The 55,093-nt window shown below is 46.4% G+C and carries 59 protein-coding genes and 1 pseudogene (1 of these 60 running past the window's edge); 35 read left to right on the forward strand and 25 right to left on the reverse strand.

Going from position 1 to position 55,093, the window contains the following annotated elements:
- The 3 genes from gltB to NXS07_RS02750 all read left to right on the forward strand — a co-directional run.
- Positions 1-1,067: the 3' end of a glutamate synthase large subunit gene (gltB, locus tag NXS07_RS02740; RefSeq protein WP_258086123.1), read on the forward strand. It extends 3,391 nt beyond the left edge of the window; only the last 1,067 of its 4,458 coding nucleotides appear in the window; its start codon lies off the left edge, out of view; the stop codon is at positions 1,065-1,067.
- Positions 1,068-1,077: 10 nt separating this feature from the next.
- Positions 1,078-2,496, forward strand: a complete 1,419-nt coding sequence (locus NXS07_RS02745; protein ID WP_258086124.1) for a glutamate synthase small subunit — start codon at positions 1,078-1,080, stop codon at positions 2,494-2,496.
- Positions 2,497-2,815: 319 nt separating this feature from the next.
- Positions 2,816-3,322: a hypothetical protein gene (locus NXS07_RS02750; protein WP_038201419.1), complete on the forward strand. Its 507-nt coding sequence runs from the start codon at positions 2,816-2,818 to the stop codon at positions 3,320-3,322.
- Between the two features lie 113 nt (positions 3,323-3,435).
- Here NXS07_RS02750 and sspB read toward each other — a convergent pair whose 3' ends face one another.
- The 5 genes from sspB to zapE all read right to left on the reverse strand — a co-directional run bounded on the left by sspB (position 3,436) and on the right by zapE (position 7,161).
- Entirely contained in the window at positions 3,436-3,918 is a 483-nt protein-coding gene (gene sspB / locus NXS07_RS02755) for a ClpXP protease specificity-enhancing factor (protein WP_038201416.1), read from the reverse strand.
- A 3-nt stretch (positions 3,919-3,921) separates the two neighbouring features.
- Positions 3,922-4,563 carry a stringent starvation protein SspA gene (gene sspA / locus NXS07_RS02760; RefSeq protein ID WP_038201413.1) on the reverse strand — a complete coding sequence of 214 codons (642 nt, stop codon included), beginning with the start codon at positions 4,561-4,563 and terminating at the stop codon, positions 3,922-3,924.
- Between the two features lie 367 nt (positions 4,564-4,930).
- A complete protein-coding gene (rpsI, locus tag NXS07_RS02765) occupies positions 4,931-5,323 on the reverse strand; it encodes a 30S ribosomal protein S9 (RefSeq protein ID WP_012990148.1) in 393 nt (130 codons plus the stop codon).
- A 15-nt stretch (positions 5,324-5,338) separates the two neighbouring features.
- On the reverse strand, positions 5,339-5,767 hold the full coding sequence (gene rplM, locus NXS07_RS02770; protein WP_012990147.1) for a 50S ribosomal protein L13: 429 nt from the start codon (positions 5,765-5,767) through the stop codon (positions 5,339-5,341).
- 266 nt (positions 5,768-6,033) lie between these two features.
- On the reverse strand, positions 6,034-7,161 hold the full coding sequence (zapE, locus tag NXS07_RS02775) for a cell division protein ZapE (protein ID WP_038201410.1): 1,128 nt from the start codon (positions 7,159-7,161) through the stop codon (positions 6,034-6,036).
- A 315-nt stretch (positions 7,162-7,476) separates the two neighbouring features.
- On the opposite strand from zapE, the gene zapG reads away from it, so the two are divergent.
- The 3 genes from zapG (at position 7,477) to degS (ending at position 10,721) form a co-directional block, all read left to right on the forward strand.
- Positions 7,477-7,881, forward strand: coding sequence for a Z-ring associated protein ZapG (gene zapG, locus NXS07_RS02780; protein ID WP_038192537.1), 405 nt, complete (start codon positions 7,477-7,479; stop codon positions 7,879-7,881).
- 288 nt (positions 7,882-8,169) lie between these two features.
- Complete coding sequence (gene degQ, locus NXS07_RS02785; RefSeq protein WP_038201406.1) at positions 8,170-9,552, forward strand: serine endoprotease DegQ; 1,383 nt, start codon at positions 8,170-8,172, stop codon at positions 9,550-9,552.
- 110 nt (positions 9,553-9,662) lie between these two features.
- A complete protein-coding gene (gene degS, locus NXS07_RS02790; RefSeq protein ID WP_254851544.1) occupies positions 9,663-10,721 on the forward strand; it encodes an outer membrane-stress sensor serine endopeptidase DegS in 1,059 nt (352 codons plus the stop codon).
- A gap of 120 nt (positions 10,722-10,841) precedes the next feature.
- On the opposite strand, the gene murA is transcribed toward degS, so the two are convergent.
- From murA to mlaF, 7 genes are all read right to left on the reverse strand, one after another.
- Positions 10,842-12,104, reverse strand: coding sequence for a UDP-N-acetylglucosamine 1-carboxyvinyltransferase (murA, locus tag NXS07_RS02795; protein ID WP_038249591.1), 1,263 nt, complete (start codon positions 12,102-12,104; stop codon positions 10,842-10,844).
- Between the two features lie 53 nt (positions 12,105-12,157).
- Entirely contained in the window at positions 12,158-12,412 is a 255-nt protein-coding gene (gene ibaG, locus NXS07_RS02800) for a BolA family iron metabolism protein IbaG (protein WP_038192568.1), read from the reverse strand.
- A 131-nt stretch (positions 12,413-12,543) separates the two neighbouring features.
- The gene (gene mlaB, locus NXS07_RS02805; RefSeq protein WP_038201395.1) at positions 12,544-12,879 is read right to left on the reverse strand and encodes a lipid asymmetry maintenance protein MlaB; all 336 of its coding nucleotides are present in this window, start codon (positions 12,877-12,879) and stop codon (positions 12,544-12,546) included.
- Between the two features lies 1 nt (position 12,880).
- A complete protein-coding gene (gene mlaC, locus NXS07_RS02810) occupies positions 12,881-13,510 on the reverse strand; it encodes a phospholipid-binding protein MlaC (RefSeq protein WP_038201392.1) in 630 nt (209 codons plus the stop codon).
- Positions 13,511-13,543: 33 nt separating this feature from the next.
- Positions 13,544-14,056: an outer membrane lipid asymmetry maintenance protein MlaD gene (mlaD, locus tag NXS07_RS02815; protein WP_038201391.1), complete on the reverse strand. Its 513-nt coding sequence runs from the start codon at positions 14,054-14,056 to the stop codon at positions 13,544-13,546.
- A 4-nt stretch (positions 14,057-14,060) separates the two neighbouring features.
- The gene (mlaE, locus tag NXS07_RS02820) at positions 14,061-14,843 is read right to left on the reverse strand and encodes a lipid asymmetry maintenance ABC transporter permease subunit MlaE (protein ID WP_038186623.1); all 783 of its coding nucleotides are present in this window, start codon (positions 14,841-14,843) and stop codon (positions 14,061-14,063) included.
- Positions 14,844-14,853: 10 nt separating this feature from the next.
- Complete coding sequence (gene mlaF, locus NXS07_RS02825) at positions 14,854-15,657, reverse strand: phospholipid ABC transporter ATP-binding protein MlaF (protein WP_012990133.1); 804 nt, start codon at positions 15,655-15,657, stop codon at positions 14,854-14,856.
- 231 nt (positions 15,658-15,888) lie between these two features.
- On the opposite strand from mlaF, the gene NXS07_RS02830 reads away from it, so the two are divergent.
- From NXS07_RS02830 to rnk, 13 genes are all read left to right on the forward strand, one after another.
- Positions 15,889-16,866 (forward strand): calcium/sodium antiporter, encoded by a 978-nt coding sequence (locus NXS07_RS02830; RefSeq protein ID WP_258086125.1) that lies wholly within the window; start codon positions 15,889-15,891, stop codon positions 16,864-16,866.
- Positions 16,867-16,890: 24 nt separating this feature from the next.
- A complete protein-coding gene (gene kdsD / locus NXS07_RS02835) occupies positions 16,891-17,859 on the forward strand; it encodes an arabinose-5-phosphate isomerase KdsD (protein WP_258086126.1) in 969 nt (322 codons plus the stop codon).
- 99 nt (positions 17,860-17,958) lie between these two features.
- The gene (kdsC, locus tag NXS07_RS02840; RefSeq protein ID WP_038192524.1) at positions 17,959-18,522 is read left to right on the forward strand and encodes a 3-deoxy-manno-octulosonate-8-phosphatase KdsC; all 564 of its coding nucleotides are present in this window, start codon (positions 17,959-17,961) and stop codon (positions 18,520-18,522) included.
- Positions 18,523-18,541: 19 nt separating this feature from the next.
- Entirely contained in the window at positions 18,542-19,129 is a 588-nt protein-coding gene (gene lptC / locus NXS07_RS02845; protein WP_258086127.1) for an LPS export ABC transporter periplasmic protein LptC, read from the forward strand.
- Positions 19,110-19,643, forward strand: a complete 534-nt coding sequence (gene lptA / locus NXS07_RS02850; protein WP_258086128.1) for a lipopolysaccharide ABC transporter substrate-binding protein LptA — start codon at positions 19,110-19,112, stop codon at positions 19,641-19,643. The genes lptC and lptA overlap by 20 nt, the downstream gene beginning before the upstream one ends.
- Before the next feature lie 6 nt (positions 19,644-19,649).
- A complete protein-coding gene (lptB, locus tag NXS07_RS02855; RefSeq protein WP_038201381.1) occupies positions 19,650-20,375 on the forward strand; it encodes an LPS export ABC transporter ATP-binding protein in 726 nt (241 codons plus the stop codon).
- Positions 20,376-20,440: 65 nt separating this feature from the next.
- Complete coding sequence (rpoN, locus tag NXS07_RS02860) at positions 20,441-21,880, forward strand: RNA polymerase factor sigma-54 (RefSeq protein WP_258086129.1); 1,440 nt, start codon at positions 20,441-20,443, stop codon at positions 21,878-21,880.
- Positions 21,881-21,903: 23 nt separating this feature from the next.
- Positions 21,904-22,191, forward strand: a complete 288-nt coding sequence (gene hpf / locus NXS07_RS02865) for a ribosome hibernation promoting factor (protein ID WP_038186543.1) — start codon at positions 21,904-21,906, stop codon at positions 22,189-22,191.
- A gap of 147 nt (positions 22,192-22,338) precedes the next feature.
- A complete protein-coding gene (ptsN, locus tag NXS07_RS02870) occupies positions 22,339-22,806 on the forward strand; it encodes a PTS IIA-like nitrogen regulatory protein PtsN (protein ID WP_258086130.1) in 468 nt (155 codons plus the stop codon).
- A gap of 80 nt (positions 22,807-22,886) precedes the next feature.
- Positions 22,887-23,738: an RNase adapter RapZ gene (gene rapZ / locus NXS07_RS02875; RefSeq protein WP_038201372.1), complete on the forward strand. Its 852-nt coding sequence runs from the start codon at positions 22,887-22,889 to the stop codon at positions 23,736-23,738.
- Between the two features lie 17 nt (positions 23,739-23,755).
- Positions 23,756-24,028 carry a PTS phosphocarrier protein NPr gene (npr, locus tag NXS07_RS02880; RefSeq protein ID WP_012990122.1) on the forward strand — a complete coding sequence of 91 codons (273 nt, stop codon included), beginning with the start codon at positions 23,756-23,758 and terminating at the stop codon, positions 24,026-24,028.
- 443 nt (positions 24,029-24,471) lie between these two features.
- Positions 24,472-25,704, forward strand: coding sequence for an alanine racemase (alr, locus tag NXS07_RS02885; RefSeq protein WP_038215088.1), 1,233 nt, complete (start codon positions 24,472-24,474; stop codon positions 25,702-25,704).
- A 205-nt stretch (positions 25,705-25,909) separates the two neighbouring features.
- A complete protein-coding gene (gene rnk / locus NXS07_RS02890; protein WP_038186553.1) occupies positions 25,910-26,320 on the forward strand; it encodes a nucleoside diphosphate kinase regulator in 411 nt (136 codons plus the stop codon).
- Positions 26,321-26,371: 51 nt separating this feature from the next.
- On the opposite strand, the gene pmbA is transcribed toward rnk, so the two are convergent.
- A complete protein-coding gene (pmbA, locus tag NXS07_RS02895) occupies positions 26,372-27,715 on the reverse strand; it encodes a metalloprotease PmbA (protein ID WP_258086131.1) in 1,344 nt (447 codons plus the stop codon).
- 198 nt (positions 27,716-27,913) lie between these two features.
- Here pmbA and yjgA point away from each other — a divergent pair, with 198 nt between their 5' ends.
- On the forward strand, positions 27,914-28,453 hold the full coding sequence (yjgA, locus tag NXS07_RS02900) for a ribosome biogenesis factor YjgA (RefSeq protein ID WP_038192507.1): 540 nt from the start codon (positions 27,914-27,916) through the stop codon (positions 28,451-28,453).
- A gap of 458 nt (positions 28,454-28,911) precedes the next feature.
- Here yjgA and NXS07_RS02905 read toward each other — a convergent pair whose 3' ends face one another.
- From NXS07_RS02905 to mreB, 10 genes are all read right to left on the reverse strand, one after another.
- Complete coding sequence (locus NXS07_RS02905) at positions 28,912-29,181, reverse strand: barstar family protein (protein WP_038192496.1); 270 nt, start codon at positions 29,179-29,181, stop codon at positions 28,912-28,914.
- Between the two features lie 4 nt (positions 29,182-29,185).
- A complete protein-coding gene (locus tag NXS07_RS02910; RefSeq protein WP_038192493.1) occupies positions 29,186-29,662 on the reverse strand; it encodes a ribonuclease domain-containing protein in 477 nt (158 codons plus the stop codon).
- A 44-nt stretch (positions 29,663-29,706) separates the two neighbouring features.
- On the reverse strand, positions 29,707-31,152 hold the full coding sequence (gene tldD / locus NXS07_RS02915; protein ID WP_258086132.1) for a metalloprotease TldD: 1,446 nt from the start codon (positions 31,150-31,152) through the stop codon (positions 29,707-29,709).
- 18 nt (positions 31,153-31,170) lie between these two features.
- Positions 31,171-32,019: a deaminated glutathione amidase gene (nit1, locus tag NXS07_RS02920; protein WP_038215497.1), complete on the reverse strand. Its 849-nt coding sequence runs from the start codon at positions 32,017-32,019 to the stop codon at positions 31,171-31,173.
- Positions 32,016-35,852, reverse strand: coding sequence for an AsmA2 domain-containing protein YhdP (yhdP, locus tag NXS07_RS02925; protein ID WP_258086133.1), 3,837 nt, complete (start codon positions 35,850-35,852; stop codon positions 32,016-32,018). Before yhdP ends, nit1 begins: the two co-directional genes overlap by 4 nt.
- Positions 35,853-35,899: 47 nt before the next feature.
- Positions 35,900-37,369, reverse strand: coding sequence for a ribonuclease G (gene rng / locus NXS07_RS02930; protein ID WP_258086134.1), 1,470 nt, complete (start codon positions 37,367-37,369; stop codon positions 35,900-35,902).
- Positions 37,366-37,953, reverse strand: coding sequence for a Maf family protein (locus NXS07_RS02935; protein WP_258086135.1), 588 nt, complete (start codon positions 37,951-37,953; stop codon positions 37,366-37,368). The genes rng and NXS07_RS02935 overlap by 4 nt, the downstream gene beginning before the upstream one ends.
- Before the next feature lie 72 nt (positions 37,954-38,025).
- Positions 38,026-38,514 carry a rod shape-determining protein MreD gene (gene mreD / locus NXS07_RS02940; RefSeq protein ID WP_038186570.1) on the reverse strand — a complete coding sequence of 163 codons (489 nt, stop codon included), beginning with the start codon at positions 38,512-38,514 and terminating at the stop codon, positions 38,026-38,028.
- Positions 38,511-39,545, reverse strand: a complete 1,035-nt coding sequence (mreC, locus tag NXS07_RS02945; RefSeq protein ID WP_038223190.1) for a rod shape-determining protein MreC — start codon at positions 39,543-39,545, stop codon at positions 38,511-38,513. The genes mreD and mreC overlap by 4 nt, the downstream gene beginning before the upstream one ends.
- 108 nt (positions 39,546-39,653) lie before the next feature.
- On the reverse strand, positions 39,654-40,697 hold the full coding sequence (gene mreB, locus NXS07_RS02950) for a rod shape-determining protein MreB (protein WP_038192479.1): 1,044 nt from the start codon (positions 40,695-40,697) through the stop codon (positions 39,654-39,656).
- 650 nt (positions 40,698-41,347) lie between these two features.
- Here mreB and acuI point away from each other — a divergent pair.
- The 9 genes from acuI to fis all read left to right on the forward strand — a co-directional run bounded on the left by acuI (position 41,348) and on the right by fis (position 49,405).
- The gene (acuI, locus tag NXS07_RS02955; RefSeq protein WP_038204860.1) at positions 41,348-42,337 is read left to right on the forward strand and encodes an acrylyl-CoA reductase (NADPH); all 990 of its coding nucleotides are present in this window, start codon (positions 41,348-41,350) and stop codon (positions 42,335-42,337) included.
- Between the two features lie 139 nt (positions 42,338-42,476).
- Positions 42,477-42,938, forward strand: a complete 462-nt coding sequence (aroQ, locus tag NXS07_RS02960) for a type II 3-dehydroquinate dehydratase (RefSeq protein ID WP_038223176.1) — start codon at positions 42,477-42,479, stop codon at positions 42,936-42,938.
- 18 nt (positions 42,939-42,956) lie between these two features.
- On the forward strand, positions 42,957-43,412 hold the full coding sequence (gene accB, locus NXS07_RS02965) for an acetyl-CoA carboxylase biotin carboxyl carrier protein (protein ID WP_038192475.1): 456 nt from the start codon (positions 42,957-42,959) through the stop codon (positions 43,410-43,412).
- An 11-nt stretch (positions 43,413-43,423) separates the two neighbouring features.
- Entirely contained in the window at positions 43,424-44,773 is a 1,350-nt protein-coding gene (gene accC / locus NXS07_RS02970; RefSeq protein ID WP_038204852.1) for an acetyl-CoA carboxylase biotin carboxylase subunit, read from the forward strand.
- A 446-nt stretch (positions 44,774-45,219) separates the two neighbouring features.
- Positions 45,220-45,462, forward strand: a complete 243-nt coding sequence (locus tag NXS07_RS02975; RefSeq protein ID WP_038197304.1) for a YhdT family protein — start codon at positions 45,220-45,222, stop codon at positions 45,460-45,462.
- A complete protein-coding gene (panF, locus tag NXS07_RS02980) occupies positions 45,452-46,897 on the forward strand; it encodes a sodium/pantothenate symporter (protein ID WP_038215480.1) in 1,446 nt (481 codons plus the stop codon). The genes NXS07_RS02975 and panF overlap by 11 nt, the downstream gene beginning before the upstream one ends.
- A gap of 53 nt (positions 46,898-46,950) precedes the next feature.
- Positions 46,951-47,832: a 50S ribosomal protein L11 methyltransferase gene (gene prmA / locus NXS07_RS02985; RefSeq protein ID WP_258086136.1), complete on the forward strand. Its 882-nt coding sequence runs from the start codon at positions 46,951-46,953 to the stop codon at positions 47,830-47,832.
- Between the two features lie 285 nt (positions 47,833-48,117).
- Entirely contained in the window at positions 48,118-49,101 is a 984-nt protein-coding gene (gene dusB, locus NXS07_RS02990) for a tRNA dihydrouridine synthase DusB (RefSeq protein ID WP_038223180.1), read from the forward strand.
- 7 nt (positions 49,102-49,108) lie between these two features.
- Positions 49,109-49,405: a DNA-binding transcriptional regulator Fis gene (gene fis / locus NXS07_RS02995; protein ID WP_010847912.1), complete on the forward strand. Its 297-nt coding sequence runs from the start codon at positions 49,109-49,111 to the stop codon at positions 49,403-49,405.
- Between the two features lie 291 nt (positions 49,406-49,696).
- Here the strand turns inward: fis and NXS07_RS03000 are convergent, their stop codons facing one another.
- Entirely contained in the window at positions 49,697-50,113 is a 417-nt protein-coding gene (locus tag NXS07_RS03000) for a TetR/AcrR family transcriptional regulator (protein ID WP_230581106.1), read from the reverse strand.
- Positions 50,114-50,122: 9 nt separating this feature from the next.
- A pseudogene (locus tag NXS07_RS03005) lies at positions 50,123-50,284 on the reverse strand (TetR/AcrR family transcriptional regulator); the annotation flags it as partial.
- A 254-nt stretch (positions 50,285-50,538) separates the two neighbouring features.
- On the opposite strand from NXS07_RS03005, the gene NXS07_RS03010 reads away from it, so the two are divergent.
- The 6 genes from NXS07_RS03010 to NXS07_RS03035 form a co-directional block, all read left to right on the forward strand.
- A complete protein-coding gene (locus NXS07_RS03010) occupies positions 50,539-50,718 on the forward strand; it encodes a hypothetical protein (RefSeq protein WP_258086137.1) in 180 nt (59 codons plus the stop codon).
- Complete coding sequence (locus tag NXS07_RS03015) at positions 50,711-51,952, forward strand: MFS transporter (protein ID WP_258086138.1); 1,242 nt, start codon at positions 50,711-50,713, stop codon at positions 51,950-51,952. Before NXS07_RS03010 ends, NXS07_RS03015 begins: the two co-directional genes overlap by 8 nt.
- A 1,003-nt stretch (positions 51,953-52,955) precedes the next feature.
- Positions 52,956-53,591: a hypothetical protein gene (locus NXS07_RS03020; protein ID WP_080718351.1), complete on the forward strand. Its 636-nt coding sequence runs from the start codon at positions 52,956-52,958 to the stop codon at positions 53,589-53,591.
- Positions 53,591-53,995, forward strand: a complete 405-nt coding sequence (locus tag NXS07_RS03025; protein ID WP_038224314.1) for a DUF2000 domain-containing protein — start codon at positions 53,591-53,593, stop codon at positions 53,993-53,995. The genes NXS07_RS03020 and NXS07_RS03025 overlap by 1 nt, the downstream gene beginning before the upstream one ends.
- The gene (locus NXS07_RS03030) at positions 53,992-54,744 is read left to right on the forward strand and encodes a formylglycine-generating enzyme family protein (RefSeq protein ID WP_038224312.1); all 753 of its coding nucleotides are present in this window, start codon (positions 53,992-53,994) and stop codon (positions 54,742-54,744) included. Before NXS07_RS03025 ends, NXS07_RS03030 begins: the two co-directional genes overlap by 4 nt.
- Before the next feature lie 22 nt (positions 54,745-54,766).
- Positions 54,767-55,093, forward strand: a 327-nt coding sequence (locus NXS07_RS03035; RefSeq protein WP_258086139.1) for a hypothetical protein, incomplete at its 3' end; no start/stop codon positions are given.

Raw genomic sequence — 55,093 nt, forward strand, 5'->3', positions numbered from 1 at the left:
TGCCTGAGCGCGTGATCAATTACTTCCGTTTCATTGCGCAGGAGACACGTGAGCTCATGGCGCAACTGGGCATACGGGAATTAACGGATCTGATTGGTCGGACAGACTTACTGCAAATATTGGAAGGCATTTCTGCCAAGCAAAGTAAGCTCAACCTTGAGCCGCTGCTGGAAACAGCACAACCCCACGAAGGCAAGGATCTGCATTGTACTGAAGATAACCCGTCATTTGATCAGGGTATTTTGAATAAAGATATCATCAAGCAGGCTATGCCTTATGTGAAAAATTCACAGAGTAAAAAGCTCTATTTTGATATCCAAAATACTGATCGTTCCGTCGGAGCCTCACTGTCAGGTGAAATCGCAGCGTTGCATGGTGATCAGGGACTGGCAGCCGATCCCATAAAGTTACACTTCACAGGAACAGCCGGACAAAGTTTTGGCGTCTGGAATGCGGGTGGTGTCGAATTGACATTAACTGGCGATGCCAATGATTATGTCGGCAAGGGGATGGCGGGTGGTCAAATTGTCATTCGACCTCCGGTTGGTTCTGCATTCAGAAGTAACGAAGCGACCATCATCGGTAATACCTGTCTTTATGGTGCAACAGGCGGAAAATTGTTTGCCGCCGGAAATGCAGGCGAGCGCTTTGCCGTACGCAACTCAGGTGCCATCACGGTTATCGAAGGCATCGGTGATAATGGCTGTGAATATATGACCGGTGGGATCGTCTGTGTTCTGGGCAGCACAGGGGTGAATTTTGGCGCTGGCATGACTGGCGGATTCGCTTACGTTCTTGATGAATTTGATGATTTCCGCAAGCGAGTCAACCCAGAATTGGTCGAAGTACTCTCAATAGATACCTTGGCCATTCACAAAGAACACTTGCGTGGATTGATCACCGAACACGTCCGATTGACTGGCTCCCAGCATGGCGAAAGCATACTGGAAAACTGGTCACAATGGGTCAATAAATTCGCGCTGGTTAAACCTAAATCCAGTGATGTCAGTGCATTGTTGGGGCACCGCAGCCGTTCTTCCGCAGAATTACGGGTTCAGGCGCAGTAAGGAGTCAAAAATGAGTCAGAACGTTTATCAATTTATCGACTTACAACGTGTCGATCCCCCAAAAAAACCGTTGAAAATCCGCAAAATAGAATTTGTGGAAATTTATGAGCCTTTTTCTGAAATGCAAGTTGAGGCACAGGCAGATCGCTGCCTTTCATGTGGGAATCCCTATTGTGAGTGGAAATGCCCTGTACACAACTATATTCCGAACTGGCTGAAACTCGCGAATGAAGGCCGGATTATTGAAGCGGCGGAACTCTCCCACCGAACGAACAGCCTGCCAGAAGTCTGCGGACGAGTTTGTCCGCAAGATCGCCTGTGTGAAGGTGCCTGTACGCTGAATGATGACTTTGGTGCTGTTACCATCGGCAATATTGAACGTTACATTAACGACACCGCCATTGCGATGGGCTGGAAGCCGGATATGTCAGACGTGATCCCGACAGGCAAACGTGTGGCAGTGATTGGAGCCGGACCTGCGGGGCTGGCCTGTGCGGATGTCCTAACCCGCAACGGCGTACAAGCGGTAGTTTACGATCGCCACCCTGAAATTGGCGGCTTGCTCACGTTTGGCATTCCTGCTTTCAAACTGGAAAAAGAGGTGATGATCCGCCGCCGTGAAATCTTCTCCGAAATGGGTATCGAATTCCGCTTAAACACGGAGATAGGCAAAGACATCACGCTTGCTGAACTCACCGAGCAATTTGATGCTGTGTTTCTGGGCGTGGGGACTTATCAGTCTATTCATGGCGGACTCGAGAACGAAGATGCTGACGGAGTCTATGACGCCCTGCCCTTCTTAATCGCCAATACCCGTCATTTAATGGGCTACCCCGCGTTACCGAAACAGCCTTATGTTGATATGAAAGGTCAGCGCGTTCTGGTACTTGGAGGCGGCGATACAGCAATGGATTGCGTGCGCACTTCTGTTCGCCAAGGCGCAACCCATGTCATCTGTGCTTATCGGCGGGATGAAGGTAATATGCCAGGCTCCCGTCGTGAAGTGAAAAATGCCAAGGAAGAAGGTGTAGATTTTCAGTTTAACCTTCAGCCGCTCAGTATTGAGATCAATAGCGCAGGTCAAGTTTGCGGCGTCAAAGTCGCGAAAACACAACTTGGCGAAATGGACGAAAAAGGCCGCCGTCGAGCTGAAATCATTCAGGGCTCCGCATTTCTGATCGAAACTGATGCCGTAATCACGGCGTTTGGTTTCAAACCTCACAACATGCACTGGCTGAACGCGCATCAGATCAATCTCGATCAGCAGGGACGTATTGTTGCTCCTGAAGCCAGCGATCTTCCCTTCCAAACCAGCAATCCTAAAATATTCGCAGGCGGGGACGCCGTTCGTGGCTCCGATTTAGTGGTTACTGCGATTGCAGAAGGTAGAAAAGCGGCATCCGGTATTCTCGACTATCTTGAGGTTTAATCCCTACCCACTGTTTCTTCCATTATTTCTCCGGCCTTTTGACCGGAGAAAATTTCAAAAATTTAGAAACGAGTTCACTTTTATCTCTTCTTTACTCCCATATTAGTTGTATTTTTTTGCTTTATGCGACTATTCTTATAACCTAAAGGTAAATATTCCGATTTAATCTACTGTGTTAATACAGCAAAAAATCTTATTTCTTTTCTCAAAGAGAAGACGATTTTTTAGTGCAATTAGTTAAACGATATCCAAACAAAGATTAAATAATAGTTAATTAATTAAATAATAACTATTAATTGACAATGACTGGAAGAAATAGATGCGCTTACTCACACAGATACTTTTATTCTCTTTCATATCCTTAATGAGCTCACCCTCAATTGCTCATTTATCGACACAAGCGGAAATCCTGCAACAAGTGCGAGAAAGAGGTGTAAATGCCGTTGTTGCGGAATTAGGAGAAAGTAGAAAAAGGGATGAAATCGCCTATAACATTACAACAGGTGAAAGTCAGTGGCTGAGAGTTGCATTTACGCTATCCCCCAATATGCATTCCGAATTTTCGAAACAACTTCTTTGCTCTTTATCTTTTGCCTTAATTAATAACCCTGTAGAAGTCTTATCGCTGTCGAAAAAATATAATTCATTCTCATCAGATCAGATCTGCGATATACCGCCAACTTTAAAAGGCTTGGACGAAAGGACAAGTTTTATTGAAAAGCTGTCTAACAGCCTGAATGCAGCCAGAAAATCTAATTCCGGAAAAAATAATGAAAATATAGAAAATTGCCTGTGGAGACTATGGAGACTAGCTCAAACTTTATAGTACATTTTTGATTCCCAGACGAGTGCCTCTATAAAAGCGGGTACCACTAAAAATAATAAAGGAGACCAAAATCTCCTTTATTTTCTATATTGTAACTGTACCTAGTTGCCTGTTTATTTTACAACACGCAAAGTTGGACGACCTTTTGGAGGTTGAGGGGGTTCGTCATCCGATGAACCATTATCACGAGCAATTTTAGCGTCACTGATAAGCACCAGATTATCCGCTATAGGAGCATCCGAATCTTCCGGTTCGAAACCTACCTTATAGGCAGATTCCGGCTCAAACATCATTCCTGCTCCATTTTCACGACCATAAACCGCAATCACTGCCGCCATTGGAACAGAGACCTGACGCCCTACACCACCAAAGCGGGCATTGAACCGAACTTCATCGTTAGTCAATTCCAGATTGCCAACAGCCCTCGGCGAAATATTCAGGATGATTTGCCCATCGTTCGCATATTCCATCGGGACATTCACCCCATACAGGGTGACATCCACGACAAGATGCGGAGTCATTTCATTATCCAGCAGCCATTCATAATGCGCCCGCAATAAATAAGGACGACGTGGAGACATTTGAATCATCTCCATAAATTAGCCCCGTGATGGTAAACGCATTTCACGTTCTGCTTCCGTCAGTGAAGCCAAAAATGCGTCACGTTCAAATACACGCTGCATATAGACCTGGATATCTTTTGCACCTGACCCAGACAACTCTACACCTAATACAGGCAAACGCCACAGCAGCGGCGAAAGGTAGCAATCCACCAGACTAAACTCTTCACTCATGAAGAAAGGCATGTCTCTGAAAATAGGCGCCATGGCCAATAATTCTTCAGCAAGCTGTTTCCGGGCAGCATTGGCTTCCTGAGTATTCCCTCCCTGAATTTTATACATCAGGGAATACCAGTTTTTTTCAATTCTATGCATCATCAAACGGCTGCTACCACGTGCAACCGGATATACAGGCATGAGTGGTGGATGTGGAAAACGCTCATCCAGATATTCCATAATGATGCGAGAATCATACAGAGTCAATTCACGATCAACGAGAGTAGGAACCGTCTGATAAGGATTCAGATCAATTAAATCCTGAGGCAAATTGCCTGCTTCAACGTGTTCAATCTCAACGCTGACTCCTTTTTCCGCCAGCACAATTCGCACTTGATGGCTAAAAATGTCGGTCGAGCCGGAAAACAGAGTCATTACCGAACGTTTGTTGGCAGCGACAGCCATGAAAACCTCCAAGTTTATCTAAACAAAGGAACGAACAGCCCTTCAGTGAAAAACGGCTATTCTCGCTCATATTCTCATCCTGTTTCGCACTTATTATCCGAGGGTATATTGAAACCCCTGCCAAATCAGGCTCATTCATGGATAAGGCAAAAAATTATCACTAGTCTACCAGATTTTGCACATTTTGTGGGGAAGTACATTGAGAATTAATGATGAAATATCAGAATCTAGTTATTTATTTCTGTAATACGCTAGTTTTTGGGAAAAAAGGCTATTCACCAAAGGAAGGAAAATCAGATGATAAAAAAACCCGCCATATAAATGACGGGTTTCAACTTTAACCCATCGCCACAGCCGTGGCAACAAATTAACGTTTGGAGAACTGTGGACGACGACGTGCTTTGCGCAGACCCACTTTTTTACGTTCAACTTCACGAGCATCGCGAGTAACGAAGCCAGCTTTGCGAAGATCAGAACGCAGAGTCTCGTCATAAGCCATCAGTGCACGGGTGATACCGTGACGGATTGCGCCTGCCTGACCAGAAATACCACCACCTTTAACAGTGATGTACAGATCCAGTTTGCCTAACATGTCAACCAACTCCAGTGGCTGACGAACAACCATGCGTGCAGTTTCACGACCGAAGTAAACTTCGAGGCTACGTTGGTTGATTACGATGTTACCGCTACCTGGCTTAATAAAGACACGAGCGGAGGAGCTTTTGCGGCGACCAGTGCCGTAGTATTGATTTTCAGCCATTGCCTATAATCCCGATTAAATGTCCAGAACTTGTGGTTGCTGTGCCGCGTGGTTGTGCTCGCTGCCCGCGTAAACTTTCAGTTTACGGTACATTGCACGACCCAGTGGCCCTTTTGGCAGCATGCCTTTAACCGCGATTTCAATGACACGCTCAGGACGGCGGGCAATCATCTCTTCAAAGGTCGCTTGCTTGATACCACCGATGTGGCCAGTGTGGTGATAGTAGATTTTGTCAGCACGTTTGTTGCCAGTTACAGCAACTTTTTCGGCGTTAACAATAATGATGTAATCACCAGTATCAACGTGCGGAGTATATTCCGCTTTATGCTTGCCGCGCAGGCGACTAGCGATTTCAGTTGCAAGACGGCCTAAAGTTTTGCCATCTGCGTCAACAACATACCAGTCGCGTTTTACGGTTTCTGGTTTAGCTGTAAAAGTTTTCATTAAAGCTTACCCAATTATAAGTTACACGTTGGTGAACACTCGATGTTCAGAAACTGTTTTTGAGGTTCACACGACTTTTGTCCAGCAAACCTACCCCTTCGAATAGCCTATGCCGGCACTAATGCAAGTTTTTGGGAAAAAAATCTTGCTGTAACGTGGGGTCGCAAGATTATAGAGAAGTCATCATAAAAAATCGACCCCCAATTCAATAATTATCCTGCCAGATAACGACAATCTCGATTTTTCTTACGGATCAAAGCCAGATATCAGGGCAAATGAGGAAGTTTCAAATATTCCTCACTCTGCATCTCCTGCAAGCGGGACAGACAACGCCGATATTCAAATGTCAGCAATTCCCCTTGATAAATCCGCTCCATCGGCGCTTCAGCATTGATGATGAGTTTTACATGGCGTTCATAGAATTCATCCACCAATGCAAGAAAACGCCGAGCTGCGCTTTCATCCAATGCAGTCATAGCTGGCGTATCATGCAGCAGGACAGAATGATAAAGCTTCGACAACGCAATGTAATCCAACGGACTGCGGGGATCGTCACACAAGGTTTTGAAATTGATGGCCAGCACCCCGTCAACACTGCTGATGGCAGGCATACTGCGATGGTTAATCTCCAATACCGGATTCGGTTCTCCTTTCCGTCCCGCCAGACGCTGAAACATGCGATGCATTTCCTGTCGGTTATCTTCCGATAATGGCGTGAGATAAAGATGCGCCTGAGTCAGCGTGCGCAACCGATAATCGATACCCGCATCCACATTCATCACATCGCAGTATTTTTTGATTTGCTCAATGGCTGGCAGGAACCGCGCGCGCTGCAAGCCATTTCGGTACAATTCATCAGGTGGAATATTTGATGTTGCCACCAAGGCAATTCCTCGCTTAAACAGAGCTTCCAGCAAGGTACCGAGGATCATGGCATCTGTAATGTCCGAAACAAAAAACTCATCGAAGCAGAGCACATCAGTCTGCGCCTTAAAGCCATCAGCTATCACATCCAAGGGATTTTCGTGCCCCTGTAAAACGGTTAATTCTTCATGTACCCGCAACATAAAACGATGAAAATGGAGACGTAGTTTTCGGTCGGTTGGCAGGCTCTGGAAAAACATATCCATCAACCATGTTTTCCCACGCCCGACGCCGCCCCACATATAAAGCCCCTGAACCGGCCGCTGCTGCTCTGTTGATAAGCCGCCAAATAACCTGCCCAGTATGCTTTTCAGTCCACTTGAAGGTAAAACATGCTCCGGAGAACGATTACTGAGATCGTGATGCATAATATCCAAGCGGGCAACGGTATTACGCTGCACTTCATCAGGTTGGTACTGGCCTTCTGACAGTGCAGATTGATAGAGAGACGAAGGTGTAATCGGTAACATCAAAATGACAATCCTTAAAAATTTTTGTTCTCAGCACGATTCATTGTACTGGTAAAAATCGCGCTAATCTTTTCTGTTTGAGTTCGTTATATTTGTTCCAATTTTTCATACTTTTTTCCATATCCTCTCTCAATTTCGCCAATAACTCACGACGTATCATCGCAAATTTGTATAAAATTGACACATCAAGTGGTGTATAAATTAATTAATAATCAATATTCCACTCTGACTTAATTAGCGGTTATAGTGATAGCAATGGTATTGAGACATTGTGGAACACTATTGCCGAACACTGAAGTTAATAAAGGGGTTGCCATGACTTGGGAATATGCACTGATTGGGTTAGTTATTGGTTTTATCGTTGGCGCACTGGCTGTCCGCTTTGGCAGTTCAAAACTGCGTCAGCAAAATGCAGCACAGGCCGAACTGGAGAAGAATCGGGCAGAGTTGGAAGAATATCGTAAGGAGCTGGTCAGCCATTTTGCCCACAGTGCTGAATTACTTGATAATATGGCACGCGATTATCGCCAACTGTATCAGCACATGGCCAAAAGTTCCAACGAACTGATGCCAAACATGCCAATACAGGATAATCCCTTCAATTATCGCCTGACTGAATCTGAAGCCGATAAAAGTAAAGTCACCGCCAATATGCCTCCACGGGACTATTCTGAGGGTGCATCCGGCCTATTCCGCCCAATTCAAGATAAAAAACAGTAAATTCTCCGGCCGTGGTAACCTGTTGATACCACGGCTCATTGGCTTTATTGACATTAAAGAGTTTTGTTTTTTAATTTTAATTCACGTAAATACCTGTAAAGAAACACGGCAAAACGACATTGTTAGTGAACTTTGCTGAATAATTGAGAGTCATAACAGCATCGAAACAATTATGCTTAAAACCTATCCCAATAAGCGTAATTCCCAAGGAAAATGAAATTTCCTGACAGGATAGGTCTTTTAAGTACGATTTCCCTTTCTGGCTTAGGTATTAAGAGAACGTATTCAATGAAAAGAAAAAACACATTGCTCAGCGCACTTGCGATCAGTATTGGATTATCTTTAGCTTCAGTTCCAGTGGTAGGTAACGCAGCTTTACCTGCCGCAGTGGCTTCTCAGGAATTACCGAGCCTCGCACCAATGCTGGAAAAAGTTCTTCCTTCCGTAGTGACTGTGCATGTCTCGGGCACAGAAGTTCAAAATCAGCAGCAGCTTCAGTTACCAGAAGACTTTCAATTTTTCTTTGGGCCAGGTTTTCCTCCACAGGAGCAAAGAAGCCGTCCATTCAAAGGATTAGGCTCTGGGGTTATTATCAATGCCAATAAAGGGTATGTGCTGACCAATAGCCATGTTATCGAGAAAGCCAATAAAATCCGGGTTCAATTAAACGATGGCCGTGAATATTCCGCAAAACTCATCGGGCGTGACCTACAGACTGACATCGCACTTTTACAGCTGCAAGATGCCAAGAACCTGACAGCCATTAAATTCGCCGATTCTGATCAACTGCGTGTAGGGGATTATTCCGTCGCCATCGGCAACCCATTCGGGCTGGGGCAGACCGTAACATCGGGGATCATCTCTGCCCTTGGCCGCAGTGGCCTGAATCTGGAAGGTTTGGAAAACTTCATCCAGACCGATGCCTCTATCAACCGAGGTAACTCAGGTGGAGCATTGATCAACCTGAAAGGGGAATTGATCGGCATTAACACTGCGATCCTCGCTCCCGGCGGCGGTAACATCGGCATTGGTTTTGCCATCCCAAGTAACATGGCCAGCAACCTTGCAGACCAGCTCATTGCCCACGGTGAAGTCAAGCGCGGCCTACTCGGTATCAAGGGAACCGAGATGACAGCAGATGTCGCCAAGGCACTCAACGTTGATGCTCAACAAGGTGCATTCGTCAGCGAAGTCATTCCTAAATCGGCTGCGGCTAAAGCTGACATCAAGCCAGGGGATATACTGGTCTCCGTTGACGGCAAAAAAATCACCAGCTTCGCTGAATTGCGTGCGAAGGTTGGTACAACCGCTCCCGGTAAAGCAATCAAAATTGGCCTTCTGCGTAAAGGGAGGCCAATGGAAGTGACCGTAACACTAGAAAATAATGTAACTCAAGAAACCAAGGCTGAAAACTTGAGCGTTGCCCTGCAAGGTGCAATTCTGAGCAACAGCACAGTGAAAAACACACAAGGTGTGAAAGTAGATAAAATTACCCAGAATTCACCTGCCGCAATGTCTGGCTTACAGAATGATGATTTGATTATAGGAGCCAATAACGAGCGAATTCGGAATATCAGCGAGCTGCGTAAACTGCTTGAGACAAAACCACCTGTTATTGCCCTGAACATTTTACGTGGTGATGATAATATCTACTTGTTACTGCGTAATTAATCAATTGAAGATAAAAAACGCGATCTAGTATTACTGACAGACACAGCATAAGCTGTGTCTGCTCGCTTCTATGCTATGCTTCTTTCACTTATTTATTACTGAATAATGCCATGCTGATCAAGTTATTGCGCTCCATATCGATAGGACTACTCATTGCTGCAATCTTATTGGTTACCATACCTTCACTACGCCCCAATGGGTTAAAACATCTCCTGAGTGACAATAGTCGCAACGGCAAACCATACAGTTTCAATCAAGGAGTTCGTCGAGCGGCTCCCGCTGTTGTCAATATCTACAGCAGTAATCTGGGTAGTTTTTCTCATGAAGGCCGGGAACTTCGCCCCTTGGGTTCTGGCGTCATCATGAATGAACAGGGCTATATCCTCACTAACAAACATGTCATCAATAAAGCCGACTCTATTATTGTTGCATTACAAGATGGTCGATTCTATGAGGCGCTGCTGGCCGGCTCGGATGCTCCAACCGATCTGGCTGTCTTAAAGGTCAATGGTAAAAATCTCCCCGTGATCCCGATCAATCACAATCGAGTTGCCCATGTAGGAGATATCGTGCTGGCAATCGGCAATCCTTACAATTTAGGGCAAACCATCACTCAAGGTATTATCAGTGCGACAGGGCGTGTTAGCCTCAGCCCTACACGCCGCCAGAATTTTCTGCAAACAGATGCTTCAATTAATCAGGGAAGCTCCGGCGGTGCACTGGTCAATACGCTGGGGGAATTAGTCGGGATCAATACGCTGACGTTTGATAAGTCAGAATTTGGTGTCACACCTGAAGGCTTGGGGTTTGCCATTCCCACTGAGCTTGCCACGAAAATCATGCATAAACTCATCCGCGATGGGCGGGTCATCAGGGGATATATTGGTATCACAGTCCAAGATTTGCCCCGTATTCGCTCGTCAGACAGCAATATCAACCAAATGCCGGGGTTGCGGGTTTTTGAAGTTGCACCGAGAAGCCCGGCTCAAAAAGTGGGGATCAAAGTAGGAGATATCATTACTAATTTCAATCACCAACCCGCGATTTCTCCGGCAGAGACGATGGATCAAGTCACTGATATCCGCCCTGGCAGTATGGTTCCCATCACCGTGCTGCGTGATGGGCAATCCCTCACCTTCAAGGTTATGGTTGAAGAATTTGACGGCTGAAGAATTTAGCATTTAACGCCTGTAGCAGCTTGCAAGATGAAGAGTATAGCCGACAACTCCGCTGCTTTTTGCTTATTAAATCCTTCGCCCAGTTCGGGCGAAGGATGATATGAGTTCAGTTTAATCAGTCGACTTAATACGCTCGATATTCGCACCTAAACCACGCAGTTTATCTTCGATATGCTCGTAGCCTCGGTCAATATGATAAATACGATCGACTACCGTGGTGCCTTCAGCAATACAGCCAGCCAATACCAAGCTCGCAGAGGCACGCAAATCAGTCGCCATAACCTGAGCGCCAGATAAATTTTCAACACCGTGACAAACTACCGTATTACTCTCGATTTCTGCACGCGCACCCATGCGAATCAACTCGGGAATGTGCATGAAGCGATTTTCAAAGATAGTTTCAGTGATCATGCCAACACCTTCGGCAACCATATTCAACAAGCTGAATTGGGCCTGCATATCCGTCGGAAAGCCCGGATGCGGGGCGGTGCGGAATGTAACCGCCTTTGGTCGCTTGCCGTGCATATCAAGGCTAATCCAATCATCTCCCACCTGAATGTCTGCCCCGGCTTCACGCAGTTTGGATAAAACGGCATCCAATGTGTTCGGCTTGGCATTACGGCAAATCACCTTGCCACGGGAAATGGCGCCAGCGACAAGGAAAGTTCCTGTTTCGATACGATCAGGCAGCACACGATAAACACCGCCTCCCAGACGCTCTACACCTTCAATCACAATGCGATCGGTGCCTGCACCGGTAATTTTCGCGCCCAGTGTATTCAGAAAATCGGCAGTATCTTCGATTTCAGGCTCACGAGCTGCGTTTTCAATGATGGTTGTCCCTTCCGCCAGTGTCGCTGCGGTCATGATGGTGACGGTCGCACCCACACTGACTTTATCCATAACAATACTGGCACCTTTCAAGCGACCATCGACGGAAGCCTTGACGTAACCTTCATTGAGAACAATTTTCGCACCGAGCTGTTCCAGCCCAGAAATGTGCAGATCAACAGGGCGAGCGCCAATGGCACAGCCGCCCGGCAGTGATACCTGCCCTTGACCGAAACGCGCGACCAGTGGCCCCAAGGCCCAAATGGAAGCCCGCATCGTTTTGACCAGTTCATAAGGCGCGCAGTATTCGTTAACGTTACTGGCATCAACAAAAACAGAGCCATTGCGTTTTACTTTGGTTCCCAAACGGTTGAGCAGTTTGATGGTGGTATCAATATCTTTTAATTCAGGCACATTCTGTAATTCAACTGGCTCTTCCGCCAGCAGCGCTGCAAACAGAATGGGTAATGCGGCATTTTTTGCCCCGGAAATAGTAACCTCACCCGATAAGCAGGTAGGCCCTTTCACTCGAAATTTATCCATCTTCATTCTCTTGTTTAATTCAAAGTGTGCTGTTCGCGGCGAGGCAAACAACCTCAAAATCCCTGAAGCTTGCGGTCACGTTGCCACTTTGCAGGTGTATAAGTCTTGATCGACACGGCATGAATGCGATTATCAGCAATGTATTCCATCAGAGGGGCGTAAACAGTCTGCTGTTGTTTGACACGGCTCAGGCCATCAAAAAGCTCGCCAACTGCAATTACCTGAAAATGGCTGCCATCACCGCTAACGATAACGTCATCAAGTGCCAATGCTTTCATCAGCACTTCTTTAATTTCATCAGTATCCATAATTTGCTCACACTCGTCGTTAAAAATAATAATAGTCACCTATCCTAATGGAATCCAGACGACTCTTAAACCAAGAAAAACGCCCTTGTAAGAGGATGACTTACAAGGGCGATGATTATGGGAAAAGGGAATTACATGTCAGGCGTGTTAGCATCAAAGAGACTTTTCAGGCCATAAAGTGCTATCAATGTCTCCAAGCGTTCACTTATGCCAGAAAAGGTTAACAGTTTGCCACGTTGCTGCATGTCTCCTTTTAAGCGGACAAACAACGCCAGCCCCGTGGAATCCACATGCTCAAGCCGAGAAACATCAATATTTTTGATCTCAGCCAGAACGCTGTCTTTTTGCTGCCAAAGCGGAAGTAAACTGTCACGATCCAGTGTACCGTGAAGAAATAATGTACTTCCTGTTTGTTCCCAACTTATCTTTCCGTCATCAGACGTTTGGCTTATTTCCCGGTTTTCCATGTCACTTTTTCTTTTCTAAAGTGATTGGCGTTTTCGCGCTGATTTTCAACTGTTCTGTCAGAGCATCAATCCCTTTCTGCCGCAGGATATCTGCCCATTCATTCTGCTTGGTCGTGATCATGCTTACGCCTTCCGCAATCATGTCATAAGCCTGCCAGTAACCTGTCTTGCTATTTTTACGCCACTGGAAATCCAAGCGAACAGGCGGCTGACCATTTTCATCAGTAATAGTGACCCGGATAGCCGCTATCGTCTTGCCCTCCAATGGCTGTTCTGGCGCAATCTGGTAGTTCTGGCCATGATACATCGCCAGAGCCTGACCATATGCCTGCTCTAAATAAGATTCAAACGCCTTGAAATAGGCTTCGCGCTGTTCAGGCGTCGCCTGCCCGTAGTAAGTTCCAAGAACCAGTGCCCCTGCATATTTTACCTGCACATAAGGCAACAGTTCTTCACGCACAATTTGACGCAGAACTTCTGGGTTTGCCTGAACTTGAGGCTGATCATTCTTCAAACGGGTGAAGGTTTTTTCTGCTGCATCTTTCATCAATGCGTAAGGGTTGGTTTGATCAACTGCGCTGGCCAATGGTGCAACCACCAGCAGCGCAACCATAAGTAATCGCTTAAACATAAATGCTATCTCTCCTAAGCCGTGGATTGCAGATTAATGTGCCGGTGCCGGAGCTGAATCAGATTTTGCCTGACCACCGTCACCGCTTTTATATAAGAACTGACCGATCAAATCTTCAAGCACCATTGCAGATTTGGTGTCCTCAATACGATCTCCCCCTTTCAACATGGATACCCCCATATCAGGGTCATAAAAACCCACATTCATTGCAACATATTGCTCGCCCAATAGCCCTGATGTCCGAATAGAAAGCGAGCTGGTACTTGGAATATTGTCGTACTGAGTGAAAAGATCCAGTTCAACCTGTGGAGTATAGGTTTTGCGATCCAGCCAGATTCGCTCTACACGACCAATCACAACCCCACCAATTTTTACGGGTGAACGCACTTTCAGTCCACCAATATTGTCAAATGCAGCAGATACGCGATAGGTTGTCTGGCTACCAAATGACCGAACATCAGCTACTTTCAAACATAAAAAGACGATTGCAACCAGTGCAATCAAGACAAAACATCCAACCCAAATTTCATTTTTCTTGTTTTGCATCGACTTAGTTCCCAAACATCAGTGCTGTCAGCACAAAATCCAAACCCAATACTGCCAACGACGCATGAACTACTGTGCGCGTCGTCGCCCTGCTGATCCCTTCTGATGTTGGGATAGCATCATAACCATTGAACAGTGCAATCCATGTGACCGTAATGGCAAAAGCTACGCTCTTAAGAAAACAGTTGAGCAAGTCTTTTTGCCAATCCACCGCCGATTGCATCGAAGACCAGAAAAAACCAGCATCAATGCCTTTCCAATCCACCCCCACTATCGCGCCTCCGATGATTCCAACGGCGACAAAGATCAGCGAGAGTAAAGGCATACTGATAAAACCAGCCCAAAAACGCGGAGCAATTACCCGACGCAGCGGATCAATCGCCATCATTTCCAAGCTGGAAATTTGCTCCGTGGCTTTCATCAAACCAATTTCTGCGGTCAAAGCTGAACCCGCCCGACCAGCAAACAACAGCGCCGTAACGACTGGCCCTAATTCACGCAGCAGTGACAGAGCCACCATCATGCCCAGGCTACCCTCAGCACTGAATGTCGTTAAAACCAGATAGCCCTGTAAACTCAGAACCATACCGATAAACAAGCCGGAAACCACGATGATCAGCAGTGACTGAACACCGACGCTATACAGCTGCTGACATAATAATTTCCATTGTTTGGCGGGTTCTGGCTTACCAATGATTGCACTGAAAAGCATAAAGCCAGCACGGCCGAATGAGGCCGCAACCTCGATCGCACGTTTGCCCAGCGCAGCCAGTGCCCGTGTTAACATCAACATTCCATTATCCTAATAACTCAGTTTTGTAATCCCCCGCAGGGAAACGGAAAGGCACCGGCCCATCAGCAATGCCATCAAGGAATTGCCGTACCCGATGATCCTGATTCATTCTTAACTGCTCCGGTGTACCTTCTGCAATGACCGTCTTCTCAGCCACAATGTAAGCATAATCAGCAATACTCAATACTTCAGGTACATCGTGAGAAACCACAACACAGGTGACACCGAGCGCATGGTTAAGCTCATCAATTAATTTGACGAGAATGCCCATCGTGATAGGGTCCTGACCAACAAAAGGTTCATCGAACATAATGAGATCGGGATCGAGTGCTATCGCCCTCGCCAATGCAGCCCGTCTAGCCATGCCGCCAGACAATTCCGATGGCATCAAGTGCGCAGCCCCACGCAGCCCGACAGCCTCCAGTTTCATCATCACCGTGGTGTGAATCAACGCTTCGGGCAATTGGGTATGCTCACGCAAAGGAAAGGCGACATTGTCAAAGACATTCAGATCCGTAAACAGCGCACCTGACTGAAATAACATGCTCATTTTCTTACGGGCAGCATAGAGGCGTTGGCGGGACAATGCCGGAATATTATCGCCATCAAACCAGATCTCGCCGCGTTCAGGGCGGATCTGCCCACCAATCAGGCGCAGCAAGGTGGTTTTCCCTATGCCTGAAGGCCCCATGATGGCAGTCACTTTTCCTTTTGGAACGGTCAGATTAATATCAGAAAAAATCGGGCGTTGACCACGAGTGAAATACATGCCGCAGATCTCAATAAGATTTGCTGTTTGTTGACTCATTATTTGATAGCCCCTAACCGTTAATAAAACTTGTTTCTTACTGTTTTTAAATAATCAGTCATGCATACTACAAAAAAATTGCCAAATTTGCGTTAGCAAAGTTATGACAAATTTTACTTTTTACCGCTTGACCGTCAGAATATATAAGTCTAGCTGAATAAACATTTCATGTTTAAAAATCAACCATTATTAGCATTATGTTCGGAATAAATTTTATTTAAGGAACACCCCATGTTTCTGTCTATTGCCCTGCTCATTACCGGGTTGATTTTACTGGTGTATGGCTCTGATAGATTAGTATATGGTGCTGCGGTTTTTGCCCGCTCACTGAAAATACCCCCCTATATCGTCGGCTTGACAATAATGGGAATCGGCACTTCACTGCCAGAATTGATGGTGTCTATCACAGCAGCTCAAGATGGGCTACCGAACATGGCTATAGGCAATGCCATTGGTTCCAATATTACCAATCTGCTACTGATTACTGGCGCTGCGTCACTCATTCGACCGATCACGGTGAAATCAGATATCCTGCGGCGGGAGTTGCCGCTGATGTTGCTGATTACTGCATTTGTAGGCTATATTCTGGCCGGCAGCTACCTGAGCCGCCTGGACGGTATCGTCCTGTTACTTACCGCCTTGTTCTTTATCGCCCTAATGATCAAAATGACAATAGTTTCCCAAGATGATGGCCTAGACAGCTATACGCAGGAACGAGATGCAGAATTACCCATCGAAGGCAACAAAGGCATCGCACTTCTCTGGGTTGTTTTAGGATTGATTATCCTCCCCATTTCTACCCGCATGGTGATTGACAATGCAGCTGTGGTTGCACGTATTTATGGCATCAGTGAACTGGTTATTGGCCTGACAATTCTGGCGGTAGGAACCAGCCTGCCTGAACTTGCCACTTCGATTGCGGCGGCCATTAAAGGCGAGAATGACATGGCGATGGGCAATATCATCGGCTCAAATGTTTTCAACATCACCCTCGTATTGGGTATCCCCGGTATACTCTCACCCAGCGTCATTTCACCTCAGGCCTTTTCCCGGGACTTCTGGGTCATGATGGCTGCCAGTGTGTTATTCACGATATTCTGTCTGGGGAGAAAGCATCGATTGAACCGATTAAACGGCGTCCTGTTACTGGGCTGTTTTATCGCTTATTTTGTCGTACTTTTTGTTTCTAATTATTACGGTACTGATTAATTGCCGATGACGTGGGAAGTAAAAATGTCTAAGATCGATTTTCAACAAACAGGTAAAAAAGTATTACAGGTCGAACTCGACGGATTGGCAGAACTGGAACAATATATTAATGAAGATTTCAGCCGGGCCTGTGAGTTGATGTTTAGTTGTGAAGGAAAAGTTATTGTCATGGGGATGGGCAAATCCGGTCATATTGGACGAAAAATTGCCGCCACATTTGCCAGTACGGGTACTCCCTCTTTCTTTGTTCACCCCGGTGAAGCCAGCCACGGCGATCTCGGTATGGTGACATCAAAAGACATCGTGCTGACAATCTCCAATTCCGGTGAATCCAATGAAATCCTTTCTCTGATCCCCGTCCTCAAACGGCAAAAAGTTCCGCTTATCTGTATGACAAACAACCCAAACAGTAGCATGGGGAAAGCTGCCGATATCCATCTGTGCATCAAAACGCCACAGGAAGCCTGCCCGCTTGGGCTGGCGCCCACCACCAGCACGACGGCGACACTTGTCATGGGGGATGCTCTGGCCGTTGCGCTCTTACAGGCCCGTGGTTTTACCGCTGAAGATTTTGCCCTTTCCCATCCGGGCGGCACACTGGGACGCAAACTTCTGTTACTGACCAGTGATTTAATGACCACCGACGATGATATTCCCCGTGTTCCTTATACCGCGACACTACGTGAGGCCTTGGTTGAAATCACCCGTAAGAAACTGGGAATGACCGTCATCTGCGATGACGATATGCAGATCAAAGGGATTTTCACTGACGGGGATTTGCGCCGTGTTTTCGATATGGGAACCGATTTAAACCATGCAAACATCTCTGATGTTATGACTGCCGGCGGTGTCCGCATCAAGCCCCATACACTGGCCGTTGATGCCCTGAACCTGATGCAGTCACGCCACATCACTTCCCTGCTGGTCACTGACGGTGAAAAATTGCTCGGCGTACTGCATATGCATGACCTCTTGCAGGCGGGTGTAGTATAAGGTCCGTATATACCCAACAGAGAAAGATGAAGGGTTAGAGTATGAAAGCACAGGCAATGGTATAAGCAGCTGTGGTATAAACCTTAAGAGAATTCCTGAATGAGTCAAAAAACGTATCTGGACACCTGTTATGGCCCGGTCAACGAAGAAATTATCGAAAAAGCCAGTAAAATCCGTCTACTGATTTGTGATGTTGATGGTGTGATGTCAGATGGCCTGATATATATGGGCAATCAGGGTGAGGAACTGAAAGCCTTTAACGTTCGTGATGGTTACGGCATCCGTTGTCTGATTACCTCAGGCATTGAAGTCGCCATCATTACTGGCCGTAACGCTAAGTTGCTGGAAGATCGCGCAGAAACACTGGGTATTACACATCTTTACCAAGGACAGAGCGATAAGGTTTTGGCGTATAAGGAACTGTTAGATAAACTAACGTTACAGCCAGAACAGGTCGCTTATATTGGTGATGATCTTATCGACTGGCCTGTGATGGCACAAGTTGGGTTATCGGCTGCGGTTTCTGATGCCCATCCACTGCTGCTGCCAAGGGCGGATTATGTGACTCGGATTGCAGGTGGCCGTGGTGCAGTCAGGGAGCTTTGTGATTTGGTACTTTTCGCTCAGAATAAGCTGGAAGATGCCAAAGGGTTATCAATATAAGACTAAAATTGAAAAGAGAATGAGCAGAATTCAATCCTGGCTGATCGGAACACTGGCATTGATCGCGCTTGCGCTGATTGGCTGGAATTTATCCAATTTAAATGAAAACGCTTCATCGCCGATTGTGGATGATGGGCATCCCACTTATCAAACACAGGAAGCCACTTCTTTTGTCTATGATCCCGAGGGCAAGCTGGCTTACAAACTGGTGGCAGATGACGTACAGAACTATACGGAAACCAAACTGACTTGGTTTACTAAACCCATATTGACAATCTTTGCCCCCAATAGCACTTCCGAAACACCGACATGGACAGTACGCGCAAATAAAGCAAAGCTGACCAACGATAAAATGCTCTATCTGTACGGCGATGTCCAGCTGGATAGCCTGACCGATGCATCACAACTGCAACGAATCACGACAGAAAATGCGACCGTCAATCTGGTGTCTCAAGATATCTTATCCGACGACCAAGTCACTCTGATTGGTATCGGCCTGAAATCTGTTGGCATGAAAATGCGTGGCAATCTGCGAAACAAAACTGCTGAATTGATTGAAAAGGTGACGACTCACTATGAGATCCCAAATGAACAACCTAATCCGTAATACCGTTATTGCCAGTACCCTGTTTGCAGTCAGCCTGCCCGTACTGGCATTGAAAGAAGATACGAAACAGCCCATTACCCTTAATTCTGACAGGCAATCTTTGGATTTAACGGGGAACGTAGCCACATTTACGGATAATGTCAGCGTAAAACAAGGCTCAATCGACATTCATGCGGATAAAGTCGTCGTCACTCACCCAGAAGGGGATGCGAAAAAAACGGTTATTGAAGCCTACGGTAATCCGGCGACTTTCTATCAGTTACAAGATGACGGCAAACCCATCAAAGGGCATGCCTCAAAAATGCGCTATGAGATGGATAAAGAGCTGATGACACTGACAGGTAATGCCTATCTTGAACAACTCGACAGTAACATCAAAGGCGATAAAATCACCTATCTAGTGCCAACACAGCAAATGGAAGCCTTTAGTGACAAAGGTAAACGCGTTACTACCGTCCTGTTGCCTTCCCAGCTACAGGAAAAAGGCACCAGTGTTAACAACAAGAGTAAATAACGACGTATGGCAATTTTAAACGCAGAAAATCTGGCAAAGGCTTATAAGGGTCGCAGGGTCGTTGAGGACGTCAGTCTGACCGTCAAATCAGGCGAAATCGTGGGTTTGCTTGGCCCCAATGGCGCAGGTAAAACCACGACCTTCTACATGGTGGTCGGCATTGTGCCACGTGATACTGGCACCATCACCATCGATGGTGAAGACATCAGCCTGCTACCGCTGCATGAACGCGCCCGCCGAGGGATAGGCTATTTACCGCAGGAACCTTCTATTTTCCGTCGTCTGAGCGTATTTGACAATTTGATGGCAGTCTTGGAAATCCGCAAGGATATTACACAAGAACAACGAAAAGAGCGGGCAGAAGAATTGATGGAAGAGTTTCACATCGCTCATCTGCGTGACAATCTGGGACAGTCACTTTCCGGTGGTGAACGCCGTCGTGTGGAAATTGCCCGTGCTCTGGCCGCCAACCCGAAATTCATTCTTCTAGATGAACCTTTTGCTGGCGTCGATCCCATCTCCGTACTCGATATCAAAAAGATCATTCAACATCTGCGGGACTATGGGCTGGGAGTTCTGATTACAGACCACAATGTCCGTGAAACACTGGATGTCTGCGAACGCGCCTATATCGTCAGCCAAGGGCAGTTGATTGCCCACGGCTCCCCGGAAGATATTCTCAACAACGAGCAGGTCAAACGCGTTTATCTGGGTGAGGGTTTCCGTCTTTAATCCTGATTCTGTCAGGCGTCATTCAGGAGAAATTCCAGAGAAATTCAGGAGAAAGTGGTAATGCTATGAAGCAAAGTTTGCAACTCAGGCTCAGTCAGCAACTGGCGATGACGCCACAACTCCAGCAAGCTATCCGTTTGTTGCAACTTTCTACGCTTGAGCTTCAACAAGAGATCCAGCAGGCTTTGGAAGCTAACCCACTGCTTGAACAGGATGATCCGCATGAGGAAATTGACAGTCAGGAATCCCCTGATGCGGCAACTGAGGTGATGGATACCCGCGAAGCGCTTGAACAGAAGGATATACCGGAAGAACTGCCATTGGATGCCAGTTGGGATGAAATTTACACGGCTGGCACTCCTTCGGGGACAAACAGCGATTACAGTGCTGAGGATTTTCCCGTCTATCAAGGTGAAACCACTCAGACACTGCAAGACTATCTGATGTGGCAGGCAGGGTTGACACCGTTTACTGAAACGGATTCTGCCATCGCCACCTCCATCATTGATGCGATTGATGATTCAGGCTATCTGACAGTTTCAATCGAAGAGATCCTTGCCAGCATTGGCGATGATGAGCTGATGCTGGAAGAAGTGGAAATCGTACTCAAACGCATACAGCATTTCGATCCGATTGGTATCGCCGCCCGCGATTTGCGTGAATGCCTGCTTATTCAACTTTCGATGCTGTCAACAAAAACACCTTACCTGAACGAAGCCAAACTGGTTGTCAGCAAATACCTTGAACTATTGGGCAATCGAGACTTTCGTAATTTGTTACGTCTGAGCAAATTAAAGGAAAACGCCCTGAAAGAAGCCATCGATATTATTCAATCATTGGAACCCAAACCCGGATTAGTGGTCAATACAGGTGAATCCGAGTATGTTATTCCTGATGTGCTTGCTCATAAAGAAAATGAAAGCTGGCAAGTCAAACTGAATACCGATAGCATCCCCCGTCTGCGCATCAATCAACACTACGCAGCGTTGGGGCAACAGTCCCATAGTGAAAGCGACAGTCTGTTCATTCGCAATAATCTGCAAGAGGCCAAGTGGCTGATAAAAAGCCTCGAAAGCCGTAATGACACGTTATTGAAAGTTGCCAGTTGCATTGTTGAACGGCAACAAGATTTTTTTGAATATGGTGCAGAGCACATGAAACCGCTAGTACTGGCAGATATCGCCTATCAGGTTGAAATGCACGAGTCCACCATTTCCCGTGTGACAACACAGAAATATCTGTATAGCCCACGGGGCATTTTTGAATTGAAATATTTTTTCTCCAGCCATGTCAATACCGATAGCGGAGGTGAAGCCTCTTCTACTGCGATACGGGCACTGGTGAAAAAATTGGTCGCGGCAGAAAACCCGGCCAAGCCACTGAGTGACAGCAAATTGACCAGCATACTGGCCGAACAGGGCATTCAAGTAGCGCGTCGAACTGTCGCAAAATATAGAGAGTCGTTATCCATCCCGCCTTCAAACCAACGCAAAAAACTGGTTTGAACAACACAGAGAAGGAAAACACTATGCAACTCAATGTCACAGGCCACAATATTGAAATCACCGATGCATTACGCAACATTGTGAATACAAAATGCGGCAAACTGGATCAATATTTCGATAAAATTAACCTCATTCAGGTCATACTCCGAGTGGAAAAAGTGCAGAAAATCGCTGAAGCCACGGTGTATGTCAATGGAGGTGAGTTGCATGCAAGCTCAGAGCATGAAGACATGTATGCGGCAATTGATGCGCTGGCAGATAAGCTGGCACGTCAATTGACCAAACACAAAAGTAAATTGAGACAACATTAACAGCTTTCTGGCAACGGGGCTGTCATAAACTCATCACTGTTCTACTTACATACCCAATAGATTTCAGATGAAAGGTATAAACAGTGCATCAATACCGGGTGCCTCCAGTCAGGCATCCGGTATTACAGGCCCTAAGTGAATAAAGAAATGAACAACGAAACAGATTTACCACTAAGCTCGGTGCTTTCGCCCGAATGTACACGCAACAACGTACCTTGTTCGAGTAAAAAGCGCGCCTTAGAGATTATCAGTGAACTGGCATCAAAACAGCTTGGATTACCGGAAAATACCATATTCGAGGCCATTCTTTCCCGCGAAAAAGTGGGCACCACAGGTATCGGCAACGGGATTGCCATTCCTCACGGCAAACTGGATAAAGAGTGCTCACATAATGCCGTTGGCGTGTTTCTGAATCTGGAACAGCCTATTGCCTTCGATGCCATCGATAATCAGCCTGTTGACTTGCTATTTGCTTTATTGGTGCCGTCTGACCAGTGTCAGACCCATTTACATTCACTATCATTGATTGCAAAGCGTCTTGCAGATAAGAATCTCTGCCGCCGCCTGCGTTCAGCACAAAGTGACGAAGAGCTATATAAAATCATAACTGAATAAATAGCGATTAAAATTATTGGGAAGCAACAAAACAGCAGCGGCTCATTAGAACCGCTGAGATATTAAAGGGGAGTCATCTCATGGTGCTGATGATAGTCAGCGGTCGTTCCGGCTCCGGTAAATCCGTTGCCCTGCGTGCGCTGGAAGATATGGGGTTCTATTGTGTCGATAACCTACCAGTGGTCTTACTGCCGGAACTGGCAGGCACACTGGCTGAACGCTCTATTTCAGCGGCGGTCAGCATAGACGTGAGAAATATGCCGGAGTCGCCAGAAATTTTCGAAGAAGCTCTGACGAAACTGCCGGACACGTTCTCGCCACAATTACTGTTTCTTGATGCGGATCGCAACACCCTGATCCGCCGCTACAGTGACACACGTCGCCTGCATCCACTATCAAACAAAAATCTGTCGCTGGAAAGCGCTATTGATCAAGAAAGTGACCTGCTGGAACCCCTGCGTTCACGGGCAGACTTGATCATCGACACCTCTGAAATGTCCGTGCATGAATTGGCAGAAATGCTCAGAACGCGTTTACTGGGCAAACGCGAACGCGAACTGACGATGGTGTTTGAGTCTTTCGGCTTTAAGCATGGCATTCCGATTGATGCCGATTATGTTTTCGATGTGCGTTTCCTGCCAAACCCACACTGGGACCCTAAACTGCGGCCAATGACCGGTTTAGATCGTCCTGTGGCTGCCTTTTTGGATCGCCACACAGAAGTACACAATTTTATTTACCAGACCCGCAGCTATCTTGAACTCTGGCTGCCGATGCTCGAAACCAATAACCGCAGCTATCTCACCGTGGCAATTGGTTGTACGGGGGGTAAACACCGTTCCGTCTACGTCGCTGAACAATTAGCGGACTACTTCCGTTCCCGTGGCAAAAACGTGCAATCACGTCACCGCACACTGGAAAAACGTAAATAATACAATAATGGCAGAGCATGACAGTCAAAAAGCAGCTTGAAATTAAAAATCGGCTTGGTATGCACGCCCGGCCTGCAATGAAACTGCATGACCTTGTGCAGCAGTTTCAATCGCAGGTCATTCTGCGCAACAGCAGCAATATTCAAGCCGAAGCCCACAGTGTGATTGCCATGCTTATGCTGGATTCAGAACAAGGCAGTTACATTGAAGTTGAGGCGACCGGGTCGGATGAGCAGCAGGCACTGGCCGCCATTATTGAGTTATTTAATGCCGGATTTGATGAAGAATAAACACTTTCCTACTCTTCCCTACCCTTTCCTTCCTTTTAAACACTGAATCATCTCACTATAACATGCCGTTTCTTAAGCGAAATATCGTTTTTTCGCAGTTCCTGCCATTGACGACTATATATCGTTCAAATAATACCGTTGTCGAATAAATAAACAATTATCAGTATTCAACAATGGATACCAAGGGTGAAAATCAACCCAGAATCACGCCATATTCCTCTCATTATTTCCTCTGCCAGACATTACTCTCAGAAGATCATTAACATCTTAAAATATAAATTTAGCTTATAATATTGCTTATTTACAAATAGTATTCCTATTACAATCAAAGTTACCCCCATAAAGCTTAACCATATGAAATTAATTAATAAAAAACTTATCATTACGGGGTATTAACACTCGGAGCATTTTTACAGTTCAAATATTAAACCGGAGATTACTTCATGCGTTTTAATAAAATTACACTGGCAATCCTTCTTGGACTAACCCTATGCCAAGGCACTGCTCAAGCCGCCCCTGCACTTTCTTTAGACAATACTCAGGCAGAACACGTTGCAGCTACTAACAACGCTTGGGTTGAAATCAACACGACGACTTTCGAAAATAATATCCACACACTACAAAGCAAACTGACGAAAGACACCAAAGTGTGTGTAGTTCTGAAAGGTGATGCCTACGGTCATGGTATCGATTTACTGATGCCATCTGTCATCAAAACAGGCATGCCTTGTGTAGGAATTACCAGCAATGAAGAAGCTCGCATCGTGCGTGAAAGCGGCTTCAAAGGGCAATTGATGCGTATCCGTGCGGCGGCTGCGACTGAAATTGAAAGTACGCTGGGCTATGACATGGAAGAAATGGTTGGCGATCTAGAACATGCTAAAACTATCGATGCCCTTGCCAAAAAACACGGCAAAGCAATCCGTGTCCATTTAGTTCTGAACACGGGGCGCATGAGCCGTAACGGCCTGGAAATGAAAACTGAGCAGGGTAAACAAGAAGCGCTGAAAATCGCCCAGTTACCTAACCTAAAACTGGTTGGCATGATGAGCCATTATGCCCTCAAAGATCTGGATGCGATCCGCGAAGGCGTGAACGATTTCAAAGAACAAACGGCTTGGTTGATCAAAACCGCCAATCTGAAAAGAAACGAGATCACTCTGCATGCTTCGAGCTCTTATGCGTCAATCCGCGTACCTGAAGCACAATTCGACATGGTGCGAGTCGGCAGTGCACTGTACGGCGTTCTGACCCCTGAATATCCAGAATTCAAGCCACTGATTCAGGTAAAAACCCGCGTTGCTTCTGTTAAACCCTATCCTAAAGGTAATGGTGTCAGCTACGACAACACCTACATCCTGAAACGTGATTCCAAACTGGCTAACCTGCCTGTGGGTTTCTCTGACGGTTTCAGCTCCAGCCTGTCCAACAAAGCGTTTGTTCTGATCAACGGTCACCGCGCACCGGTTGTCGGCCTCGTTTCCATGAACACCGTCATGGTCGATGTAACTGATTTGCCTGATGTGAAGAGTGGCGATGAAGTGGTCATCTTCGGTAAACAAGGCAAAGAAGAAATTACCCAATCTGACATTCAAAAATGGGGCGGAATGCATATTGTTGAGTTCTCTTCCATCTGGGGAGAAACCAACCCAAGGATCGCCATTACAGGCGCATAATCCACGGCTCAAAATGATATAGGGCTGTTCTTCCATTCTGTGTGGATTAGCCCTATTCCATTAACAGCACAAAACAGTTCGTGATCATGATCTCTTTATTTTCACGTCAGAACAGCCTAATATCAATTTTATTACTTTGAAAATAACACCCCCCTCCTTGTGATGCGGGGTGTTATTTTGTATTGAGCCTAATTTGGAGCGTGGTATGAAAAAACCAAAAATTATTATTAACGAACTCGATGCGGAACGTTTAGATTCGCTGTTGGAACAACCGGCCTTTGCCAATACTAGCATTGCAGAGGCGCTGAATGCGGAGTTGGATCGAGCTGAAATTGTGCCTCCGGTCGAAATTCCACCGGATGTTGTCACAATGAACAGTGAAATTCGCTTTATTGATTTGGGCAGCAATGAAGAGCGTGTACGCACTCTTGTGTATCCAGCGTCTCTACAGGATAGTACCAAGCACCTGTCTGTCATGGCACCTTTAGGCGCTGCTCTTTTGGGTCTGAGGGTGAATGATGAGATAACCTGGCAACTACCAAACAGTGAAAAAACCCGGATCAAAGTATTAGAAATTATTTATCAACCCGAAGCCGCAGGTGAATATCATCGCTAACTCACAGCCAGTCCAGTAAAACCCAAACTGGCTGTTGTTGATTGAGTATCCCTATTGACCGGCGATACTCATTTCCGGCAGCAGTACCGAACCACACTGAATATTACTGCGTGTTTCGATATCATCACCGACGGTCACCATATTCGCCCACATATCTTTCAAATTACCTGCGATGGTGATTTCACTGACTGGATACTGGATTTCGCCATTTTCAACCCAGAAACCGGATGCACCACGGGAATAATCGCCGGTAACCGCACTAACACCTTGCCCCATCAGATCAGTAACAATCAGGCCAGTTCCCATTTCACGCAACAAAGCTGCAAAATCCAGCCCTTGACCCGCAATACGCCAGTTATGAATACCACCTGCATGCCCCGTATTCACCATGCCCAGTTTACGGGCTGAATAGGAAGTCAGCAGCCACGTCTGCAACACACCCTCTTTGATAATATCACGCGGTGCAGTATGCACACCTTCACTGTCAAAAGGTGTTGAAGCCAGACCTCTGAGCAAATGCGGCTGCTCTTCAATCGTCAGCCACGAAGGTAAAATCTGCTTGCCCAAGCTATCCAGCAGGAAAGAAGACTTGCGGTAAATGCTGCTGCCGCTGATCGCACCGACCAAATGACCGAACAGTCCCGTAGCCACTTCTGCAGAGAAGATGACAGGCGCTTTCATGGTCGGTAACTTACGTGCACCCAGCCGAGAAAGAGTACGGCGAGCACACTCCTGCCCAACCCATTCCGGTGATTGCAATTCGTCAAAACGGCGGCTGACGGTATAAGCATAATCACGTTCCATATTGCCATCTTGTTCAGCAATCACACAGCTAGACAGAGAGTGGCGGCTTGAGCAGTAGCTTTGCAGCATACCGTGACTATTGCCAAATATCCGGATACCATAATGGCTGTTAAAACTGCCGCCTTCGGTATTGGTGATACGTTGATCTGCCTGCAATGAGGCTTGTTCAGCACGGGCAGCCAGTTCAATGGCGGTATCCGTATCTAAATCAGCCGGGTGGAAGAGATCCAGATCCGGCGCTGCGAATGCCAGTAGATCTTTATCCGCCGGGCCAGCATAAGGATCAGGTGACGTATAGCGGGCGATATCAATCGCGGCCTGCACGGTGCGGGCTATTGCCTCTGGGCTGAGATCGGTTGAAGAAGCGCTGCCTTTGCGCTGCTGGTGATAAACCGTGATCCCCAGCGCACCATCGCTGTTAAACTCAACATTTTCGACTTCACTGAAACGGGTGCTGACGCTAATCCCCGTCGTTTTATTGACCGAGACTTCCGCAGCATCAGAACCGGTCTTCGCTAATTCGAGAGCGTGGGAAACCGCATCTTCCAATTGCTTGCGCTGTTCCGCGATATATTGATTAGTGACTATCATTAATTAACCGTAATCCAATGAATTAAAGAGATAATTTATCAGAAAAAGCGCCTCACATTCGTCCACAACGTCAATGCCGAGTGGTAATCAGGCAATTTTCCCAGTTACAATACACAATATTAGGATGTTAACACCCACCGGACGATTGGTCATGTTCCAAAATGCACCTTATCCGGCCTTTTTAGAAGGAAAACGATTATGGTAAAGCAGCCTGAAGATTGGCTTGACAATTATCCTGCTGAAGAGGAAGACGAAGAGATAATCTGGGTCAGTAAAAGTGAAATTAAGCGGGATTCTGAAGCACTGAAAAAGCTGGGAATGGAGCTGGTTGAACTGAGTAAAAACGCACTGGAACGCATTCCGCTGGATGACGACCTGCTGGCAGCCATTGAGCTGGCACAGAGAATCAAGCGTGAAGGCCGTCGCCGCCAGTTGCAGTTAATTGGCAAAATGTTGCGTTCCCGCGATCCGGAACCGATTACCATTGCACTGGATAAACTGAATAACCGTCACAACCAGCAGATAGTGCTGTTTCACAAGCTGGAAGAATTACGTGACAAACTGCTTGAAGATGCAGATGGTGCCTTGACGGAAGTGGTTACGTTGTATCCGCATGTGGATCGCCAGCAACTGAGGACGCTGGTTCGCAACGCCAAAAAAGAGAAAGAGACCAACAAGCCACCAAAATCCTACCGTCAGATTTTCCAATATCTGAAAGAGCTGTCTGAATCAGCTTAATATGTTCCCACCGCCAATTCTTTAAGAACTGGCGGTATTCTCTTTCTTCTCCGCCATTTTATCTTCATCACCTCTATGAGGTCACAAACCAAGCATCTATATTCATAGTTAGTTACATTAAATTAACTTACGTTAACAGTTTAAGTCTAAATAAATATAAAATATAAAATATAAAATATAAAATATAAAATATAAAATATAAAATATAAAATATAAAATATAAAATATATTTAATGATATTTATTTTTAAAATAAAAGATTATTTATAAAAAATAAATATAGAAAAAAAGGCGTGGGTAAAAATTATTTAATATCAAATGGTTTTAAATATACATCATGAAAATAGGTTATACGATTTTCTTTGCTCAATAAGAAGTAGAACAGAGCACCTGATGAATACCTCAGGTGCTCACGGTCATATAACAGAAAGCCCAAATTCACGAACAAGAAAGGAAAACTCACTCTACTATGTTAAACTGCAATTCCCCTTCCAATTCTTCTTCGGCTTCTTCAAACAGCAAAACTAAAGCCGCAAAATATACTCGTTTCTGCGACGAAAAGTGGATAAAACTAATCTCAACCGGCAACTCAATGCCACCCGTTACCGCATCCCACAGGGCGTCCAAGTTTGCACCAAAATGATCACCAATATCGAAACTCTCCTTAAATTCGCAATAGAAGGTTTCTAAGTCAGGGATACGGTCAAAATCAAATTCCACTTTTTTCATATCATCACTCCAATTTTTTAAACGTGTTGTAATGATCCACTGTCAGATAGATCAGGCCATCATTAGAATAGAGCAATCTATCACTGCCTCGGTGTCCACAGCTATAATTCACATCCGCTTCAAACCACTGGCGATCACGTTTTTTCGGTAGCTTATTTTCACGATTGGAAAACCGATCTCCACCGATCGCCGTATTCGGCGAGACTTGGCATAAGTTGCCTTTACGGGCATCCCAACCAAGATTACGCGCCTGTGCCTTCGTGAGGTAATAATCGGGAAGTCTACTATTGTTATGTTGGCGGAGATACTGCGCAACACGTTTCGGTTTAGTCAGAACGCCAATCGGTTCAGAAGAGGCGCTCTCCAATACCTCTGTATTTTGCTGTGATTTTTCTGCGCCAACCGACTCAGAGCCTTGGGCAAAAGTGATAGATACAAAAGCCAAAATCAATAAGATACCTGCTAGTATGCTCTTTTTCATAATGACCTCACGTTTAGTTTATTATTATACCACTCAAGAAATTATCAAGCGGTTCCCCCCACGGTCAGATTATCCAGTTTCAATGTTGGCTGCCCGACACCCACTGGTACACTCTGTCCTTCTTTACCACACACTCCGACACCCTTATCAAGAGCCAGATCATTCCCAACCATCGATATTTGCTGCATAGCTTCAATGCCCGAACCAATCAGTGTGGCACCTTTCACCGGTTTGGTAATTTTGCCGTTTTCAATCAAATAAGCTTCCGATGTCGAGAAGACAAATTTTCCGGAAGTGATATCCACCTGACCACCACCGAAATTCGGTGCGTACAGACCACGATCAACACTGGCGATAATTTCTTCCGGTGTGGATTTCCCCGCCAACATATAAGTGTTGGTCATTCGCGGCATCGGCAGGTGTGCATAGGATTCACGGCGACCGTTACCGGTCGGAGCCACACCCATCAAGCGCGCATTAAGCTTGTCCTGCATGTAACCTTTCAGAATGCCGTTCTCAATCAGCACATTGTACTGCCCCGGTACACCTTCATCATCAACAGATAATGAACCACGACGCCCTTCGATCGTGCCATCATCGACCACAGTACACAGTTCAGAGGCAACTTGCTGCCCGATCTGGCCGGAGAAGACCGAAGTACCACGGCGGTTAAAATCGCCTTCCAAACCGTGTCCCACGGCTTCATGCAGTAAAACACCCGGCCAGCCAGCGCCCAGTACGACGGGCATGGTGCCCGCAGGAGCCGCAACAGCAGAAAGGTTGACCAGTGCCATACGTACCGCTTCACGGGCAAGCTGTTCTGCCAGAACCTGTCCGTCAGCCGTTTGCAGGAAGTATTCGTAGCCATAACGCGCGCCCCCTCCGCTGGAACCATGTTCACGCTTGCCATCTTCTTCGACCAGTACGCTGACAGAGAGACGTACCAATGGGCGAATATCCGCGGCCAATGTGCCATCAGTCGCCGCGACCAGCATCTGTTCATAAACCCCTGTCAGGCTGGCATTCACTTCCTGTACCCGGGGATCTTCAGCTCGCGCAATCTGATCAACCCGGTGCAGCAAGGCAATTTTTTCTTCCCGGCTCATACTCTGCAAGGGGTCTATCGCTGGGTACAGTCCTTTATGTGTGACCGCACCCAATGTATGCACGGTGCCATTACCCGCTTCCCGTACGATGCTGCGTGCTGCCTGAGCACTTTGCTGCAAGGCATTCAGCGTGATTTGATCCGCATAGGCAAAACCGGTTTTTTCTCCACTGATCGCCCGAACGCCCACACCTTGATCGATATTATAGGAGCCATCCTTAATAATGCGGTCTTCCAAAATCCATGCTTCGTGGTAGCTAGATTGAAAGTAGAGATCGGCGTAATCCAGACGGCGCTCTGCCAATTGTCCCAATACAGAAAATAAATCTTGATGATTCAGGTTATTAGCAGCCAGTAAATAGTCACTGACAAAAGTTAAACTCATAGTGATTACTCTTTTACCTTAATTTGTATTCTTTTTTATCAAAGAAGTCAGTTGTGGACGGAATCGATTATGTTTCACGACTTTAATCTGCTCACGCATGTGAGTCAGACTATCCCGCCGGATGTTGAGTTGTAATGCACTGACGGTCAGAGGATTTTTCTTGATAACTTCCCCCCAGCCACTCACCGCCATTGAATGCCCCCATGTTCTGCGAGTACCATGCACCCCAACCTGTGCGGGTGCCAGAATGATGCACTGGTTCTCGATTGCCCGTGCTCTCAGGAGAGGTTCCCAGTGTGCCTTACCTGTCAGGCGGGTGAAAGCAGCAGGAACAGATATCAATTCCGCCCCCTGTTCACGCAGTGCCTGAAACAGTCCGGGAAAACGCAGATCATAGCAGATAGCCATCCCCAAACGGCCAACAGGCGTATCGACAACGGTAATGTGCTCCCCACGCTGATAAACGGTGGATTCATTGTAGGCACCATGTTCATCGTTGATATTGACATCAAACATGTGGATTTTGTCATAGCGCGCACGGATTTCACCTTGATCATCAAACAACAGGCTACTGCTTGTGATGCGGGTCGGCTCTTCCCGACTGATCATCGGCATTGAACCAATCAGCAACCAGACACCATAACGCTGTGCTATTTCACTCACAGCCTGCTGCAACGGGCCACTTCCCTGTCCTTCTGCATACTTGCGATAGGTATCAGCGTCTGCAAACAGTAACGCATTTTCCGGGGTCAGAACTAATTTTACCGTATCCGGCAGTTGTTTAATCTGCTGTTCAACTTGCGCTAAATTATGTTTGACATTCGCACCACTGCATAATTGTAAAAGTGCAACATTGACGTTTTTCATGACCCTTTATTCTCCTTAAGCTGACGTAAAACTTCATCAATTTTAGGCTGTTCGAGGCTACCCGTGAGCCGGTAGCGAATGACCGATATTTTGCTCCACAGAGGCCCCAACACTTTTGTCGCCGCAAAAACAGCAGCACCTGCCACAGGATTGACCGCAAAAGCTGTCGCCACACCAACCGTTGTCGAGATTTCCGGTGTAATCACCAACTCCATATTGATCTGTCGACGAACCAAGTCTGTCTGACCTTCCGCATCGATGTCCGCCGCCAGCCCATCAATACGGAAGTTTTCGGTATACATGACGCCATTTTTGATCGTTGTGTCGCCACGAATGGAATCGAAGTTGAAATCATTACTGAATGTGTCACTGAAATCCAATTGTAATTTGCGCAGCAATGCATCAAAACTGATCAGTCTTAACAATTGCCCCGCCCGGCCACCACCCAATTTGGCTATAGCGCCTTTTTTCGTCTCGCCCGTCAGTGTACCATTCAACGTTTTAATATCGGGGTTCCACGGAGTCCCCCGCCAACCTAGATCGAAATCAAATTTAAACGGCGCATCGACTATTGGGACGATAAACCCCAGATAAGCCGCCATCTCATCGAATCTTTGTCCCGATAATTGCCCTTTGGCCTGAGTATAGTTTCCAATATCGTTTTCACCCCAGTGCCCAGATAATGTCAATTTGCCCGCACGGTTCTCCAGTTGTCCATTTGTCAAAACCAGTGAATCACCTTCCGGCATCACCGTTCCGGATACTTTGCCGAGTTTCAGCCCGGCAACCCAGCACTCTGCACACTTAACATTCAGTGACGGCCAATGGCGCAAGCCGTATTTTTTGGCTTCCGTGGTGTCTGAAGTTAACGTATTGGAGCCAGCCGATGAATCTTCAGGAAACTGCGGATCATAATAAAGGTAATCGATTGAGGCTTGCCACGGCTCATGACGGTAAATCAACAGATTGCCTTTGAGCTTTTCTCCCGCCGCGCTGACCTTCATGCCATCGGCCTGTTGAACAATATTGAAGACGAGCTGATTCCAGCGCTGGCCGCCAATCTTCAGTGACGGCATGGAAATTTCGAACATTTCCGGCCATAACAGGCCATCATCTTCTGATGAACCAGACATCAGTGGCACTATCAGCGGCAACCACTTTTCGCCATCAATCTCAGGCAGGTTTAACGCCAGCAGCGACTTCTCCGGCAGTATTGGAGTGCCATTACCCTCGCTATTCATAATACCGCGTTGTAGTCGGGCATGCGTTTTTCCCAATTGCCATTGGGTATTGAATGCATGTTGTTTTCCCAGTGAACCTTTAATCTGTATTTGGTTCATGTCCCCCTCAGCAAGAACATCGATACCCTGCCATTCCCGTAGCAATTCGGTGTCCAATGCAGCCAGTTTACTGTTGATATGTGACAAATCTGCATTGATCGAAACACGGTATTTCACACCATTTTGTTGCGGTTTAGTGTGTGAAGATGTGCTTTGTGCAGGTATAGCGATGTTCACTTTCCCCTGCCAATCCAACGTTCCTGATAGTTGGCGGCGAATTTCGGCGGGGACTTCCGGTAATTTCCCGGCAGCCCAGTGCGCATTCAGATCAACATCCACCTGATAATGTTTCGGTAAATCCTGCGTGGTAAACCGCAGGGACAGAGGATGTCCCAACCACTGAGCGGATAATGTATCACTTTGCAGTTTGCCATCATCAAAGCGAAATTTCCCACTCACATGTTCCATTTTGCTATCCAATGGCTTGATGAACAGTGCGGTATCTTGCAATACCACCTCTCCACTCGCATTGACTTTGCCATCCTCCAAGGGAATATCCAGATGGAGCTTACCATCAACTCTGCCATCAAGTTGTAACTCATCCAGCGCACTGCCGATAGACCCTGCCAATGGGCTGTGTTTAAAATAATCGTGGATATTTTTGCCATTCCCCGATAATTCGCCGTCAATCAATAGCTTCTGTTTGCCATAATCGGGGATCACGGCAGTCAGCCGGGTGGCATCGACTTTCCCCAACTTCGCTTTCGGTACCTGCATCCACAATCCGTTATTTTGGAAATTCAGATCGATATCAAAATCAAACAAGGCAGGCCAGTCAGGTTGATATTGAAAGGTCGCATGGCGCAAAGGAACCCAAACCTGAAATTGGCCATTGTTCTGCTTGAACGGGAAATCGTGGGGATTGCCTTGAAAGAGGAGAGTGGCATTCTCGATCTTTCCTTTAATCAGAGAGTGGGTCAAATAGTCCGTCAATGATGCCCCCATCAGTGGCTTGGGAAAATAACGCCATGCCTCTCCCGCATCATCAACACGAATTCCCGCAAGCATTTCCAGCACTGGCGGCTCATTCTTGGGTAACAAATAGTTAAAAGCCCCATTGAACCATAATGATTTGGCCTGTAAATCCAGATCCCGCCCCCACACCTTCAACCCATGATGGTCATTTCTCCAGGCAAACTGCCCTTCACTGCTCGTAATGTCGAACGGCGCCTGAAACAAGCTGCGATAATCAACGGTACTGTTTTTCAGCTCAAATTTCAGACTTCCCCACTGCTTATTGCCACTCAACGTTCCACTGAAATGGTTGACAGACGGCAGATCCTGCCAGCGTAACCAGCTAACATCCTGCCATTTGATGGCAATTCCCATTGAGCTATCCGGTAATTCAGGCGTGATATCAAGGGCAAAGTGGTTGAGCATCCCCTTCGGCTGCCGATGCTGCCAATCTTTGACAACATTCGGTGTCACAGAAGAGAGTAATGGCAATATTCCATTCAGACGTTCAAGTTGAATATTTTCAGCACGGAGACGCCAGTGAGCTTTTCCTTGGTATTTGTCCGCCTGCATGACATACAGCGCCGCAATGCGTCCCACTGGCCACTGCTGACCATTGGTTTTCAGATTTGCCAGATTCGGGATATTAAACAGCCAGCCTTCACCCTGTCGGCACATTTGCAGAATGAGGTCACTGACCGCAAGCTGGTGTTTTTCACTACCAACATACCAGTTGGCTTCTCCTTGCTTCAGTTGCAGACGCCCGCTGTCAATTCTTCCCCCTTTCAGGGTAATCCAGCTCGCCAGACTGAAACGGCTACTTTCCAGCCCCGTGTTATCTCTTAACCAACGGCTTAACCACAACCGCATATCAATATCATCAGCCTGTAAATAAATAACACCATTATCCAGAACCCCATTGATATCTTTCAGGTCAAATTTCACCTGAACAACGCCTTCCTGACCATTAATCGAAGAGAGATTGACGCTTCCCTGTGCTCGATGGCGATCGTCTTTATTCAGCCATGTCAGTTGTGGCAGTATCAGTTGCGCTTTTTCACCCGATGGCGTCTGGAAGGTCAAACGGCTGTCGTGCAAATCAAAATGATTAAGTTGCTCAAGAACAAAGGAAGAGAGGCTGTCTGGCTCAGAAAGTAGATTTTCATCTTTCCCACTAAACAGGGGCTTATCATAATTGACTTCCAGTTGATAAAAAGACAGGTCACGGAAATGCCAGCGCCATTGTAAAAGCGAACGCCAGACATTCAGGGAAAGCGTCACCTTTTTAGCCTGAAAACTCGCATCCTTTGTTTTGGCGCTGATATCACGGATTTCCAAACTGGGGCCAAATGATTCCCAATGGCCGTTGATATAACCCATATGGACAGGTATATCCGTCACGACAGCAATTTTTTCCGCCACTTGCTGACGATAATCATTGATATGTGGCAGGAAAAAACGTAACCCGCTGACAAGCAAAGCCACAATGATAACGACTATTGCGGCTGTCGCTAATAATATCCCCGGCAGTCGCCTCACACATTTCTCCTTGGTTGTCAGCGTTATCTCTCTGCAAACCGGTGGTTTTACATCATCACAACGTCAAATTGCTCCTGACTGTAGAGTTGTTCTGTCTGTACCTTAACCTGTTTGCCCACAAAAATTTCCACCTCAGCCAAGGCGTGAGATTCATCCCCTTTCAGGACTTCGCTCACAGCAGGAGAGGCATAAACCAGAAAACGATCTGCATCAATGAGGCGGTGAACACGCACAATCTCACGCAGAATTTCATAACATACTGTTTCAACGGATTTTACCGTGCCACGTCCCTGACAAGTCGGACAGTTATCACATAAAATATGCTCGATACTTTCCCGTGTCCGCTTGCGGGTCATTTCCACCAGACCAAGCTGGGAAAAGCCATTAATGGTTGTTTTCACCCGGTCTTTGCTCAATGCCTGTTCTAAAGAAGCCAGCACACGGCGACGGTGTTCTTCATTACCCATATCGATAAAATCAATAATAATGATCCCACCTAAATTACGCAGCCTTAGTTGGCGGGCAATCGACTGAGTGGCTTCAATATTGGTATTAAAGATCGTTTCTTCCAGATTACGATGCCCGACAAAAGCGCCAGTATTAATATCTATTGTCGTCATGGCTTCCGTTTGATCAATAATCAGATAACCACCCGACTTTAATTCTACTTTACGTTCCAGCGCGCGCTGAATTTCATTTTCAACATCATAAAGATCGAATATAGGCTGGTTTCCCTGATAATGCTCCAGCTTGGCGTTCATTTCAGGAATATATTCGTCGATGAATTCCTGTAATTGAAGGAATGTCTGACGGGAATCCACCCGAATACGATTAAGGGGAGCGCCCGCAAAATCACGCAGAACACGCTGTGCCAGTGCCAGCTCACCGTAGACTTTATTTTTGGTGATATTACGTTTCTTACGTTCAATCACTTTACCCCACAGGCGCTGCAAAAATGCGGCATCCTGTACGAGCTCTTCTGCCCCTATACCTTCGGCGGCCGTGCGGATAATAAACCCTCCATGCTCATTACAGTAATCCATCACAATAGATTTCAGGCGGTCGCGTTCTTCTTCACTCTCTATCCGCTGTGAAACACCAACATGAGAGGCTCCCGGCATAAACACCAGATAACGGGATGGCAGGGTAATATCTGTCGTCAATCGGGCACCTTTTGTGCCGAGGGGATCTTTCACCACCTGCACGATCAAATCCTGCCCCTGATGAACCAACTCGGCTATATCTCTGACATGGAAATTCTTCTTCTCTTCACCCGCAATACATTCGGTGTAAGGCACAATATCCGAAGCATGAAGAAAGGCGGCTTTCTCCAGCCCGATATCAACAAAAGCCGCCTGCATTCCGGGCAGAACCCGGCTCACCCGACCTTTGTAAATATTTCCGGCAATGCCTCTTCTCGCTTCTCGCTCAACATGTATTTCCTGCAAAATACCGCCATCAATATAAGCAACCCGCGTTTCGGATGGCGTGATATTGACTAATAACTCTGCTGTCATGAATAATGCTTCCCATCAGCTAATGCCAAAAATCGTGTGATTAATTCATATGTTTCCACCAGTGGTAAGCCGACAACAGCATGGTAACTGCCATTAATTTTTCTGACAAAACAACCGCCCTTACCTTGAATGCCATAAGCGCCGGCTTTATCCATCGGCTCCCCAGTTGCAATATATTTCTGTATTTCCTGTTGGGATAACTGGCGGAATATCACATCTGTAATGACTATTTCACTTAGGGTGTGCTGACTGTTCGATAAAGCTACAGCCGTCATAACTTGATGACTCTGCCCAGACAAAGTACTCAATATTTCAGCAGCATGTTGTGGATTACGCGGTTTTTCCAGAATACGGTTATTCAATACAACAATAGTATCCGCACCCAGAACGGGAAAGTCATTCGGTGCTATTGCCACGCCAGCCTGTGCTTTTTCTCTGGCCAGTCGGCTGACATATTGCTGCGGTGATTCCCCTTCTTGCCATTTTTCTTCAACCTGTGGTGTCAGAATCTCAAAATTGAAGTCTAACATTCCCACCAACTCACGCCGCCTTGGTGAGCCAGAAGCTAAGTAAAGGGTTTTCATCGTGAGTCATCCTTAAAGCATATTGCATTGGAGGCTATTAATATCAGTCCATTAAAAAACAGGAAACTGCCTTTAACGAACTGAAAATTGACGACGGATTTTCCGCATTAATAAGAATAGCCAAGGCCAGAGAATACCATTGACCAGGCCATTCCAGAACACTTCTGGATGGAAAAGCGTCTTTGGTATCAAAGCATGAGCCAGAAAAACACAGAGATTCATCAGCGTTGAAAGCGCCACGACAACCAGTGCTTGCTGCCAGAGCGCCATATTACGAATTAACTGAAACTTGAACACCACCAGGAAACTAATGATGCTGAAAGCCAAAGCATGCGCACCGAGAACACTGCCTTGTAATAAGTCAGTAATGATGCCTAATACAAAGCCCGTACCCACACTGACGCGATGAGGGATCGCAAGCAGCCAGTAAATTAAGCACAGCACCAGTAAGGTAGGCCGGAACATATAGAACTGCTCCGGCCACGGCATAATCTGCAACACGATTGCAATCAGGAAAGATAACCAGATAACCCAGCGCCCTCGACTACGATATTGATTCATTGACGATTTCCTGTAGCTGAAGATGAGGGCTTTGTTACAGACGGTACTTTATTCCCCTCTTTATTGCCTTCTTTTCCTTCACCTGAATCCTGCGTCGGAAGCTGCGGTTTTTCTTCAAGTGGATTTGGCAGTACCTCAGGTAACATCTGCATCAAGCGTTCATTTGCTGCGCGATGTACTGCGGAAGGTGGCAACGGTTCCGACGGATCGTTACCTGATCCCCACAACAACAGCAGATAGCGCAGGCGTCGTAATTCAGCCAATGGACGTGCACGAATGACCACATGAGCCCGCTGGTTGTCTATTTTGACGGAAGACACCACCGCGACCGGATACCCTTCGGGAAAACGCCCGCCCAGACCCGATGTCACCAGCACATCACCAACACGAATGTCGGTATCGCTTGCCATCGGCTCTAGATGCAGATCTTCCGTACACCCCGCTCCAGCAGCAATCACACGGAGATCATTGCGCATGACCTGAACGGGCAACCCATGAGTCGGATCACAAATCAACAATACCCGACTGCTCAAATGACTCACTGAAATGACTTGACCAGCAACCCCCCGATCACTGATGACAGCCTGCCCTTCATACACGCCATCTTTGGCTCCCCTATCAATGACTATCTGATCTCGATAAGGATCCATGCCACCCGAAATCACCTGCGATACCATCATGTGTTCATCACGACGCACAGGTGATCCCAGTAATTCACGCAGACGGGAGTTTTCATGTTTCAGTTGCCCCAGCAAGAGAAGTTTGCTGTTCTGTAACCGCAGCTCATTGCGTAGGGTATTATTCTCCATCTCAAGGTGCTTACGGGTAGCCAGAGATTCAGAGATGCCATCCAGAAATTGGCGTGGCCCATTGGCCAGAAAATAAAAAGGACTGACTGCCGTATCCATATAGCTACGGACTTTATTAAAAAAACCGAAACGGCTGTCTACCACAACCAGAATAATGGCAATAATAACAGCTAAAAAGAGTCGTAATTGCAGAGAAGATCCACTGCTGAAAATCGGCTTCATAAATTGCGCATTGTTAAGCTGTGTTGTGTCATAAACGATCAAACTCCCGAACAAACAGTAAGGAGGCTCTGATAACACATAATCGCCCCCCAGCTCGCAGAGTTACGTTCAGTCTTCGCTGAACAGATCGCCACCATGCATGTCGATCATTTCCAACGCCTTGCCGCCACCCCGGGCAACACAAGTCAGAGGATCTTCAGCTACAATGACAGGAATGCCTGTTTCTTCCATCAGCAGGCGATCAAGATTACGCAGCAGCGCACCACCACCCGTCAGAACCATACCGCGTTCCGAAATATCAGAAGCCAGTTCTGGCGGGCACTGTTCCAGTGCGACCATAACTGCGCTGACGATACCGGTCAATGGTTCCTGCAAGGCTTCAAGGATTTCATTGGAATTCAGGGTGAAGCCACGCGGTACGCCTTCGGCAAGGTTACGGCCACGTACTTCGATTTCATGGACTTCATCCGTTGGATAAGCAGAACCAATTCCATGTTTGATACGTTCTGCTGTTGCTTCTCCAATCAGGGAGCCATAATTGCGGCGAACATAATTGATAATCGCTTCATCAAAGCGATCCCCGCCGATACGGACAGAAGAGGAATAAACAACGCCATTGAGGGAAATAACTGCAACTTCAGTCGTACCACCCCCAATGTCCACAACCATTGAGCCAGTTGCTTCAGAAACAGGCAGACCGGCACCGATTGCCGCTGCCATTGGCTCTTCAATCAAAAAGACTTCCCGTGCACCCGCGCTCTGGGCCGATTCACGAATAGCACGACGTTCAACCTGAGTTGCCCCAACAGGTACGCAGACCAGTACGCGTGGGCTTGGGCGCATGAAACTGTTGTTGTGAACCTGTTTGATAAAATGCTGCAACATTTTTTCCGTGACATAAAAATCGGCAATAACCCCATCCTTCATCGGACGGATGGCTGCGATATTACCCGGAGTACGCCCCAGCATCTGTTTTGCTGCCGACCCTACAGCGGCAACACTTTTTGGTGAACCGGCTCTGTCCTGACGGATAGCAACGACAGAAGGTTCATCGAGTACAATTCCCTGGCCTTTGACGTAAATAAGGGTATTGGCAGTACCCAAGTCAATGGACAAATCGTTGGAAAACATGCCACGAAATTTCTTTAACATAACGAAAGGATAATCCTGCAAGCTGGGGACGGATATTGTCCGTCTACTCTACCAACCACATGAAGCAGCGACAAGGCGCATCACTAACTACTTTTACTACTTCAATAAAAGTGGCTACGTTATTATTCATATCAGACACACAATATTCTACGTTACTTTTCTCTAACGGAGCAGAAAAAAACTGCATAAAAACGGGTTAATTTCACCGATAACCTCATCACCATGCCCTAAAATGATCAAATGTCTCAAAAACCAACATTATAGTGCATATCGCGATACCACTACCCCGATTTTACTGCTTCTATGTTGACCTGTAATCACTTCCGCAAGTTCAACCAAAACGTGTTTTTTCTCAACATTTTGACCTCCCCCGGATAGCGCATTGACAAAAATAGCGTCCCCATCAACGGTAATAAGTAAAAATAAGGATTATTCTGAACAGATCAATAATGTCATTTTCCTGATTGTTACCCTGTGCATTTGATCTTTTACACTGTCATCTTGAACAAAAATAATTAATCGCGGTTTTGCCACTCTCCATCACAATATTGCTGCTCGCCCGTTTCAGCACTCTCAATTTTATCTATATTGTGGTGATGTCAAAATGGTGATGGTGTCGGATATAAAAAATCCATCAAGAGAGAATAATGATGAAAGCCTTATTACTTGAGCAACACGAGACATTATCAGCCTCTATTCAAAATATTGATACCTCGCAACTGCCCTCAGGCGATGTCGTTGTGGATGTCCACTGGTCAACACTCAATTACAAAGACGCCCTTGCTATTACTGGGAAAGGCAAAATTAGCCGTCAATTCCCGATGGTGCCGGGAGTCGATTTTTCTGGTGTTGTCCATCATTCTGAAGATCCCCGCTTTCATATCGGCCAATACGTTTTGCTGACGGGCTGGGGCGTAGGTGAAAATCACTGGGGTGGGCTGGCAGAACAGGCCAGAGTCTCCGGTGAATGGCTGACACCATTGCCGCAGGAGCTAAGCGCCAGACAAGCCATGATCATCGGCACAGCCGGTTTCACCGCCATGTTATGTATCATGGCGCTGGAGCAAGGAGGAGTGACACCGGAAAGTGGAGAAATTGCCGTTACTGGCGCCAGTGGCGGGGTCGGTAGCACAGCGATTACTCTGCTGTCACAACTGGGATATTCTGTCGTCGCCATCAGCAGCAAAACCGAAAACCAAGATTATTTACTTTCACTGGGCGCAAAAACGATCCTGCCTGTCACTGATTTTAATCAGCCATCGCGTTCGCTGGAAAAACAGCGCTGGGCCGGCGTCATTGATACCATCGGTGGCACAGTACTGGCAACTCTGTTGGCACAGGTGCATTACAACGGCACTGTCGCCGCTTGTGGCATGGCGAGTGACAGCCAACTGCCCACGACTGTGATGCCGTTTATTCTGCGTAATGTTCGCTTACAGGGCATTGCATCAGTCACCGTGCCTGCCGTAAAACGCCCTGATATTTGGAAAAGATTACAAAAATTGTTACCTGACGCCTTTTATCAACAGGCCACCACTGAAATTTCATTAGATCAAGTGGTCGAATATGCCAATAAACTGATAAACAACCAAATGACTGGCAGAACGTTGGTAAAGGTAGCTGATAAGACCAGTATTTAGCTGCTAAATGCTACGATATGTTTATAATGTCGGGCTTCATCGCCAAACTTACAAATAATGATAACAGAAAAAGATGACAAACCGTTAACATCGAGTTATCTTGGTCGATTGTTGACAGATTGCCGGAGATACCCGCACAATGGCAGACAAGTTTCGCATTTTACTCTTGAATGGCCCCAACCTGAACCTGTTGGGAACGCGAGAGCCAGAGACCTACGGCAAGTTAACGCTTGATAACATCGTCAGCAAACTGTCAAAAGAAGCTCACCAATCGGGAGTCGAATTATCCCATCTGCAATCCAATGCAGAATCTGAATTGATTGAGAGAATTCATACGGCGCGGGGCAATATCGATTTTATTTTGATTAACCCTGCGGCATTCACGCATACCAGTGTGGCACTACGCGACGCACTTCTAGCGGTCGATATCCCATTTATTGAGATTCACCTCTCCAATGTGCATGCCCGCGAGCCATTCCGCCATCACTCATATCTTTCTGATATTGCCGTTGGCGTGATCTGCGGATTGGGTGCAGATGGTTATAGCTTCGCATTACAGGCAGCGGTCAACCGCTTGTCAACATTCAACTCATTTACCTAAGAGTACGGAACCACATTCATGGATATTCGTAAAATAAAAAAACTGATCGAGCTGGTTGAAGAATCCGGCATTTCTGAACTGGAAATTTCTGAAGGTGAAGAGTCAGTACGTATCAGCCGTATAGCAGCAGCCCAGCACATGCCAATGACTCAGCAATATATTTCAGCGCCTGTTCAACAACCTGTGCAAGCCGCCGCACCAGCCATTCCAGCGGCTGCTGAAAAACCAGCGGAAATTATCGGTCATACCGTCTGCTCCCCAATGGTTGGCACGTTCTACCGCTCACCAAGCCCAGATGCGAAAGCTTTCATCGAAATTGGCCAGCGTGTTAATCAGGGCGATACCCTGTGCATCGTTGAAGCGATGAAAATGATGAACCAGATCGAAGCTGACAAAACCGGCGTGGTTAGAGCGATTCTGGCACAAGACGGTCAACCTGTTGAATTTGACGAGCCACTGGTCGTCATCGAATAACGAGGCGTTCCATGCTTGAGAAAATTGTCATTGCTAACCGTGGTGAGATTGCACTGCGTATCCTGAGAGCCTGTAAAGAGCTTGGGATCAAAACCGTTGCGGTGCACTCTACGGCAGATCGTGACCTGAAACACGTCCTGCTGGCGGATGAAACCGTCTGTATCGGTCCTGCGGCATCAGCAAAAAGTTATCTGAACATTCCTGCCATTATTTCTGCGGCAGAAATTACCTGTGCTCAGGCAATCCACCCCGGTTATGGCTTCCTGTCTGAAAACGCCGATTTTGCTGAACAAGTAGAACGTTCTGGTTTTATTTTCATCGGCCCTAAAGCAGAAACCATCCGCCTGATGGGGGATAAAGTCTCTGCCATTAACGCGATGAAAACAGCCGGTGTCCCCTGTGTTCCCGGTTCTGACGGCTCATTAGGGGATGATACCGAGAAAAATAAAGCCATTGCGAAACGCATTGGCTATCCGGTGATCATCAAGGCATCAGGTGGCGGTGGTGGTCGCGGTATGCGCGTTGTACGCAGCGACAAAGATCTGGAACAATCCATCGCCATGACCCGCGCAGAAGCGAAAGCCGCTTTCAACAACGACATGGTCTACATGGAAAAATTCCTTGAAAACCCACGTCATGTTGAAATTCAGGTACTGGCAGATGGTCAGGGTCATGCTCTCTACCTAGCTGAACGTGACTGCTCCATGCAGCGCCGTCACCAGAAAGTGGTAGAGGAAGCGCCAGCACCGGGTATTTCGGCAGAATTGCGCCGCACTATCGGTGAGCGCTGTGCCAATGCCTGTATCGAAATCGGTTATCGCGGGGCAGGTACGTTTGAATTCCTGTATGAAAATGGTGAGTTCTACTTTATCGAGATGAACACCCGTATTCAGGTTGAGCACCCCGTCACAGAAATGATTACTGGCGTTGACCTGATTAAAGAGCAGTTGCGCATTGCCTCCGGCCTGCCACTGTCCATCAAGCAGGAAGATATCGTGATCGAAGGTCATGCGATCGAATGCCGTATTAATGCAGAAGATCCAAAATCCTTCCTGCCAAACCCGGGCAAGATCACCCATTTCCACTCTCCGGGCGGGTTCGGCGTGCGCTGGGAATCCCATATCTATGCAGGATATACCGTACCGCCTTACTATGACTCCATGATTGGTAAGCTGATCACGTACGGCGAAACCCGTGAAATTGCCATTGCACGTATGAAAAACGCACTGGCTGAGTTGATCATTGATGGCATCAAAACCAATATCGACCTGCAAGTAGCGATCATGAATGATGAGAATTTCCAGAAAGGCGGAACCAATATCCACTATCTGGAGAAGAAACTGGGTTTGCAGGAGAAGTAAGGTTTCTTGCTGACGTCCAGACGTTGTTGCTTTGAATGATTAAAATCCCATCTTTTTAAAGGTGGGATTTTTTGTTTTCATACTGGAAAGAAAAACCATTTATGATTTAAGAAATGAATATAGCTAATATATTTCAAACTGTTAATTATAATATTTTTAACTGAAAAAATAATTATTTGATTTATTATTACAAAATATTATTACTTTAATTTTATTTAACTTTCTATATCACTCAAATTAAACGCAACGCCAATAAGACAAAAAATATAGAAAACCCACCATCATAATACAACAATAAAATGATTATTTTTAATATGCAAATAAAGCCCGAATTAGACTCAACGATACGGTTTGCTAATTTTTCCGGCACATTTTCCCCTGAATAAATCCGCAGGTTACCGTACAATTCCCTCCACATTGTTTTATATAAGTTATCCGGAGAACGGATGGACAGACGATTTGTTCAATCCCACAAAGAAGCGCGCTGGGCAGTATTCCTGACGCTGGCGTATCTTGTTGGTTGGTTAGTCAGCGCCTATTTACCCAGTGATGCCACGGGCTTAACCGGATTGCCATACTGGTTCGAATTGGCCTGCCTGCTACTGCCAGCCCTGTTTATCATCCTCTGTTGGTTGATGGTGGCGTTTATATTCAAGGAAGTTCCATTGGAGGATGATAATGCAAACTGAAGTGATCTTACCTCTGGTAGGATATCTGGCGTTGGTTTTCCTGCTGTCAATCTATGCTTACCGCCGCCGCCAAACAGGCGAATTTTTGAATGAGTATTTTCTCGGCAATCGCTCAATGGGCGGTTTTGTACTGGCCATGACCATCACGGCAACCTACATCAGCGCCAGTTCCTTCATTGGCGGCCCCGGCGCAGCTTATAAGTACGGTATCGGCTGGGTTCTGCTGTCGCTGATCCAATTGCCCGCGATATGGCTCTCCCTAGGCGTGCTGGGGAAAAAATTTGCCATCCTCGCCCGTCGCTACAACGCTGTCACCCTGAATGACATGCTGTATGCCCGCTATCAGAGCCGTTTTTTGGTCTGGTTTGCCAGCCTGAGCCTGCTGGTCGCCTTTATCGGAGCGATGACCGTACAGTTTGTTGGAGGCGCTCGTTTACTGGAAACAGCCGCAGGTATCCCCTACGATACCGGATTACTGATTTTTGGCATTTCAATCGCGCTTTACACGGCATTTGGCGGGTTCAGAGCCAGTGTCCTCAACGATGCCTTGCAGGGGCTGGTCATGCTGCTGGGAACCGTAATATTGCTGGCAGGTATCATTTACAAAGCCGGAGGTTTGTCAGAAGCCATCGCCACACTGCGCGCCATCGATCCCAACCTGGTTTCGCCCCACGGTGCTGATAATATCCTTACAGGGCCATTTATGGCGTCTTTCTGGGTACTTGTCTGCTTTGGTGTTATCGGGCTGCCACATACCGCTGTTCGCTGCATTTCCTATCGGGACAGCAAAGCCGTCCATCGTGGTATTATCATCGGCACTATCGTGATGGCGATCCTGATGTTCGGTATGCACCTTGCGGGCGCTTTGGGAAGAGCGATTATTCCTGATCTGACCATCCCGGACCAAGTGATCCCAACTTTGATGATCACCGTACTGCCGCCTGTCGCTGCGGGTATTTTTCTGGCGGCACCGATGGCCGCGATCATGTCAACAATTAATGCCCAACTGCTGCAATCTTCGGCCACTATCGTCAAAGATCTCTATTTAAATCTGTTCCCCCAGCAAATCAGCCAAGAGAAAAAGCTCTCTCGCATTTCCAGCTACTCCACTCTATTTTTGGGAATGCTACTGCTGCTGGCCGCATGGCGCCCACCTGAAATGCTCATTTGGCTGAATCTATTGGCATTTGGCGGGCTGCAAGCAGTATTCCTTTGGCCACTGGTACTGGGGCTATACTGGGAAAAAGCCAATGCATATGGTGCCATCGGCTCGATGATCATCGGTGCCACGAGCTACACACTGCTGGCCAGTTTCAATATCCAGATTTTTGGCTTCCATCCGATAGTGCCATCGTTGTTATTCAGTTTACTGGCCTTCGGGATAGGGAATATGATTGGCAGCCGTAAATGCCAGCAAACCGCCGCATCTCAATAACGGCGACATTATTTCATTTTCATAAGAAATTGATTCACAGAAAGAGAATTTTTATGCCTTGGATACAATTAAGATTAAACACCACGGGACAACAGGCCGAAGCACTCGGTGACGAGTTGATGGAAAGCGGCGCGGTGTCAGTAACCTTTCAGGACAGCCACGATACGCCGATTTTTGAGCCTCTGCCGGGAGAAACCCGCTTATGGGGCGATACCGATGTTATCGGGCTGTATGATGCAGAAATGGATATGAAAGCCGTAGTCAGCCAACTGGAGCAGGTTCCACAGCTTGGCAAAGGGTTCCTTCATAAAATCGAGCAACTGGAAGATAAAGACTGGGAACGCGAATGGATGGATAACTTCCACCCCATGTGTTTCGGCAAACGCTTGTGGATTTGCCCAAGCTGGCGAGAAGTGCCAGAACCGGATGCCGTCAATGTGATGCTTGATCCCGGTCTGGCATTTGGTACCGGCACTCACCCAACGACTTCCCTGTGCCTGCAATGGCTGGACGGCCTCGACCTGACAGGTAAAACGTTTATCGACTTCGGCTGCGGCTCTGGCATTTTGGCTATCGCCGCTCTGAAACTCGGCGCAAAACATGCCATCGGCATTGATATCGACCCACAGGCGATTCAGGCAAGCCGGGATAATGCAGAACGCAACAGTGTATCCGCACAATTAACACTCTATTTGTCGAAAGATCAGCCAGCAGACCTCAAATGTGATATCGTCATTGCCAATATCTTGGCTGGTCCATTACGTGAACTGGCGCCGATCATTGGCTCATTACCTAAATCTGGTGGGCTATTGGGCTTGTCCGGCGTATTGGCAAGTCAGGCAGAAGGTGTTGCCCAAGCCTACAGCAATGAATTTATTATCGATCCGATTGCAGAACAGGAAGAGTGGTGCCGCATCACCGGGATTAAAAAATAATCACTTGATGTCTATTGAAAAGCGAGATTATCCACTAAAATGATCACCTGAGGGGGTTAATTGGTGGTAATCCGCGCTCTTCATCATGATAAATGCAGGTAACGATAAATTTCATCAATAATATGTAACTTGATGTTATTTAAAAGCAATTGACCAACTTTTAAAAAATCAACTGGAAAAATTCTGTTATAAATATCGATTCGCTCAAAGTTTGGCCTTTCATATCTTGTGAAAAATGCGTAATATACGCGCCCTTAGTCACAGTTGGCCACTCTTTCTTCGCCTATGCGTATCGGACAATACCAGTTGAAAAACTGTCTTATTGCAGCTCCTATGGCTGGCATAACAGATCGCCCGTTTCGATCGCTATGCTATGACATGGGTGCAGGAATGACAGTATCAGAAATGCTGTCTTCCAACCCACAGGTTTGGAAGACAGATAAATCTCGGCTGCGTATGGTTCATCGCGACGAATCTGGAGTGCGTTCTGTACAAATTGCCGGCAGTGATCCTGATGAGATGGCGGCGGCAGCGAGAATCAACGTTGCCAATGGCGCTCAGATCATTGATATCAATATGGGGTGCCCAGCCAAAAAGGTGAATCGTAAGCTGGCAGGCTCTGCATTACTGCGTTACCCGGAATTGGTTCAAGTAATCCTTTCTGCGGTAGTCAACGCGGTTGATGTACCTGTCACACTGAAAATTCGCACTGGATGGTCACCGGAAGAGCGTAACTGTGTAGAAATTGCCCAATTGGCTGAGCGTTGCGGTATTCAGGCTCTTACAATACATGGCAGGACGCGATCCTGCCTGTTTAATGGTGAGGCCGAGTACGATAACATTCGGACAGTTAAGCAGACTGTTGCCATTCCAATTATTGCTAATGGCGACATTACTGACCCGCTTAAAGCCAGAGCAGTGCTTGAATACACCGGGGCTGATGCCCTGATGATAGGCCGCGCTGCTCAGGGAAGACCCTGGATCTTTCGGGAAATCCAGCATTATCTGGAAACAGGAGAATTGCTGCCACCGATGCCTCTTGGCGAAGTGCAGCATTTAATGAGCGAGCATGTACGAGAACTGCATGACTTTTACGGTCAAGGCAAAGGAGTTCGTATTGCACGTAAGCATGTGTCTTGGTACCTCAAGGAACATGCTCCTGATGACCAGTTTCGGCGCACATTCAACGCCATTGAGGATGCCAGCGAACAGCTGGAGGCGTTGGAGGCATACTTCGAAAATTTTTGCGTAAATAAAGAAAAGAGCTGACAGAACTATGTTCGAACAACGCGTAAATTCTGATGTACTAACCGTTGCTACTGTAAATTCACAAGATCAGGTAACTCAAAAACCTCTGCGTGACTCAGTTAAACAAGCACTGAAGAACTATTTTGCTCAACTGAACGGTCAAGATGTTAATGACCTGTATGAGCTGGTACTGGCTGAAGTAGAACAGCCACTGTTGGACATGGTGATGCAATACACCCGTGGCAACCAGACCCGTGCAGCCCTGATGATGGGAATCAACCGTGGTACTCTGCGTAAGAAACTGAAAAAATACGGCATGAACTGATCCTAGTCTTAGCTCATGTTGATATAAAAGCACTTTCTCTTTTAGGGGAAGTGCTTTTTTTGTTATGAGTACCCCACCGAATACCCCACATAAAAATCCTCAGCATAGAAAGTCATTAGAAAACATAGATACAAACGAGAAGTGAAAGAGAGGGAAGCATTAGTGGGGTGACTAAATTACCCCACGAGATATGTCTTTTAAAATCAGACCTACACTAAATATCCCTAATTTACCAAATTCGCCACACCTTTCGGTTGTGGTACTAAGCCTGTAACATATTGTTTTTACTATTTATGGTGATGATGCCAAACGACGAGCAGCCTCAACGATAGAGGCTCTGCGTCTGGCCTGTTCTTGCAGATCATCAGAACCAGTTAGCATACGTGCCACTTGGGGGACAGCCGACCACCAGCCGGCCAATGCCAGCACCAGAAATACCAAATGCCCGGGTTCTAGGGTTCGTGTAACCGTTCCTTGACGTTGCCCATCGACTACGGCCTGGATTTTGTAGCCATAATATTCACGTCGCTGCTTCTCATCCGGAACCTCACCGTCGAAAATCAGTCCCTCCCAACGCATAAGACGGCTAAGTTCGGGGTGCTCGCAGTGGTAATCGTAAGCTCTACCAGCGTATTCCCCAATGTCTTCGACTGCGAAAGATATGATAGGTACTGCCTGCTCTACCTTAGCTAGTTCTGTGCGCAGCACAGCCGAGAACAGTGCTCGCTTGTCGCCGAAGTAATTGTAAATGCGTTCTTTATTCACTCCGGCTGACTTAGCAATCTTTTCGACTGTCGTACCATCCGGACCGAGTCGGGCGAACTCTGCCACTGCAGCTTCCAAAATCTTGCGCTTTGTTCCTTCGGTATCCCAAGCCATCGTGCACACTTTCTCATCTATCAGTTGTTGTCGTCGCTAAAATCATACTATAATCAAATCCAACGTTATAGTTGGAAATTGGATTATGAAACACATCATACTAATTAATTTGTGGTTACGGTCCAGGTATCTCTCACGCAGTTGCTCGTCGTTTTGGTAAAGCTGGACATCCCGTTGCCCTTGCTATCAGTGTAGCCGCCCAATACAAAACCACCAGAATCCTGACTCACACTTTCGCATCGCACGACATTCATGTGAGCGAAGTAATTGTCAATGGTTTTGTCAACAGTACACCGGGGGAAGCCGGAAAGAATAGTACGATCGCACCGGCAGATATCGCCGAACAGTTCTGGAAACTGTATACAACACGTCAAACTCATTCCATCATTTTTGGTTCAACGATACCAGTATCGGAGACAGTAGCTCATGCATAACCAAACACAGCACATAGGGAAACTTAATGATACAGGAAGCAAGTCAACATCACTCGATCAGACCCACACCGCAAATCGTAGTGTTGTTGTTTTGCTAGCTGCTATCGCCCTGTTCGTTCTGACACAGCTCTATCTGGCAATTCCTCTGCTCACGCACGTTGCCCAGGATTTCGGTTCAACGAATCCAGAGAGTGTCACGTTTGCTCTCGCGACAAGTTTTAGTCTGGCTTATGCCTGTGGTTTCCTTATCTGGGGACCGATATCGGATCAATATGGTCGCCGACCAGTAATGCTGGTGGGATTGATTATCTTGTCGATCGCCACATTCGCATGCTCCTTCGCCCCATCACTATCATGGCTGGCAGGGCTGCGAATACTGCAAGGTCTGGCAGCATCCAGTTTTGCACCGATAGCACTAGCCTATCTTACCGAAGCATTACCGGTGCGCCATCGCGCTACTGCTATTGGGACTATGTCCACATCGTTCCTTGTGGCAGGTATCTTTGGGCAGGTGTTAGCCGCCTGGATAGTGCTACGATGGAATTGGGTCTGGATATTCATAGCGACGGGGGGATGCCTGACAGTTGCGATTCCACTATTCGCAGCAATGGTCAAAGAGCCACAGCGTGCTGTTGTCGATGGACATCTAGGGCATCGCTTTGTGGCATTGGGCAGAATTATCGTACGGCCAGCCGTATTACTTCTGTCATGTGCTCATATCACGCTATTGCTGTCATTTGTCGCCATGTACACAGCATTGGGTGCTCATTTGTGGATGCTAAGCATTGCTCCAGACAAGGTCATTTTGCTGCGCTTAATCGGGCTACCCGGTATGTTTGCAGCACTGCTGGTTGGGCCGCTTTCTGCCCGATTTAGCATGCCGATTATCTCGATTATTGGTTACGTGACTGCGGCATCAGGTCTGGCGCTAGAAGCAATGTTGTCACAATCCCTGATCGGCATCGCCGCCAGTAGCTTGATTTTCGTCACTGGTATAGCTCTTGCCGTACCGGCAATGATCACTCAGTTTGGCTCTATAGCAGCATCCAATCGTGGCGCTGGCATGGCTCTAAATGGGTTCATTCTGTTCATCGGTGCAAGCATCGGCCCGCTTATTGCGACAGGGATAGCCAACTTTGTCACGTTGTTAGTTGGAGCTGCGCTGACGCTTCTTCTGGCCGCCTTCTGCGTTGCAGGCAGTGCGTCACTTACATCATCCTTGAAGAAGCCATAGAACTCGCTCTCTTCAGCTTTGGCCGCTCAACGCAAATCACTGCATTTTACTTAGTACTACAGCCGTACTCTCCATGATGAGGTCAACAAAAATTAATCACGGCCTGAGAGGTTTGCCAAAATAATCGTTCTGATTCGTTTGGGGGTTAATCCATTGTTATACCCATAAGGAATGAGGCAATTTTTATCTTTATGATGGCTGAGCGCGTGAATTTTACGAAAGCAATATTTTGCAAAGAAACATCACTGAAGAATTGCAATTAGCTGGTGTTTTATAGCGATAATCGTCACAGGTTTCATCCGTGTTTCTGATATTGAGTTTGGCGACGATTATCAGCTCATAAATGAGGCCTTTTTGCTATCTAAAATAGTCGGTTACTGCTTAAGATCCTTATATGATAATCGGTTAATACTGCTTGTAGCCTTCCGTCAGCTAGGTAGGGCTTAGCAAGGTGTTCAGGGATATAGGCCAATCTCACTCCATCAAGAGCAGCATTCAATTGATGGAGAGTACTATTAAAAACTAATTGGCCATCAAGTTTAATACTAAAAGTACGACCTTCGTGCTTAAACTCCCATGCATAATAATCTCCCCACTGACACATCAACAGCAATGAAAAATCACGACGGGCACTGCTTTTACGAATAAAGGCTATTGAGTGCCTACGGCTGTACCGTTTCAAGAAGTTCTTGAGCAAGACCATCCAGGAAAAATACGCACCCTTGGTGTTTAGATGGCAAACTTCAAGCCTATGTTGTTTTTCTAGCCATTAGTACGTTTTGAAATGAAGACGGGCAAATAAATGTGGGTAATTATCACATCTATGTTTTAATTTTTATCATAAAATTCAGATGATTACATATTTTAATTCATTGTTTCAGGATATATTGAAATAGATTCAATACTCTTATTTTGCGCAATTCTATAAACAACAATTTTGTACAATATTTAACATCTAGGCAGGAATATCGTTAACGTAAATTTAACTTAAGCGAATTATGAGATGATATTTAACACTGATCACTTTTGGATTAGGCACCCCCCAGAAATTGCTTCAATCGCGACTCTTGGGCCTGAAGGAACAAGCAGTCAATCCGCAGCGAAATATCTGACCCACTTAATTGGAGCCCCCTTAGACATACTTCTTTTTGATACTTTTGAACTCGCCTCTGAGCATGTGGAAAAGAATGAGTCATGCATTTTTCTAGTCGCCAATGCATATCAACGAGTAGATAACTTTTACATGAACAAAAATACCCTTTTACTTGGGTCGTTTTTCTATTCACCTCCCGATTATTATCTTGGTCGTAAAACTTCCCTCGCTTTAGAGAAAAAGATAGCTGAGCAACAAACTATAAAAATAGCTACACATCACGCGCCTCTATCTCGTTTAAAGAGCCTAATTGAATCGGCTGAAGACAAGATTTTTGGAATATCTGATGCTCATTTAGAAATAGAGATTACGAACTCTACAAGCAATGGAGCGAAACTAGTTGTAAACGGCGACGTTGATTGTTGCTTAGCAAATGCTGATGCAATTAAACATTATGGGCTTACAGCAATATCTCACCCTCTACATATTGAAATGACATGGGTGGTATTTTCTAACAGCCAAATTCATAAAAGGAAAGTTGCATAATGAATGACAAAAAGTGTGTATTGGTAATCGATAAAGATCTTCCTCTTGGAGTCATTGCAAACACAGCAGCAGTGCTAGCTCTGAGCCTTGGCAAGGCTCATCCTGAGCTCGTAGGTGACAATATCAAGAACCGTGATGGAGGGGAACATTTGGGGATCACTCGTATCCCAATCCCAATTCTTGCGGCAACTGCAAGCGAGATAAAGGAAATTCGTTCTCAATTACAATCACACTCTACGATAGTTGACTTCTCGAACGTGGCAAAAAGCACTAAGAGTTATGAGGATTACTCAAGTAGGTTAGAGGCTGTCAGTGAGGACAGCATCGAATATTTAGGTATAGCTGTGTACGGCGACAAAAAAGCCATCATTAAGCAAACTGGAAATATGAAGTTAATACGATGAACAATTTAATTGATATGGTTTTAGTGACAGGATCTCCTTATCTACGTGGTTCAGAGTTGAGCCCTGATGAGCAGCCTGTGCGCGTAGTTACCCTTAGTGATTTTTTCATTGATGTTCACCCTGTGACTAACGCTGAGTTTGCAGTGTTCATTGAGCAGGGGGGCTATAGAAGTAAGAAATATTGGTCAGAAGAAGGTTTTCAGTTTATCCAAGATAATGGCATTTCAGAACCTTTATATTGGCATGATTCTAATTGGAACCAACCAAAGCAGCCAGTAACCGGCATTAGCTGGTATGAAGCTGTCGCATACGCAACATTTATAGGTAAGGAATTACCAACTGAAGCGCAGTGGGAGTTTGCGGCGAAGGGGAACGATAATCGACTCTATCCATGGGGAAATAGCGAGCCATCTATTACAATTGCAAACTATGCCCCAGACTGTGAGCCAGCTGAGCTCAACCGAAAATCCACGGATTGGGATGCACATCCACAGAACCGCTCTCCATTTGGTTGTATTGATATGGCAGGTAATCTAGCTGAGTGGTGTCTAGATAATTACTACCAAGATTACAGTTGGGACAAAACTCATATTGATCCCGTTTATCTTAGTATCCCTACTGGTGATCATATAGTTCGAGGTGGTTCAGGGCTGCATGATGAAGATTATATGCGCTGTACATGCAGAGATAACTACCCTCCAACAGTACGAGACAACATCGTAGGTTTACGCTGTGTCAAATCTCTATAATAAATACATAAGAAAGGAAAATATGAGTATTCCATATATTGATAAGAAGCCTTCTTCTTTACGGTACTACCAAGAAGAGCCACCTGAATCATATGATTCTATTGATATGAAAGAATGGGCGCTCAAGATATTTTTACCTCATGAGTCAACGCCAATTCTTGTCGCATTCGAAGACCTTAAGAACATTGCGCCAATAACAGAAAGCCGCCGAGTTGTATGTGTTTGCAATTGGAGTATCAGAAGAAACTGGACAGGAGTTTTACTAGACGATATCGTCATGAGATTTTCAGCCAAAGAACAAGGCAACGGATTTGCACTGCGGCAAGAAAAGACGCGCTATTTTTTGCAT

The organism is Xenorhabdus bovienii (genome assembly GCF_024721015.1).
In the GTDB taxonomy this organism is placed as follows: Bacteria; Pseudomonadota; Gammaproteobacteria; order Enterobacterales; family Enterobacteriaceae; genus Xenorhabdus; species Xenorhabdus bovienii.

Excerpts from the sequence above, each read along its gene's own strand:
- acuI (WP_038204860.1), top strand. The coding sequence starts at position 41,348 with ATGAAAGCCTTATTACTTGAGCAACACGAGACATTATCAGCCTCTATT.
- accB (WP_038192475.1), top strand. The coding sequence starts at position 42,957 with ATGGATATTCGTAAAATAAAAAAACTGATCGAGCTGGTTGAAGAATCC.
- rnk (WP_038186553.1), top strand. The coding sequence starts at position 25,910 with ATGAAAAAACCAAAAATTATTATTAACGAACTCGATGCGGAACGTTTA.
- alr (WP_038215088.1), top strand. The coding sequence starts at position 24,472 with ATGCGTTTTAATAAAATTACACTGGCAATCCTTCTTGGACTAACCCTA.
- kdsC (WP_038192524.1), top strand. The coding sequence starts at position 17,959 with ATGAGTCAAAAAACGTATCTGGACACCTGTTATGGCCCGGTCAACGAA.
- dusB (WP_038223180.1), top strand. The coding sequence starts at position 48,118 with ATGCGTATCGGACAATACCAGTTGAAAAACTGTCTTATTGCAGCTCCT.
- panF (WP_038215480.1), top strand. The coding sequence starts at position 45,452 with ATGCAAACTGAAGTGATCTTACCTCTGGTAGGATATCTGGCGTTGGTT.
- sspB (WP_038201416.1), bottom strand. The coding sequence starts at position 3,918 with ATGGAGATGATTCAAATGTCTCCACGTCGTCCTTATTTATTGCGGGCG.
- prmA (WP_258086136.1), top strand. The coding sequence starts at position 46,951 with ATGCCTTGGATACAATTAAGATTAAACACCACGGGACAACAGGCCGAA.
- nit1 (WP_038215497.1), bottom strand. The coding sequence starts at position 32,019 with ATGAAAAACGTCAATGTTGCACTTTTACAATTATGCAGTGGTGCGAAT.
- NXS07_RS02750 (WP_038201419.1), top strand. The coding sequence starts at position 2,816 with ATGCGCTTACTCACACAGATACTTTTATTCTCTTTCATATCCTTAATG.
- yjgA (WP_038192507.1), top strand. The coding sequence starts at position 27,914 with ATGGTAAAGCAGCCTGAAGATTGGCTTGACAATTATCCTGCTGAAGAG.
- lptC (WP_258086127.1), top strand. The coding sequence starts at position 18,542 with ATGAGCAGAATTCAATCCTGGCTGATCGGAACACTGGCATTGATCGCG.
- sspA (WP_038201413.1), bottom strand. The coding sequence starts at position 4,563 with ATGGCTGTCGCTGCCAACAAACGTTCGGTAATGACTCTGTTTTCCGGC.
- mreD (WP_038186570.1), bottom strand. The coding sequence starts at position 38,514 with ATGAATCAATATCGTAGTCGAGGGCGCTGGGTTATCTGGTTATCTTTC.
- mlaF (WP_012990133.1), bottom strand. The coding sequence starts at position 15,657 with ATGAGTCAACAAACAGCAAATCTTATTGAGATCTGCGGCATGTATTTC.
- NXS07_RS02905 (WP_038192496.1), bottom strand. The coding sequence starts at position 29,181 with ATGAAAAAAGTGGAATTTGATTTTGACCGTATCCCTGACTTAGAAACC.
- NXS07_RS02975 (WP_038197304.1), top strand. The coding sequence starts at position 45,220 with ATGGACAGACGATTTGTTCAATCCCACAAAGAAGCGCGCTGGGCAGTA.
- murA (WP_038249591.1), bottom strand. The coding sequence starts at position 12,104 with ATGGATAAATTTCGAGTGAAAGGGCCTACCTGCTTATCGGGTGAGGTT.
- mlaE (WP_038186623.1), bottom strand. The coding sequence starts at position 14,843 with ATGTTAACACGGGCACTGGCTGCGCTGGGCAAACGTGCGATCGAGGTT.
- degQ (WP_038201406.1), top strand. The coding sequence starts at position 8,170 with ATGAAAAGAAAAAACACATTGCTCAGCGCACTTGCGATCAGTATTGGA.
- rpoN (WP_258086129.1), top strand. The coding sequence starts at position 20,441 with ATGAAGCAAAGTTTGCAACTCAGGCTCAGTCAGCAACTGGCGATGACG.
- zapE (WP_038201410.1), bottom strand. The coding sequence starts at position 7,161 with ATGTTACCGATTACACCTTCGTCTCTCTATCAATCTGCACTGTCAGAA.
- accC (WP_038204852.1), top strand. The coding sequence starts at position 43,424 with ATGCTTGAGAAAATTGTCATTGCTAACCGTGGTGAGATTGCACTGCGT.
- tldD (WP_258086132.1), bottom strand. The coding sequence starts at position 31,152 with ATGAGTTTAACTTTTGTCAGTGACTATTTACTGGCTGCTAATAACCTG.
- rplM (WP_012990147.1), bottom strand. The coding sequence starts at position 5,767 with ATGAAAACTTTTACAGCTAAACCAGAAACCGTAAAACGCGACTGGTAT.
- ibaG (WP_038192568.1), bottom strand. The coding sequence starts at position 12,412 with ATGGATACTGATGAAATTAAAGAAGTGCTGATGAAAGCATTGGCACTT.
- ptsN (WP_258086130.1), top strand. The coding sequence starts at position 22,339 with ATGAACAACGAAACAGATTTACCACTAAGCTCGGTGCTTTCGCCCGAA.
- NXS07_RS03020 (WP_080718351.1), top strand. The coding sequence starts at position 52,956 with ATGATATTTAACACTGATCACTTTTGGATTAGGCACCCCCCAGAAATT.
- fis (WP_010847912.1), top strand. The coding sequence starts at position 49,109 with ATGTTCGAACAACGCGTAAATTCTGATGTACTAACCGTTGCTACTGTA.
- NXS07_RS03015 (WP_258086138.1), top strand. The coding sequence starts at position 50,711 with ATGCATAACCAAACACAGCACATAGGGAAACTTAATGATACAGGAAGC.
- hpf (WP_038186543.1), top strand. The coding sequence starts at position 21,904 with ATGCAACTCAATGTCACAGGCCACAATATTGAAATCACCGATGCATTA.
- pmbA (WP_258086131.1), bottom strand. The coding sequence starts at position 27,715 with ATGATAGTCACTAATCAATATATCGCGGAACAGCGCAAGCAATTGGAA.
- mreC (WP_038223190.1), bottom strand. The coding sequence starts at position 39,545 with ATGAAGCCGATTTTCAGCAGTGGATCTTCTCTGCAATTACGACTCTTT.
- degS (WP_254851544.1), top strand. The coding sequence starts at position 9,663 with ATGCTGATCAAGTTATTGCGCTCCATATCGATAGGACTACTCATTGCT.
- NXS07_RS03030 (WP_038224312.1), top strand. The coding sequence starts at position 53,992 with ATGAACAATTTAATTGATATGGTTTTAGTGACAGGATCTCCTTATCTA.
- mlaD (WP_038201391.1), bottom strand. The coding sequence starts at position 14,056 with ATGCAAAACAAGAAAAATGAAATTTGGGTTGGATGTTTTGTCTTGATT.
- mreB (WP_038192479.1), bottom strand. The coding sequence starts at position 40,697 with ATGTTAAAGAAATTTCGTGGCATGTTTTCCAACGATTTGTCCATTGAC.
- NXS07_RS03025 (WP_038224314.1), top strand. The coding sequence starts at position 53,591 with ATGAATGACAAAAAGTGTGTATTGGTAATCGATAAAGATCTTCCTCTT.
- NXS07_RS02830 (WP_258086125.1), top strand. The coding sequence starts at position 15,889 with ATGTTTCTGTCTATTGCCCTGCTCATTACCGGGTTGATTTTACTGGTG.
- NXS07_RS02745 (WP_258086124.1), top strand. The coding sequence starts at position 1,078 with ATGAGTCAGAACGTTTATCAATTTATCGACTTACAACGTGTCGATCCC.
- rng (WP_258086134.1), bottom strand. The coding sequence starts at position 37,369 with ATGACAGCAGAGTTATTAGTCAATATCACGCCATCCGAAACGCGGGTT.
- NXS07_RS02910 (WP_038192493.1), bottom strand. The coding sequence starts at position 29,662 with ATGAAAAAGAGCATACTAGCAGGTATCTTATTGATTTTGGCTTTTGTA.
- npr (WP_012990122.1), top strand. The coding sequence starts at position 23,756 with ATGACAGTCAAAAAGCAGCTTGAAATTAAAAATCGGCTTGGTATGCAC.
- lptB (WP_038201381.1), top strand. The coding sequence starts at position 19,650 with ATGGCAATTTTAAACGCAGAAAATCTGGCAAAGGCTTATAAGGGTCGC.
- NXS07_RS02935 (WP_258086135.1), bottom strand. The coding sequence starts at position 37,953 with ATGAAAACCCTTTACTTAGCTTCTGGCTCACCAAGGCGGCGTGAGTTG.
- lptA (WP_258086128.1), top strand. The coding sequence starts at position 19,110 with ATGAACAACCTAATCCGTAATACCGTTATTGCCAGTACCCTGTTTGCA.
- mlaB (WP_038201395.1), bottom strand. The coding sequence starts at position 12,879 with ATGGAAAACCGGGAAATAAGCCAAACGTCTGATGACGGAAAGATAAGT.
- zapG (WP_038192537.1), top strand. The coding sequence starts at position 7,477 with ATGACTTGGGAATATGCACTGATTGGGTTAGTTATTGGTTTTATCGTT.
- rapZ (WP_038201372.1), top strand. The coding sequence starts at position 22,887 with ATGGTGCTGATGATAGTCAGCGGTCGTTCCGGCTCCGGTAAATCCGTT.
- aroQ (WP_038223176.1), top strand. The coding sequence starts at position 42,477 with ATGGCAGACAAGTTTCGCATTTTACTCTTGAATGGCCCCAACCTGAAC.
- kdsD (WP_258086126.1), top strand. The coding sequence starts at position 16,891 with ATGTCTAAGATCGATTTTCAACAAACAGGTAAAAAAGTATTACAGGTC.
- mlaC (WP_038201392.1), bottom strand. The coding sequence starts at position 13,510 with ATGTTTAAGCGATTACTTATGGTTGCGCTGCTGGTGGTTGCACCATTG.
- rpsI (WP_012990148.1), bottom strand. The coding sequence starts at position 5,323 with ATGGCTGAAAATCAATACTACGGCACTGGTCGCCGCAAAAGCTCCTCC.